The organism is Asticcacaulis benevestitus DSM 16100 = ATCC BAA-896, from assembly GCF_000376105.1.
Lineage (GTDB): Bacteria > Pseudomonadota > Alphaproteobacteria > Caulobacterales > Caulobacteraceae > Asticcacaulis > Asticcacaulis benevestitus.
In genome coordinates this window covers 285604-343274 of sequence record NZ_AQWM01000001.1, presented here as the reverse complement: position 1 = coordinate 343274, position 57671 = coordinate 285604, and the positions used below count along the sequence as shown (strand labels likewise).

Here is a 57671-nt window from a genome sequence, read left to right as displayed (position 1 = left end):
TTGAACGCGCTGGTCTGCGCACGCTGAACGAAAACCAAAAGATCAGCTACGAAGTGACGACCGAAAAGGGTAAGTCCTCGGCGACTAACCTGCAAACGGCGTAAGCTTAAAGACTTCGGTCCTTATGACTTCAAAGTTTAGAACCCTCGAAGACCTAGTCTTTGGGGGTTTTTTCTTGCCTGCTTTAGACTTGCATCGAATGTGGCGCCACACTTACAGGCGGATGAACTCATTAGAGATTCACACCCATGCTTACATCTTTAGCCACTCAAAGCCTTACAAGGCATTGATATAAATTATTTATTTCAACTTCACAGCTTAAAATCTCATAAAATAGATTAGTTTTTCTAATTCATAACCTCACCATATATTGCGCTGCACTCCCCTTTAAATATGTCAGCATTGGGACCAATTGTGTCTCAGCACATGAAGACTGAGCCGAAAATTTCGCCTCAGACACGAAAAGGAGTCCAGCATGTCCAAACGTCTCTATGTAACGACCGCTCTTGTCTTGTCACTCTCGGCCGTTTTGACCACTCAGACCTTCGCCCAGGACGCCGAGCCGGCTGCCGCCGCGGATGAGCCCACACAGGTCGTCGTCACCGGCCAGCGCGCCAGCAAGCGCTCCCGCCTCGATACACTGGCGCCGGTCGACGTGATTACCGCCGCCAGCCTGGCCGCTCAGGGCACAACCGAACTGGCGCAAGGCCTGTCGCGCGTAACGCCCAGCCTGAACTTCCCGCGCCCTGCCGGCGTTGATGGCACTGATAATGTCCGCCCGGCGTCCTTGCGCGGCCTGTCGCCCGACCAGACCCTCGTTCTGGTGAATGGCAAGCGTCGCCACAGTTCGGCTCTGGTCAATGTCAATGGCGCCACCGGTCGCGGATCCTCCGCGGTCGACCTCAACGCCATTCCGGAGGCCGCGCTTGACCGTCTCGAAGTTCTGCGCGATGGCGCCTCGGCGCAATATGGCTCTGACGCTATCGCCGGCGTCATCAACCTGCACCTGCGCGAAGCCAACCACGGCGGCGGGCTGAGCGTTTCCTACGGCAAATACGATACCGAGATCAAGGCCGCCAACTCATCACGCCACGCCTCCGATGGCGCCACGACCAATGTTTCCGGCTGGGTCGGTCTGCCGCTCGGCTCCGATGGCTTCCTGACGATTTCCGGCGAAACCCGCCGTCGCAATCCAACCTCGCGCGGCGATATCGACGCCCTTGTCTCCCCGGCCGTCGTCACCAGCCGCTATGGCGATCCGGCACAATCAAGCTACAGTTTCTTCGTCAACGCCGGCAAACCGCTGGATGACAACTGGACGCTTTATGGCAATGCCAGCCTATCCGACCTCGACTCCAAGAGCGCGGCCTTCTTCCGCCATGCCGATGCTTCCGGCAATGTATCCGAGGTCTACCCCTTCGGTTTCCTGCCGGTCATTAACGCGCAATCCAGCGACTATTCAGCCGCAGTCGGCGTACGTGGCAATCTCGGTGAATGGACCAGCGATTTTTCCTTGAGCGCGGGCGGCAACAAGCTCGACTATTACACGCTCAACAGCATCAACCCATCCTACGGCGCTGCCTCGCAACGTGATTTCTACGATGGCCAACTAAAGTACGCCCAGACCGTTTTCAATGCGGATATCAGCCGTCCGTTTGCCATCTCTGGCTGGGCCAGTCCGCTGACCCTCGCGCTTGGTCTCGAAGCACGCCAGGAAACCTATGAAATCAAGGCCGGCGACGTGCAATCCTATGCGCTTGGCCCGCTCACAACCAAATCGGCCGGCGCGCAAGGCTTCGGCGGCTTCCAGCCCAGCAATGTCGTCAATGAAGACCGCAACAATATCGGCGTCTATGCCGATGTCGCGGCCGACATCACTGATCGCTTCAGCTTCGACGCCGCCATCCGCGCTGAAAACTACTCCGATTTCGGCGATAATCTCTCCGGCAAGCTGGCGGCCCGTTACAAGCTGACCGACAGTTTTGCCGTTCGCGGATCGGTCTCCACCGGCTTCCGCGCGCCCTCCCTGGCACAGCAATACTTCACCTCGACCGCCAGCGTTCTCGATACCAGCGGCAGCGTCGGCAAGATTGTTGAAACGGGCACCTTCCCGGCTACCAGCAATGTCGCCATCGCTTTGGGCGCCGAGCCTTTGAAGGCGGAAAAATCGACCAACTACACCCTGGGCGGCGTCTGGCACAGCGGTCCGTTTGAAGTGACACTCGATGCCTACAGCATCAAGATCGAAGATCGCGTACTGTTGTCGGAGAATATCTCCAAGGGCTTCTCCCCTCAGGTCGCTACACTATTGGCGCCTTATGGTGTCTCTGCCGCGCGCTTCTTTATAAATGGCGCCGCCACCACGACCAATGGCGTCGATCTGGTCGCCAATTATCGCCTGCCAACCGATTTCGGACGTTTCAATATCTCGCTGGCCTATAACCACAACGAGACCGAGATCGACAGCCTGAACACGCTCGATAATTCGCCGCTTAATCCGCAACCGGTTCTCTTCGCCCGCGTGCGTCAGGTCATCCTGACCAACTCGTCGCCTGAAGACAAGGCGACGCTTGCCGTCGACTGGACGAAGGGGCAATGGATCGTCAATGGCCGCGCCACCTATTATGGTGATGTCATCGACCCCAATGCCGACATCGCCAAGGATATTCATTCCGGCGACCATACCCTTGTTGACCTGTCGGCCAGCTATCGCTTCGGCACTGGCACCACGGTCACGCTGGGTGCGGACAATCTCTTCGATGAATATCCGAACAAGACCCGAGCTGACCTGAACGTCACCAGCGGCAACGGTGTTGGCGCGCTGGCCTTCACCCGCTTCTCACCGTTCGGCTTCAACGGCCGCTATCTCTACGCCAAACTCAGCCAAACCTGGTAGAAAGGCCACAGCCCCTTCACCCGAAATCATGACAGAGAGTGTTGAGATTTCGGCAGCTAAATTCCCCTCGCAGAATTCGCCTGCGAGGGGTTTTTCATGCTATCATGACAAGATTCTATCCCCATAGTTCACAGGCTGTGAAAAGGCCTTAAGTGGATAGCTGTTGGCGGCCGGAGAATCTGCCGGGACAGCCCTTGCCTTTCCTGTCTTAACTCTCTTAATGCCCACCATGCTAGATACCCTTTCCCCACCCCACGCCGCTTCCGAAGCGCCCTCCACCATTCCGCACAACCTTGAAGCGGAACAGGCCCTGTTGGGCTGCCTGCTGTTCGACAATGGCGCGTATGAGCGACTGTACGACGGCCTGCAACCACGCCACTTTTATGAGCCTTTCCACCAGCGCCTTTTTGCTGTGATCGAAGAGCAGATCCGCGTCGGCCACCTGGCGGAACCGATTGTTTTGCTGGATAAATTCAAGGCAGACCAGGCCTTCCAGGACCTCGGCGGCATTCGCTATTTCGCCGATCTGGTCGATCGTGCCCCGCCAGCTGCCAATGCCAATGACTACGCCCGCGTCATCTACGATCTGGCCCTGCGCCGTGAACTAATCCGTCTCGGAGGCGAAATCGCCAAGTCGGCCATTGGTGAGCAGGATGCCCGCGAACAGATTGAAGCCGCTGAATCGCAGCTGTTTTCGATGGCGGAATCCGGCAGCTCCTCGACCGGCTTCGTCAGTTTCTCCGATGCCGTCGCCGGCGCACTCAATCACGCCGAAGAAGCTTTCCACCGCGATGGCGGTCTTGCCGGTGTTTCCACAGGCCTGACCGATCTCGACAAGCAGATCGGCGGTCTGCACAAGTCCGACCTAATCATCCTGGCCGGACGCCCCTCGATGGGGAAAACCGCCTTGGCCACCAACATCGCCATGAATATCGCCAAGAATTACGCCTACGAGCCGCAACCGGACGGTACGCGCAAAACCGTGCGCGGCGGCGTCGTTGCTTTCTACTCGCTCGAAATGTCCGCCGATCAGTTGGCCGGTCGTCTGCTGTCCGATGCGTCCGGCGTGCCCTCCGACAAGATCCGTAAAGGCGAGATCAATCCCGGCGAGTTCATGCAGATCAAGGAGGCCGCCATGGAGATCAGCGCGTGCCCGCTTTATATCGATGACACCGGCGGCATCACGCTCGCTAAGCTGACCGCCCGCGCCCGCCGCCTGAAGCGCACCTCCGGGCTTGATTGCCTGATCGTCGACTACCTCCAGCTCGTCACCATCGGTGATTCCACCATGAACCGCGTGCAGGAAGTTTCTACCATCACCATGGGCCTGAAAACCCTGGCTAAGGAACTGGCCATCCCGGTCATCGCCCTCTCCCAGTTGTCACGTCAGGTCGAAAGCCGCGACGATAAACGACCGCAACTCTCCGACCTGCGTGAATCAGGCTCAATCGAGCAGGACGCCGATATCGTGATGTTCGTTTATCGTGAAAGCTATTACCTTGGCCGCGCCGAACCCCGCGAAGGCACACCGGAACACCTGACCTGGCAGGAAGACATGGATCGTACGCGTAACGTCGCCGAAGTCATTATCGGCAAGCAGCGCCACGGCCCGATCGGCACCGTCCGCGTCTCCTTCGACGCCAACACCGTGCGCTTCGGAAACCTGGCCAGTAGCCATTTATATGAGAGCAACTACGAATAGTCTGGTGCTTTTTTTAGCAGCAACACACTAGCTATCTGCAATCGGAGAATTTTAATGAAATTTGCGACTCTGATCATGGTGGCAGTAACAACGTTACTTGGGCCAAGTTATGCACATGCCCAGAGCGAATCAAACCTAATCGAAAATATTCCATCGAACGAAAATTTTGAGACTTACCTACAACGCGATTTGAATAAATATTTCACCGATTTAAAATCACGCGAAGTAAAAGTAACATATACACTATTGAGAGATGGTCCCACGCAAAGCGGGATTGCTTATCCAAAGTATTATCTTTGGGTAAAGGTGAATTCGGACGGTAATCTCCTTGACCAAGGTGCGGTGCGTTTGGCAGCAATTGACGGTCTTAGATTCGAAATTACAGATTTTCTTTCAATATCCGACATTGCTGCACACCCTGAAACTATTGATAATATTTTTCCTAAAGCCCTTGAACCGCAAATCAGAAAATTTTCAGGCCTCCAATAGGGTTTCAGTAAGTCTTGACAAGACCAATAAACAAGAACATATGAAGAACAAATAACTTCATATGAGTGTGTCATGGCCCGCGATTCCGCCATCTATGTCTGTCAGTCCTGCGGCAACGTCCATAACAAATGGGCGGGTCAGTGCAGCGGCTGCGGCCAGTGGAATACCTTGGTGCAGGAAGCTTTTAGCGCGCCACCGGGCGGGCTAAAGCCGGAAGCCGCCGGCAAAATCTCACGCCTGAACAAGCTGCAATTTGAAACGCTTGAAAGCGAAGACGCCATACCTGTGCGCATGGTGACAGGGATCGAGGAATTCGATCGCGTGTGTGGCGGTGGTGTCGTACCGGGTTCGGCTATCCTGATTGCCGGGGATCCCGGCGTTGGCAAATCGACCCTTCTGTTGCAGGTCGCCGCCAATGCCGCGCTAAAAAACCTGAAAGTGGCCTATATTTCCGGTGAAGAAGCCGTTGAGCAGATCCGTGGCCGCGCCTCACGCATGGGACTTTCCAAGGCGCCGGTTAATCTGGCCGCCGAAACCGCCCTGCGCACCATCCTGGAATCGCTGAAACGCGAAAAGTTCGATCTGGTCATTATTGATTCCATCCAGACTCTCTGGTCAGATGCGGTCGAGGCCGCGCAAGGTTCGGTATCACAGGTGCGCGCCTGTGCCGGCGAACTGGTGCGGCTGGCCAAGAAGCAATCGACCTCCATTATTATGGTCGGCCACGTCACCAAGGAAGGCCAGATCGCCGGTCCGCGTGTGGTCGAGCACATGGTCGATGCCGTCCTGTCGTTTGAAGGAGAGCGCGGCTATCCGTTCCGCATCCTGCGCGGCACCAAGAACCGTTTCGGCGCCACCGATGAGATCGGCGTGTTCGAGATGGGCGATGCCGGCCTGCGCGAAGTGCCCAATCCTTCCGCTCTGTTCCTCGGCGATGGTCACGAACGCGCTTCGGGCTCGGCGGTTTTCGCCGGAATCGAAGGCTCGCGGCCCGTGTTGATCGAGGTTCAGGCCCTGGTGGCGCCCTCGGCTTACGGCACGCCACGCCGCGCCGTCGTCGGCTGGGATTCGGGTCGGTTGGCCATGATCCTGGCCGTGCTGGAATCACGCTGCGGCGTCGGCTTCGGCCAAAAAGATGTTTATCTCAATGTCGCCGGTGGCTTGCGCATTTCCGAGCCGGCCGGAGATCTCTGCGCCGCTCTGGCGCTTGTTTCGGCCTTGACCGACCAGCCCTTGCCGCGCGATTGCGTGGTGTTTGGCGAGATCAGCCTGTCCGGTGATATTCGCTCGGTCTCCCGCGCTGAAGGACGCCTTAAGGAAGCGCTGAAACTGGGCTTTTCCAGTGCCGTCACCGCCCAATCGGTTGCCGAAAATGCGCCTGTTCAGGTGCGCGGTTATACCACCCTCGTCGATGCCGTGACCGGACTTTTCCCCCAGACCGCCTGATGTTCAGAGTTAAGCTATATTGTTAACGCAGCCTGCCGATGCTATGAATAAGCCAGTTCCAGTCGTTTATAGACATGGCGATCGTTCGCGTTTTTATTAAAAACGCGCATAGGACTGGAAAATGGCGGCGGCCATCACATATGGGGGATAACATGGAAGCCTACGATTTCATCTTTCTGGCCCTGCTGGCCATATCGTGTTTCGCAGGTGCCGTGCGCGGCGCCACCAAGGAGTTGGTCAACCTGATCTCCTTCTTTCTGGCGATGTTCATTTCCTTTATGTCTCAACCCCTTCTCGCCAAAACCTTCCATCTCGACACCATAACCGCGTACCTCGGCGCCTTCATCATTTTCCTGATGATCTATTTCGGCGTCCGCTACCTGGGCCATGCGCTCTCGGACAAGGTGCAGAAACAGACGGCGCTCAATACCTTCGATCGCGTTCTGGGCGTCGGCATCGGAATCTTCCGTACACTGGTCGTTTTGGGCGTATTCCATTTGCTTTTTTCGCTGGTCACGCCTATTGACCGGCAACCCAACTGGTTCCGCGGCGCGAAGATCTACCCGTTGAGTGTCAAATGCGCCAAAATCATCCAGGCCTTCGTCCCCACGGGTACGAGCGCGGCCAATCGGGTGGTTGAAAACCAGAAGTAATCTGACCCTCCGGTCTCCCCCTGCGGACGGTCACTGCGTTTTTAGAAAAGAGATTCCATGCTGTTGTCTCAGCTTGAACTGTCTGCTCTCACCGATCCCCAAGCCCATCTGCGCGATTCTGAAGACGACCGCCCCCGCCTCGAATGCGGCGTGTTCGGCGTTTACGGCATCGATGACGCCAGCGCCATTACGGTTCTGGGCATGCACGCCCTGCAACACCGCGGCGAAGAGGCCTGCGGCATCGCTTCCTGCGATGGCAAGCGCTTCTATACCGAACGCGAACACGGCCTTGTGGGTGATGTCTTCACCCAGCCCGAGATCGTCAGCCGCCTCAAAGGCCGCGCCGCCATCGGCCACACACGTTATTCTACAGCGGGCGGCGCCTTCATCCGCAACATCCAGCCGATGTTTGCCGATCTGGATGACGGTGGCATCGCCATCGCCCACAACGGCAACCTCACCAATTTCATGCACCTGCGCACCAAACTGGTCAGCGAAGGTTCCATCTTCCAGTCGACCTCCGATTCGGAGGTCATTTTGCATCTGATCGCCCGTTCGCGCTCGCTCAAGATCATCGATCGCTTCATGGACGCCCTGCGTCACATCGAAGGCGGCTTCGCGCTGGTGGCCCTGACCAAGAGTATGCTGATCGGCGCGCGTGATCCGCTCGGCATCCGTCCGCTGGTTATTGGCAAGCTTGGCGAATCCTACGTCTTCGCTTCCGAAACCTGCGCGCTTGATATGATCGGCGCCACCTTCGTGCGCGACGTCGAGCACGGCGAAGTGGTCCAGATCGATGAAACCGGCCTGACCTCGTTCAAGCCTTTCGGTGTCAAATCCGCCCGTCCCTGCCTGTTTGAATATATCTATTTCGCCCGCCCCGACAGCGTCGTGAACGGCAAGTCGATCTACGATGTGCGCAAGCGCATGGGCCGCCAGCTTGCCGTTGAGCACCCCGCCGACGCCGATATCGTCGTACCGGTGCCGGATTCGGGCGTGCCCGCCGCGCTCGGTTTTGCCGAACAATCGGGCCTGCCGTTTGAACTCGGCATCATCCGCAACCATTATGTCGGCCGCACATTTATCCAGCCGACGCAAGGCATCCGCGACCTGGGCGTACGCAAGAAGCACGCGCCCAACCGCGTCGTGCTCGAAGGCAAGAAGGTCATCCTGATCGACGATTCGATCGTGCGCGGCACCACATCGGTCAAGATCGTGCGCATGGTCCGCGCCGCCGGCGCCAAGGAAGTCCACCTGCGTTCCGCCTCACCGCCCATCATGTGGCCTGATTTCTACGGCATCGACATGCCGGACCGTGAAAAGCTGCTGGCCGCCAATCACACACTGGAAGAAATGCGTCAGAAGCTGGAATGCGACAGCCTCGGCTTCCTGTCGGTCGATGGTCTTTACAAGGCCATGGGCCACAATGGCCGCAACAACGCGCAGCCGCAATTCACCGATCACTATTTCACCGGTGAATACCCTACCCGCCTGACCGACCGTGAAGGCGCGCAGGCCGAGGGTGAAAACGCCGGCGCGCAGCTTTCGCTGCTGGCCAACAGCCACTGATATCCGCTACAGGTATGACGCGCTTTTAAAATGAAAAGCGCGTCATATTTTTATGGAACACTCCCATGACTTCACAAGCCGGCCGTATCGCTCTGATCACCGGGGCCTCACGCGGCATTGGTCGTGCCTGCGCACTAGGGCTGGCTAAAGCTGGCGCACAGGTTATTGCCTGCGCGCGTTCCAAGGCCGGTCTTGAAGAACTCGACGACGAAATTTTCGCCGCCACCGGTCAGCACGCGACCTTGATACCTTTCGATATCACCGATGGCGATGCTTTCGATCGCCTGAGTGCCGTGCTGTTTGAGCGCTTCGGTCGCATCGATGCCGTGGTCCATGCCGCCGCTATTTCCGGCACCTTGTCTCCGGTCACGCACCATGAGCCCAAGGATTTCGACAAGATCGTCACCGTTAACCTGTCGGCCACTTGGCGTTTGTTGCGAGCGCTGGAGCCACTGTTGCGCCAATCGACCGCCGGCCGCGCCATCTTCTTTACCACCAGCGAAAGCGTGACGGCTGGCCGCGCTTTCTGGGGGCCTTATGGCGCCACGAAGGCAGCGATGGAAACCCTGGTACGCGCCTGGGCGGATGAGGTTGAGATCACGCCTATTCGCGCTGCGATTTTATCCCCCGGCGCTATGCGCACCCGGATGCGCGCTTCGGCCTATCCCGGCGAAGATCCGCAGAGCCTGCCGCACCCCAATGAGATCGTGCCCCTGATCCTCGAACTGGCCGATGCCAGCAAGGTGCCACCGCTTGAAACCGTCAGTTTTCCTAGCTGGAAAACGCAAGCCGCAACAATCGCCTGACATAGCAGAGCAAGAGCGCATCCTTAAAGATGCGCTCTTTTTGTATCCTGCCGCCATCAATTTGCGCAAACTTCAAACCAATTTGATTGAATTTACTTTTAATTTGTCCTGAATGCGTTAAAAATAGTTTCATGAACAGTCACACGCCCCCCGCCTATCCCAAAGCCCAAAGCGCCTCCATGCTAGAAGAACTCGGCAAGTACGTCATTGCCGAACCGTACCCGTTTGTGGTCGATCTGGCCAACAGCCAGGGCATGACACTGGCAACGGTGGATGGCGACAAGATCATCGACTGGTGCGGCCTCTATGGCTCAAAGTTGATCGGCTATAATCATCCGCGCCTTTTCGAGCCGGACTATGTGCGCGAACTGGTGCTGGCGGCCAACAACAAGATGGCCAATCCTGACTTTCTGACACCACAGTGCCTGGCCTATTACCGTTTGCTGCATCGCCTCGCGCCTGTCTGCATGCGCGATCAGCATGTCGAGGTCTACGCCGTCAATTCGGGCGCTGAAGCGGTCGAAAACATGATGAAATACCTCATCAACCTGCATAATCACAAGCAGCAGGCCAAGGGCAACACCGTCAGGAACAGCCGTTTCATCTATTTCGAGCAAGCCTTCCACGGCCGCACGGTCTTCGCGCTGAACATTACCGAACTGTCGCACGATCCCGTCGCCACCAAGGATTTCCGCGGCATCATCAGCGGCAATCTTCAGGTGCCGTTCCCGGAATATGACGCGCGCCGCTCGACCGCTGAGAATGAGCGCGAGGCCGACCGCTGCCTGACCCTGATCGAAGCCTTCATGCGCGAGCATCCGAATGAGATCGCCGGCGTTATTCTGGAGCCCCTGCAAGGTGCTGGCGGCCATCGCCTCGCCTTGCCGCGTTTCTATCAAGGCCTGTCGAAACTCTGCCATCAGTACGATGTTGGCTGGGGGCTTGATGAAGTGCAAACCTCCGGTGGCCAGACCGGCGCTGTCTTCTCGATCGATCTGTTCGATGTGCCCTATCCACCGCAGGCCATCGCCGTCGCCAAGAAATTCGGCAATGGCGCCGTCTATATGCTGAACCCGATGGAAGACATCGGCGTTCTCGATTCGACCTGGGGCGGCACACTGGCCGATATGGTGCGCTTTGTTCAGGAATGGCAGATTGTTGAGGACGAAGGCCTGCTCGACGCCGTCGCCGCCAAGGGCAGCTATCTGTTCGATCGTCTCAATCAACTGGTTGAGCAGTTCCCGAATTTGATCAGCAATGTCCGTGGCTTGGGGCTCTATCAGGGCTTCACGGTCAATGAGAAACGCAACAAGGGCCGTCTGGTCGATCTGGCGCTGGAGAGCGAAAACCTGCTCCTGCTGGGCGCCGGCACCGACAGTATCCGCTTCCGCCCACCCCTCGATGTCACCATTGGCGATATCGACGCCATGTTGGCCAAGCTCGCACGGGTTCTCGAACGTCTATAATAAAAAACCTCCCCGGCATACCGGGGAGGTTTTTTTTACTTCTTTTTAGGCGTCGGCTTGCCACGCGCCGGGGGCGCACCACGGACACGACCGCCCGGCCCTGCGGCGCCCGGCTTGGTGCTCGGCCCCATGGCCCGCGCCTTGACTGCCTTGGCCTTGCTGACCTCTGTACGCGTTTTCACGGCGACTTTCGGTGCCGCTGCCACGGTCCCCTTGGCTTTTTGACGGACACGATTAGGGTGCGCCGGCTTCTCACCGGGCTTGAACTTCGGCTGGGCACGGACCCGCTTGAAACCGGCCGGCTTGCCACCATCGGACGTATCGCCATCGACAAACGGATTGCTGGTCGAGTTCGCCTTGACGGTCAGACGGATAGGCACACCCGGCATGTCAAAAGATTCACGCAAGCTATTGATAAGATAGCGCGTGTAGTGATCCGGCATGGCGTAAGAACGCGCAGCGAACAGCACGAACGTGGGCGGACGCCCCTTGGTCTGAGCCATGTATTTTGGCTTGATGCGCTTGCCGCTGACCGCGGGGGGCGGATGCCTCTGGATCGCCAAGGCCAGCCAGTCGTTGAGATCGCGCGTCTTGATCTTGGCCGACCAGTTACGATAGGTCTTGAGCACAGCCGGCATCAGGCGTTCCAGCCCCTTGCCTGTGGCGCCAGAGAGCGTCACCAGAGGCGTGCCGCGCAATTGCGGCAACATGCGCTCGGACACCTCAAGAATTTCGGTCAGGCGCGATTGCGGGTTCTCCACCAGATCCCACTTGGAAACGGCGTAGACAAGCCCCCGGCCCTCGCGTTCGACCAGATCGGCGATTTGCAGATCCTGGACTTCAAAGGCATTGGCCTCATCCATGACCAGCACGACGACTTCGGCGAAGGTGATGGCGCGAATGGTATCGCTGGTGGATAGCTTTTCCAGCTTCTCCTGCACACGCGCCTTACGGCGCAAGCCCGCCGTATCGACCAGCCGAATCGTGCGGCCTTCATATTCCCAGTCCACGCTGATCGAATCGCGCGTGATCCCGGCCTCAGGGCCAACCAGCAGACGGTCTTCGCCGAGCAGCTTGTTGATCAGAGTCGATTTACCAGCGTTCGGACGGCCGATAATGGCGATACGGATCGGCTTGGTCTCGTCGTCCTCATCTTCCGATTCGTCTTCATCAACGACCCAGTCGCCTTCAAAGCGCTGACGGAACTTCTCGACTTCATCATATAGCTCGCCGATACCTTCGCCATGTTCGGCGGAAAGGTGCAGCGGTTCGCCAAAGCCAAGCTGATAGGCTTCAGCGGCACCGGACATACCGGCCTTGCCTTCAGCCTTGTTGGCGATCAGCAGAACCGGCGTATCCTTCATGCGCAGGATCTGCGCGAAGATACGGTCGAGCGGCGTAACGCCTTCACGCGAATCAACCACGAAGAAGGCGACATCGGCCTCTTCGATGGCTTTTTCGGTCTGTAAACGCATACGCGCTTCGAGACTGAGATCGGCAAGATCTTCAAAACCGGCGGTGTCGATCAATTCAAGATCGATGTCACCGATGCGGCCCGTGGCATAGCGGCGGTCACGCGTGACACCAGGCTGGTCATCAACGATGGCTAGCTTCTTGCCTGCGAGGCGATTAAACAGGGTCGATTTGCCGACATTCGGGCGGCCGACAATGGCAATTTTTAAAGGCATGGCCGCCTTATAGCGAAAAATGCCTGAATTGCCACACTTTAGTGAGTAGCCATCCTTTTAGTGGATGGCCACCAGCTTGGCATCGTTGGTCACGACGAACAGTTTGTCACCCACGGCGATCGGCGCGATATAGGCGGCATCGCCCAGCTTGATCGTTTCCTGGCGCTCGCCGGTCTTCGGATCAAAGGCCACAGCCTCACCCAACGAATTGACCATCACGAGACGGTTGGACGCCATGAAAGGCCCTGACCAAAGCGGCAGCTTGCCGACGGTCTTTTCACGACCCAGGCCGAAGAAGCCCTTCTTGGTCTTCTGAATGCCGGCGTTCATGTCCTTGATCCAATAGATCTGGCCGCTTTCACGGCTGACACACAAAAGCTCACCTTGCAGGCTGACCAGGAACACGACGTCGCCAGCCACCCAGGGGGTGTTGACGCTATCAGTATCGACCTTCCATTTCGGCACGCCTGTCTTCGCGTCCATCGCCTGGAAGACACCGGAGTGACTGGCGGCAAATACCACGCCGTTATAAAGCACCGGACGGCCGGAGATATCGCGGATTTCCGACAGGGCATTGGTGCGGTTTGATTGCGCCAGCACCTGCTGCCAAACCGGATCGCCCGTCGCCGTGCTCAGGGCCACCAGCTCACCGGACGAGAAAGGCGTGTAGACGATATCGCCGGACACCAGCGGCGTCGAAGATTTTTGCAGACGCGCCGGCTCAGCGATGGCCTGATACGTCCAGGCCATTTCACCGGTCGTGCGGTCAAAAGCAAACACCTGGTTGTCGACATCGGTCGCGAAGATATGTGTAGCATTCACCGTCGGCGCCGCATGAATCTGCGTGTCGACGTCCTTCTTCCAGATTTCCGCACCGGTCGTGGCATCGAGCGCTTCTACGAAGCGGAAACCGGAGGTCACATAAAGCTTGCCGTCGGAAAGCGCCAAGCCGCCACCGAAGGCCGTCTTATCGCGCTTGTTCTTGGGGTTGAGATCGACGCTCCACACCTGACGGCCGGTGGCAACCTCAAAGGCCGAAACGCGGGCTTCGGCATCGAGCGTGTAGATGGTCTGACCATCAGATACCGGCTGGGCCAGAACCTGATTACCGCCCTTGCTGGCCGCACCGATCGACTTGGTCCACGCCACTTTGAAGTTTTTGGCAGCGTCAGCATTCTGAACCAGCGTGTCAGGCCCGCCTGCTACCGGCCAGATGGCCACGGCAGCCGGCTCCGGCAGATAGTAGCCAATGCCCTTGAGGCTCTTAGACGGTGTCAGCTTCTGATCGAAGGCAACGATGGAAATGCGCTGGCCTTGGGAGGCCACGGCCCCCTGATCGCTGTTACGATTTTTGAAGGGGTTGACCTTCTCGACCGTAGCGCAGCCGCTCAATGAGATCGCCGCGGTCAGGGCGAGAAGACTGGCGGCCTTCAGCCCGGAAACCTTGGACCCGAAACCTTTGGCGTGGACCTTCGACGAGTTCATAAGCGCGTTTTCCATAATCAAGATATCAATATGACCCGCAGGGCCGGAGAGGTAAAGCGCAGCCTATTGCGCGGGCGTTTGTTGCATTTGCGGCGCGCCCTGAATTTGCGGCATCACCGGCATGGCGGCTTCCGGTTGCTTCATCATCGCCTGAGCGGTGGCGATCGCGCCCGAATCAATGGCGGCCACGAAGGCGCTCGCGCGCTGCTTGACGCCATCGGGCGTGCCGAGCGTCACCGACAGGACCTGCAGATCATTGCGGGCACCCTTGACGTCGCCGGCCTGTAGCTTGGCCATGGCGAGGGCTTCCTTGGCCATGGCGGCGTAAGGACGGCCTTCCTTGGTCAGGGGCGTCAGGCGCTTTTCAATGTCGGCGAAAGGCTTCGCGTCCATTTCCAGCAAGGCAGCCTTGAGAGCGGCGCCATCGGAGATGTTGGGCACCTTGGAGGCGCTTGCGGCCAGATCGAGATCCTTGATCGCTTCGGCGGTGTTGTTTTCTTCGAGAGCGATACCAGCCAGTTGTTGCAGGGCCATGGCCTTGTAGACCGGATGACCAGCCTTCACAGTGGCTTCAAAGCCCGTCTTGGCCACGCCCTTGTCGCCCTTGACCATCGACTCGATGGCAGTGCCGTAAGATTCCGACGCCTTGGCGGCCACGCCGGCCTGCCAGCTTTCATAACCCCAGAAGCCGAGCGCGATGATCAGGGCCGCGCCAAGAACGCCAGCCACCCAGGGCCAGCCTTTTTTGACGATGGTCGCCCATTTGTCGGCGCGCAGGGTTTCTTCTGTTTCGTCAAAAATATCGCTCACAGCGAATCCTCATATCCAAATATTCAGGGAGAAGCGCCGTCCTGTTAAGGCGCACAGGCGCTTCCAATTCGGCGCGAACCTAGCCTTTGGCCAGGGTTAACGCAACCGGATACAGCACCATGGCTCAGGCTTCCCCCAAAATCAAATTCCGCCACCCTACTTATTTAGCAAAATATGTCTCTTGTGGGGCAGGGAAGCTACGATCCCTGACATCTTTCGCATAAGTTTCAACCGCTGTGCTGATCTGGGTGCGCAGGTCGGCATAGTGTCTGACGAATTTAGGCGTCCAGTCGAACAGGCCAAGCATGTCATCGGTCACCAGCACCTGGCCATCGCAGGTATTGGAGGCGCCGATACCGATGGTGGGAATACTGACCAGACGGGTCACCTCGTCGGCCAGATCGGCCGCCACGCCCTCAACGACGATAGCGAAGGCACCGGCGGCTTCGCTATCTTGCGCTTCCTTGATCACCTTGTCGCGCTCGGCCTGCGTGCGGCCCTTGGCCTTGAAACCGCCCTCGACATTGACCGCTTGCGGCCGCAACCCGACATGGCCCATGACGGCGATGCCACGTTCGGTCAGGTAGCGGATTGTCTCAGCGACCGTCGGCCCGCTTTCCAGCTTGACGGCTTGCGCCCCGGTTTCTTTCAGCAGGCGCACGGCGTTGGCGAAGGCCTGCTCAGGACTGGCCTCATAGGAGCCGAACGGCATGTCGATGACCACGAAGGCGGTCTCCGATCCGCGCATGACCGCCTGTCCATGCAGAATCATCATTTCCATGGTGACGCCGATAGTGTTGGGGAGACCGTGGATCACCATGCCGAGACTGTCGCCAACCAGCAAAATATCGCAATGCGGGTCCATGATCCGTGCGGTGGGCGTGGTGTAGGCCGTCAGGCAGACCAACGGAGTCTGGCCCTTGCGGCTCATGATATCAGGTGCGGTTATGCGTTTGGTACGGGCGGGACCGGCTTGGCTGCTCAAGGTATTCACTCATGTCTTTTGGAGACGTGTCAGATCGTCTCCTCCTGGGAGTAGGCGTAATACAACGCCAGACAGGCTAAACATAGGGAAAAACTGACCCAGAAAAAGAACGGGGTCTGCATAAGGTTGAGGTATCGTGCCGACGATTCAATCAGGCTCATGGCCGATTTCCCCATGCCATCGAAAAATTCGACGCCGGCGCGCAAGGTTTCGTCGGTTTCAGTTGCGGCTTTTGTCAGCGTCACCGTGGCGACCTTTGGGGCAGAGCCGCCCTCGCCTCCGGCCCAATTTGGCATATGGATGAATTGTGCCAGAGCATAGAGCCCGCCGACAAAGCCGGCGAGCACGACCACTCCCTGACGCAGCCACAGGTTAAAACGCAAGCCCCGCATCACGCGCGCCTGAAAAACCTCGGAGTCGTCGTAAACCGGCGCAGCGGCGAACAGATCGCCGATATCGTCGTCTTTCAAATTCAAATCACTCATGTTCCTGTTTCCAGTACGGGAGCGGGCTTCACGCTCAGGATAATCTTCAACTGATCCAGCGCACGCCGGATATGACTTTTCACTGTACCAAGCGGAATTTTAAGTTCATCGGCTATGTCCTGATGGGACAGGTCGCCGCTGAAATTGAGCGTGACGCACAGTCGTTCCACAGGTTTAAGGCGATTTAAGGCCGCATCGAGATTGTGGGCGCGAAATTCACCTTCGTGGGCGATAGGCTCGGGCTCATAAGCGCCGATATCATCGGTCAGCACGTACTTCTTGTTGTTGCGCACCTTGCGAAGGTAACGCCTAGAGGCGATCCGCTTGAGCCAGCCGGTAAAGGGGCCGTCGAAACGATACTCGGTCAAGTGCTCGTAGGCGCTCATAAAGGCCTCCTGCGCCATGTCGTCGGCATCGGCGCCCTGCGCCCCCATGCGGCGCAGATGGATACGCAAACCGCTGCCATGGCGGCGCACCAGTTCGGCAAACGCCGGCTTGTCACCCGCCGTGCTCAGGCGCACGAGGTCAACATCCGATTGTCGCGTCAGGTCAGGCTTGTCGCTGGCCAGGGCCATGGTTCAGTTTGCTCCGGGTTGCCGCTATCGACTTATTGCTTGCGATTGCCGATCAGGCCCAAAACAAGCAGCGCGACGCCAATGAAGCCCGGAATGGCAGCCAAGCCTGACATTTCGTCAACCGTGTAGCCGTTATCAAGGAAATTCCACACCACAATCCCCAACGCAATGGCGATCAGGATAAGACCTGTACGAATGTCATTGGCGGGCGTCTTAGGCTTCTTTTGCAGGCTTTTCAGCGTGTCGAGAAATTCGGGTGGCAGACTGTCGCTCTTCTCAATCGCCATGCGCAGGGTCTTCTGCGTTTCCTGACGGCTGCGGTAGATGAAGAAAAAGATGATGCCGACGACAAAGACCGGCATGCCAAAAATCATGATGACGGCGATAAGGCCTGTAGCGCTATCCCAATCCATAATACACTCCTGTGTAAGGTTGCGGCCCAGTCTGAACTGGCCCTTTGTTTATAAGAGGCGCGAGACCCACCCTTTGGATGCAGTGTTTCGCATTAAGTTTCCGTAATCAAAATAATTTCGTAGCCACCTTGAATTAGATGCAATTTAGATATATCTGAATAGCATCGAAAGGAAGGCGCTTGCAATCAACTCGCAAATAGGCCAACATTCGATATATCTCATTACACTCTAATTATAGGAGACTCGCGTGCGAGGCTTTTTTCATCATCGCGGACACGGCGCTCAGCCTGACCGCAATTTCAGCCATCGTGACGGCTTTGGTCGCGGCTTCAGCGGCGGACGCGAAGCTTTTTTGGAGCGTTTCCGCGGCATGCGCGGCGGCCGCGATGGCCTGAGCCGTGGCAGAATGGGCTTTGGTCACGGCGGTTTGCGTCTGGTTCTGCTTAAGCTCATCGACGAAAAACCCAGCCACGGCTACGAACTGATCAAGGCGATCGAAGAACGGTTCAACGGCGCCTACAGCCCTTCCCCCGGCGTAATCTACCCCACACTGAGCTGGCTGGAAGACGAAGGTTTCATCACCATCACCCCGGGCGAAGACGGCCGCAAATCGGCCCAGATCACCGACGCCGGTAAGGCATTTCTTGAAGACAAGGCTGCCGCCGTCACCGAACTGTTCAGCCAGATGGATGGCCAGACCAGCGAACACGGCGATTACAGCCCGCTCTTCCGCGCCATGGGCAATCTCAAGGCCTCGCTCAAGGCGCGCGGCATGAAGCCCATGGGTAAGGTAGAGATCGAAGCCATCGTCGACCTGATCGACGAGGTCGCCAAAAAGATCGAAAGGTTATAGCCATGGATACGCATATCGATGGGCGTTCGATAACACGTGTCCGCTATGAAACGCGTCTGCGGGAACTGACGGTGACGGGTGTACGCCAACTCACCCCTCACCTGATCCGCATAGGTCTCCATGGCGATTTCGACGGCTTCCAGTCGCTGGGCTTCGATGATCACGTCAAGCTGTTCTTTCCCGATCCGGAAACCGGTATCCTGACCCTGCCCGTCATGGGTGCGGTGCCTGAGGACCCCAAACCGGTGATGCGCGACTACACCCCACGCCAGTTTGATGCCAAATCCCAGACGCTCGATATCGAGTTCGCTCTGCATGATGCCGGTCCGGCGAGCCTATGGGCGATGAACGCCAGGGTCGGCGACCTTCTCACTATTGGCGGCCCGCGCGGCTCGACGCTGATCCCGCAGACCTTCGATGGCTATGTCATGATCGGTGATGATACGGCCCTGCCCGCCATCGCCCGCAGGCTCGAAGAGATGCCCGCCGGCACGCCGGTCTGTGTTGTGGCTGAGGTCGATAGCCTCGATGACCGCCTGCACTTCAATACCCACGCCGATCTGCGCGTTCACTGGGTTTATCGTCAGGCGACACAGAATAACAGCCTGCTCGAAGCCTTGAGAGGCCTGCACCTACCGCAGAACGACGTCCACATCTGGGTGGCGTGTGAAAGTTCGCAGGCGAAACTCATCCGCACGCATCTGATTGAGGACCATGGCGCCCGTCCGCAATGGATCAGGGCGTCGGGCTATTGGCGCAAGGGAGATGCCGGCGCGCACGACACCATCGGCGATTAACGGAACCTACAGCAAGACAGGCTATCGTGGCCATCTTATCTCGCGGGGGCGTCGATGCGCTTAATCCTATCCCTTACCCTGACAGCCTTGTGGCTATCGCCGACCATGGCACTGGCCGCTGACCTTAGCGGTACATGGCAACGTTCCGATGGCCGTGAGCGCGTCACCTTCGCACCGTGCCCTGACGGCGTGTGCGGCAAGCTGGTCTGGAGCAAACCGGACACCAAAAGCAAGGCGCATATCGGCGACACCGTGTTTCATGACCTGAAACGCGAAACCGCCACGAGTTGGAAGGGCTACGCCTCCAATCCCGACGACGGCAAGACCTACCCCGGCACCGTCACGCTCGATGGCGGCAAACTGCTCACCCGCGAATGTATCCTGGGCGGCCGTATCTGCCGCACCGAAATCTGGACGCGGATAAACTAGCGAAGGGTTTTGGGGTCGATCAAATCGGGCTTGAAACCAACAATCAGGATGTCGTCCTTCTCGAAAACAGGCCGCTTGATCATCGACGGCTGCTCGATCATCAGAGCAATGGCATCTTCCTGATTCAGATTGTGCTTGTCTGCGTCCGGCAAGGCCTTGAAGGTTGTACTCGACCAGTTGAGTATCTTTTCCCAACCCACCTTTGCGCACCAGATCTTCAGATGCACTTCGTCAATGCCGTCCGTCTTGAAGTTATGAAAGGCGTAGGCGACGCGATTGGCGTCGAGCCAGTCGCGTGCCTTTTTCACCGTGTCGCAGTTGGGAATACCATAAAGGGTCAGCATTGAGGGTCCGTTCGATGTCGTATGGGTCTGCAGCCTGGTTATTCCCACTCGATGGTGCCAGGCGGCTTCGAGGTGACGTCATAAACCACGCGGTTGACGCCGCGGACTTCGTTGACGATGCGGGTGGCGCATCGGCCAAGCACGGCCCACGGGAACTCATAGAAATCGGCCGTCATGCCGTCGGACGAGGTGACGGCGCGCAGGGCCAGCACGTCTTCATAGGTGCGGGCATCGCCCATGACGCCGACCGTCTTGACCGGCAGCAGCACGGCAAAAGCCTGCCAAATGTCATTGTAGAGACCCGCCTTGCGGATTTCATCGAGGTAGATGGCGTCGGCGTCCTGAAGCGTCTTGACCTTCTCCGGCGTCACTTCGCCCGGAATGCGGATGGCCAGGCCCGGCCCCGGGAACGGATGCCGCCCGACAAAAGCGGCGTCGAGACCCAGCTCACGGCCAAGCGCCCGCACTTCATCCTTGAAGAGTTCGCGCAACGGCTCGACCAGCTTCAACTTCATATAGTCGGGCAAACCGCCGACATTGTGGTGCGACTTGATGACCGTCGAAGGCCCGCCGTGGGGTGAGATGCTCTCCACAACGTCCGGATAGAGCGTGCCCTGGGCCAGGAATTCGGCGCCGTCGATCTTGCCAGCCTCTTTATCGAAGACGTCAATGAACAGCTTGCCGATCGTCTTGCGCTTCTTTTCGGGATCGGATTCACCCGCCAGCGCACCGAGGAACATGTCTTGCGCCTGCACATGGATCAGCGGGATATTGTAGTGGTTGCGGAACAGCGACACGACCTGTTCGCCTTCGTTCTTACGCAGCAGGCCGGTATCAACGAACACGCAGGTCAGTTGCTCACCGATCGCTTCGTGGATCAGGATGGCGGCGACCGAAGAGTCAACCCCGCCGGACAGACCGCAGATCACCTTGCCGGTCCCGACCTGGGCGCGGATCTTGGCGACCATTTCCTCACGGAAGGCCGACATCGACCAGTCACCCGAGAAGCCAGCGATCTCGAACAGGAAGTTGCGGATCATATCGGTGCCGCGCTTGGTATGCACCACTTCCGGGTGGAACTGCACAGCGTAGAACTTGCGCTTTTCATCGGCGATGGCGGCATAGGGCGCGCCTTCCGATGTGGCGATGACCTCGAAGCCTTGCGGAATGGCGGTGACGCGGTCACCGTGGCTCATCCACACCGTCTCGACCTGATCGAGGCCCTTGAAGATCGGCGACTGGCCCTTGACGGTAATCTCGGCGCGGCCGAACTCGCGGTCATGGCCACTTTCGACCTTGCCGCCCAGCAGTTCGCACATCAGTTGCTCGCCATAGCAGATGCCGAAGACCGGCACGCCCATGTCGAACAGTTTGGCGTCGATCCGCGGACCTTCATCGATGACGCTGTGCGGCGAACCCGACAGGATGACAGCTTTCGGCTTAAGCCGTGCAATCGCCTCGTCGGCCTTGGTGAAGGGATGGATTTCGCAATAGACGCCGCATTCGCGGACGCGGCGCGCGATCAGTTGGGTGACCTGTGAGCCGAAATCGATAATGAGAAGCGTTTCGTGCCGGGAAGACTCGGGAGTGAGCGAAGCCATGATTATTGGGTCCGTGTGTAGGCGGCGATAAAGAAGCCGTCGGTCTGAGTGGTATGGGGTGTGAGCGATAGGCGATGGCCGGTTTTGGCCAGTTTGTTCAGGCGCGCCGCGTGATCGATATAGAGCGTGCTGTTTTCCAACAGGGTATGGATCGGCAGGGCGTCGTAATTGGGATGCATCGCTTCGAAAGCGTCGGCGGTCTGGACGTTTTCATCATCCAGCACCGAGCAGGTGACATAGACGAGACGCCCGCCCACCTTCACGCATTGTGCGGCACGGTCGAGAATTTGGGTTTGCAAGGTATGCAGACCTTCGATCTTGGCCTCGTCGAGACGATGCGCATCTTCGGGATGGCGACGCCAGGTGCCGGAACCGGAGCATGGCGCATCGACCAGAACCAGATCGGCGCCTTTCAGCACTTCGAGCTGGACGACATCGTCGGGATCGAAGAAGTGGATAAAATGTGCGGTAGCGCCGGCACGGATCAGGCGCGGCTCAATGGCTTTGAGGCGTTTTTCCACGACATCACAGGCGTAAATCTCACCATTCCCGTCCATCATCTGGGCAAGCGCCAGCGTTTTACCGCCACCGCCAGCACAGAAATCGACCACCTTAGCGGCCCCGGGCAAAAGACCGGCACCGGCGATAAAGGCCGCGAGTTGTGAGCCCTCGTCCTGAATTTCAACCTGACCGCTTTGGTAGATATCGAGCTTGACGAGATTGGGCGGCGGCTCTGCTCTCAGGCGGACGCCGTATTTCGAGAACGGTGTTGCTTCGGGCGACAACCCTTCAGCTTCAAGTGCCGCCATCATATCCGCACGGTTTGCCTTGGCGCTATTGACGCGCAGATCGATCGGCGCGCGCGGCATCATCAGGGCGGTGGCCTCGGCGCTCCATGCCTTACCGAATTGCTGCTCGAAGCGCGAAACAACAAACTCCGGCAGGCCGGTGGTGACCCAGGCAGGCGCCTCGCCCTCGCCCACCGCCAGGCGTTCGCGTTCATGTGCGGTCAGGGGTTTGGGCCCATAGCCTTCACCACAAAAAAAACTCTCGATGTCTTCGATCGGCATGGCGTCGATCAGCGATAGCGACGCCAGAACCAGTGCACGCCCTTGCGCTGGTGATTTCTCAGTCAGTTCCATAGCCCACAAGAGGCGTTGCTTGGCGCGCAGGCAGCGATAGACGCGATCGGCAATGGCCCGACGGTCTTTCGATCCGGCGTAACGATTGACCTGCCCCCACTGTTTCAGAACGGCTTCGACAGTCGCACGGGTTCCCGAAAGTTGATCGAGGATATCGGCGGCGGCTTGAAGTCGGGCAGCGGGGGTCAAATCAGATCCTTAAACAAACAGGGTATAGAGGCACATGAGAATGGCGATGAGCGAAACAATCCAAGCCAACGAACGGACGCCAACGACGCCGAACGCATAGAGCGGAATATAGACGATGCGGGCCGCCAGATAAACCTGAGCGCCCCAGATCGACACCTGGCTTGACTTGCCAAGAAAGGCGAGTGCAAGCACGATAACCGCAAAGAAAGCAAAGGTTTCCATGAAGTTGGCGAAGGCGCGGTTAAGGCGTCCCGCCATGGGTCCTGTGTCGAAATCCGTATCACGCGGGCCGGCGTTCCATTTGGCGTAGCCCTTGCGCGACATGGCCGCAATCGGCGGCAGGCCCACCTGAACCAGCCCCAGAATAGCGGCCCAGACCAGTACCCATAGTTCGTAAGTCATACACTTCTCCCTTTAGTTACTGGTCTGGCGGCATAGCTATTGGCGGTAGTTGGGTGATTCCCGCGTGATCATCACGTCATGAACGTGGCTTTCGCGCAGGCCGGCGCCGGTGATGCGCACGAAACGCGCGCGCTTCTGGAACTCTTCGATGGTAGGTGCACCGACATAGCCCATGGAGGCGCGAAGCCCGCCGACGAGCTGGTGGACGACTGGAGCGATCGGTCCTTTGAACGGCACCTGGCCCTCGATACCTTCCGGCACCAGTTTCATGGTGTCGCGCACTTCCTTCTGGAAATAGCGATCGGCCGAACCCGAAGCCATGGCCCCGACGGACCCCATGCCGCGATAGGATTTGTAGGAACGACCCTGATAGAGGATGACCTCACCCGGTGCTTCTTCGGTGCCGGCGAACATCGAACCGAGCATGGCCGAAGAGGCGCCCGCCGCGATAGCCTTGGCCAGATCGCCGGAGAACTTTATGCCGCCGTCAGCGATGATCGGCACGCCTGTGCCGGCCGCAGCCCGCACGCTGTCGATGATAGCGGTCAGTTGCGGCACACCGACGCCGGCAACGATACGCGTGGTGCAGATGGAGCCAGGCCCGATACCGACCTTGACGGCGTCGGCGCCGGCATCGATCAGGGAGCGGGTGGCGTCATAGGTGGCAACGTTACCGGCGACGATCTGAACCTTGTTGGCTTCCTTGCGCAGGCGTTGCACCGCTTGCGACACCAGAATGCTGTGACCATGGGCCGTATCAATGACGATGACATCTGCGCCGGCTTCGACCAGCGCCATCGAGCGTTCAAAGCCGGCATCGCCGACCGTGGAAGCGCCACCAACGAGCAGGCGTCCGGCAGCGTCCTTGGCGGCCAGAGGATAGGCCTGCTGCTTTTCCATGTCCTTGACGGTGATCAGACCGACGCAGGCATAGGCGTCATTGACGACGATGATGCGCTCGATGCGATGCTTGGCCATCAGTTCACGGGCGCGCGCCTGGCCTTCGCCTTCGCGCACGGTGATCAGGTTTTCCGTCGTCATGACCTCGGCGGCTGACTTGGAGCCCTCGCCTTCGAAGCGAATGTCGCGGTTGGTCAGGATGCCGACCAGCTTGTTGGTTTCGCGCTCGACCACCGGGAAGCCGGAAATATGCTTGCGGGCGATGATCTCGCGAACCTCGGCCAGCTTGGTGTCGGGATAGATGACAATCGGGTTGATGACCATACCCGACTCAAACCGCTTCACATTGCGGATTTCCTCAGCCTGTTCTTCATTGGTCATATTGCGGTGGACAATACCCATGCCGCCGGCCTGCGCCATGGCAACCGCGAGGCGTGCCTCAGTGACCGTATCCATGGCCGAAGAGACCAACGGGATGTTCAGGCTGATGGTTTTGGTGAATTTCGTTTTCGTATCGACTTGAGTGGGCACCACGTCCGAGGGACCGGGTTCCAGCAAAACGTCGTCGAAGGTTAAGCCTTCGCGTATATCCATAAGGGACTCTCCATTTTGCGGTTTGTACCTATGGGAAACCGGCCTTGAGGTAAAGAGGTTGATGCAAAATAATTGTTTCAAAGCTTAAGCAGCGATCACGCGCCTAACCCGCCGTCGCCTTCAGGCCGATAATAGAACTGAGCAGCATGACCAAAAACAGGATGCGCAGCGGCGTCACCGCCTCATGAAACAGGAATATGCCCATCACCGCCGCGCCAAGTGCTCCAATACCGACCCAAACCGCATAGGCCGTGCCGATCGGTAAGGTGCTGGCGGCTTTCGACAGCAGCACCATGCTGAGCGCCAGGGTAACGAGGGTAAAGAGGGACGGCACAGGTTTGGTGAAACCGGCGCTGTATTTGAGACCAATGGCCCAACAGATTTCAAACAACCCGGCGACGATCAGGTAGATCCACGGCAGGGAGATAAATGACGGCATGACAATGCGCTCCAGCGTTCGCGATACAAACTAAAGCGTCGTCTTGTCTTGACCGGGTACGGCGCATCTCGTCCGGAGCAAAACCTTTATAACCTTCGTAAGTCCGAAAATAAAGGCGCCCGCTGACTAATCGACCTTCTCAGCCTTGGTGATGTTCTTGTACATCGAGAAAATCGGCATGCGGAAACTGTAATAGGAAATTTTGAACCGGCCGGTCTGGATAAGTTTGCCCTGAATATCAGATGAGTTGAATTTCAGATAAGCCGGACTATCGACATTCTTGTAGGTTTCGTCGGTGGTGAAGACGAGATAAACATCCTTCACCTTGTCGCCTTGCCTGAGAATCTTGTGGTCAACACCGGTGACGATCACTTCGCGGGAACCATGCGTCCAGTAGGGCACGGTCCAGATTGCTAAAAACACCAGCGCAACGACGAAAACCGCGGCAATCAGCTTTTTCATACTCATCCCCTCCATAATGGCCGCAGCCTATCCTCACAGTTATAAAGCGGCAATAAGGAAGGATCAGCCCTTGAATCCTATCGCCACTATATAGATTTCGCTTGAACCGACACGGCTGGACTTCGGCTTGAAGTGCTTCACCGTCTCGAAGGTCACCTTGAGCTTGAGCAACAGATGCTCGGTCTCGCCACCCTGAAACGCCTTGGCGATAAAAGCGCCACCGGGCTTGAGGTTATCGAGCGCAAAATCGCCGGCCATTTCCAGCAGCCCCATGATCTTGAGGTGGTCCGTCTGCTTGTGGCCCACCGTGTTGTGCGCAAGATCGGAAAGGATGACGTCCGGCTTGCCGCCCATCAGGTCCATCAGTTGCGGACCAATGGCCGGATCGGTGAAGTCGGCTTCCAGCAGATCGGCGCCGGGCACCGGATCGACCGGCAGCAGATCGACACCGACCACATGCGATGCGCCGCGTTTGATCGCAACCTGCACCCAACCGCCAGGCGCACAGCCCAGATCGATAACCTTGGCGCCCTTGTGCAACAGGTTGAAGCGCTCATCGATTTCGATCAGCTTGAAAGCCGCACGCGACCGCCAGCCCTCGGCCTTGGCCTGCTGGACATAGGGGTCGTTCAGTTGGCGCTCCAACCACTTGGCGGAGGATTGTGTGCGAAACTTCGCCGTCTTGACGGCTGTGTGGCCTTTCGAACGGCCGGACAGGTTGCCGCCGGTCGGCGCCTTGACCATCTTACGGCGCGGCTCTTTATCTTCAGGTTGATCACTCATGGCGCGTCTATACTGGTTTTTGCCGCGTTTGCGGAAACTATTTTTTCTTTACAGCCGTAGCTGCTAAAAGGCGCCAAAACAGAAGGAACGCGTTCATGCGTCTTGCCCCCGCCCTGCTGGCCGCCTCGCTTAGTCTTGCCGCCTGCTCCCCCGCCAAACCGCCCGCCAGCGACACCAGCGCCGGCGCCGGCGCCGGCGCCGAAAGTACTCAGGCCGTATCCGTCGCGTCTTCGTCGAAATCGGTTACGAACCTGACGGAGGAACTGGCGCCATCGTCGGCCGCGACAGATGGCACCTGTTTGTCGGACATCGGCAAGGTTGCCGCTGATCGCCTGGTTAAGCGCTGCATCATGGTATCTCCCGCCACGCACCCGCCCTGCAATACCAGCAATCCTTGCGACATGATTCAGGATGAGATCGACCGTTCCTGCGCCATGTATGGCCCGGAAGAAAAGAAACCCGCCGAGTGCACCGCCTAGATTTTATTTTGCAATTGCCCTGACGAGCCCCTATGTCAGGACCACAAATTTACTGTCAAAGGAGACATCATGTCCGAAGACCTCGAAAATACCCTGATCCTGACGCTCGATACCGGCCCCGTCACCATCAAGCTGCGCCCGGATCTGGCGCCGAACCATGTTGCCCGCATCAAGGAACTGGCGCGCGAAGGTTTTTACGACGGCATCGTTTTCCACCGCGTCATCCCCGGCTTCATGGCCCAGGGCGGCGATCCTCAGGGCCAGGGCTTTGGCGGTTCCGGCAAGAAGATCAAGGCCGAGTTCAACAAGGAGCCTCACGTCCGCGGAATCTGCTCGATGGCCCGCTCGCAAAACCCGGATTCGGCCGACAGCCAGTTCTTCATCGTGTTCGATGAGGCCCGCTTCCTCGACAATCAGTACACTGTCTGGGGTCAGGTCACCGAGGGCATGGAAAACGTCGACGCTCTGCCCAAGGGTGAGCCGCCGCGCGCCCCCGGCAAGATCGTGACCATGAAGGTCGCGGCCGACATCTAAGTCACATCAAAGCTTTACGGGGTCATTCATGAGAATGACCCCGTGTAGGTACGGGTATTAAACCACTCACTTAAGGTTATGTTAAAACGTTTCGCGCACTCTATGGTTTAGTAACCCGAAGTGTAGAGTAAGCATATGCAGAAGCGTTCGCGGTATTCGGTCACGGTTGACCGCGCCAATATGATCCTGATTATCCGGTTGCATTCCCTGCGCGGTGATCAAGACCCCGGGCCCGATCTGATCGACCGACTGGCCACAGTAGAAACGCCCTGGCTTTTCAATGCCCTTTTTGACTTCCGCCGCCATGAAGCGGATTTGTCACGCGATTATCTCAGCTTTCTTACAGAAAAATGGACCGCCTTTACGCGGGGACGCGACAGCGGTCGCACCATGGCGCTGGTCGGCGGCAATCCCGACCTGACGTTTAATCTGAAAGCCATGCTCGATGTCATGCCCAATCGTAGCATCGCCATTTTCGACACTTTCGATGAAGGACTGGAATGGATCAAGGCCGGCGAAGATATCCGCAAGGTCGCATAAGGCGTTCAACGCCGGCGCGTAACCCTACGTCAACTAAGCCTTAAGGCGCATGTGCTAGAAAAGATATGGGCCTCCCGCCCGATATCCTGTCTAAGCCGGACTGTACCCATGACCCGCTCACGAATTACCGTATCGCTCGACGAGACACTCAAGATCATGAATATCCGCTACATCGGCACGTTGAACGGCGATGAGGTGAACAGCAACATGATGTCGCAGCTCGTTCATGTGCCGAATGTCTGGGAGTATGACAGCATCCTCGACATGCGTCGCTATGAAGGCACGATCATGGGCAAGGAAATCGAAGACCTCAGTGTACGCTGGAATCAACTTGTGCAGGGACGCGATGCTGGCGGCTTTACCGCCATCATCAGCGATGACCCTCTGGTGCGGGCGCGCCTGTCGATAACTCAGTCCCTTTTTCCGCAGCGTACCCTGGAAAACTTCAACACCTTCGACGAAGGTCTAGACTGGATCAAGGCGCGCAAGGCGGCTACCGTCGTACAGCCGACATAATCCTTGACCTTGGCGTATTTTGCGGCTTTGAGACCGCATGCTTATTTCCGATTTTGACTTTGACCTGCCCGATGACCGCATCGCCCTGCGGCCCGTGGAACCGCGTGAGGCCGCCAGACTTCTGCGCGTTGAAGCTGACGGTGCCCTGATCGATAGCCGCGTTGGTGATATCGCTGATTGTCTGCGCGCCGGCGACCTGCTGATCGTCAACGACACCCGCGTTTTGCCGACACAACTCGATGGCCTGCGCATCCGGCCGGATAGCCAGGTAGTGATCGAGGCGACCCTGGTCAAAAGCACTGGCCCCGCACAGTGGCAAGCCTTTCTGAAACCGGGCCGCAAGGTCAAGCCTGGCGATGACTTGCTTTTCAAAAGTGACGCCACTGAACTTCGTGCCCATGTGTCCGCCAAGGACGACAATGGCCTGTATACGCTCGATTTTCAGCACAGTCCGCAAGAGCTGATGGAGCGCCTGCATATCGTCGGAGGCATGCCCCTGCCCCCTTATATTCGCTCGAAGCGCCATGAAGATGAGCAGGACAAGAGCGACTATCAGACGATCTTCGCCAGGGATGAAGGCTCTGTGGCGGCCCCAACCGCCGGTCTGCATTTCACGCCTGCCGTGTTGGAAAAGCTAACCACCAAGGGCGTTGGCATCGAGCATATCACCCTGCACGTGGGGGCCGGCACCTTCCTACCGGTCAAGGTCGATGACACCAAAGATCACGTCATGCACGCCGAATTCGGCATGATCACTCAGGCCAGCGCCGACCGCATCAATGCGGTACGCGCGGCTGGTGGTCGCATTGTCTGCGTCGGCACCACGTCATTACGTTTGCTGGAATCGGCCTGTGACGACGCGGGCGTCATCCACCCCTTCGCAGCCGAAACCGCTATATTCATCACGCCGGGCGTCAAGGTGCGCTCGTGCGATATGCTGATGACCAATTTCCACCTGCCAAAATCGACCCTCTTCATGCTTGTCTGTGCCCTCGCCGGTACTGAGACCATGAAAAAGGCCTACGCCCATGCTATAGCGACCGGCTATCGCTTCTTCTCCTATGGCGACGCTAGTCTGTTGAGTAACACATCACGATGAGCACTTTTCCCTTCAAAATTGAAGCCTCTCAAGGTCAGGCGCGTACCGGTGTCCTGAAGACGCCGCGCGGCGACATCCCGACGCCGATCTTTATGCCCGTGGGCACAGCCGCCACCGTCAAGGCGCTGACGCTCGACATGGTGAAACGGGCAAATGCCAAGATCATCCTCGGCAACACCTATCACCTGATGCTGCGCCCGACAGCCGAACGGATATCGCGTCTGGGCGGCCTGCATAATTTCATGGGCTGGGATGGCCCGATCCTGACCGACAGCGGCGGGTTTCAGGTCATGAGCCTGTCCAAGATTTCCAAGGTCAAAGAAGACGCCGTGACTTTCCAAAGCCATATAGACGGCTCTAAGCACGTCCTGTCACCGGAAAGGTCCATCGAAATTCAGGCGGATCTGCTAGGTTCAGATATCGTAATGCAACTCGACGAATGCGTCTCCTATCCGGCCGACGAAAAGCGCGCCCAACAGGCGCTGCAACTTTCCGCGCGCTGGGGCGTGCGTTCAAAGTCCGCCTTCGGCGCTCGCGACGGCCAGGCGCTGTTTGGTATCCAGCAAGGCTCGACCTTCGAGCACCTGCGCCGGGAATCGACCGAACGTTTGCTCGATATCGGCTTTGATGGCTATGCTATCGGCGGTCTGGCCGTGGGCGAAGGCCATAAAGCCATGTGTGATACGCTCGATTTCTGCGCGCCTATCCTGCCTTGGGAACGCCCGCGCTACCTCATGGGGGTCGGCAAACCGATCGACCTGCTCGAAGGCGTGGCGCGCGGCGTCGATATGTTCGATTGCGTCCTTCCAACACGCTCCGGACGTCATGGTCAGGTGTGGACCTGGGATGGACCGCTCAATATGAAAAATGCCCGCTTCGCCGAGGACGACGCGCCGCTTGATGCGACGAGCGACTGCCCGGCCAGCCGCGACTATTCCAAAGCCTATCTGCACCATCTGGTGAAATCGGAAGAAATTCTCGGCCAGATGCTGTTGTCCTGGCACAATATTGCTTTCTTCCAGGCTCTGATGATTCGGATACGCGCTGCCATTACCACCGGCACGTTTGACATCTTACGCGCCGATCTGCTCAGCCGCTGGCTAACCAAGGACGGTTAATGCTTCCGGCTGGAACGCTTGCGCGGCTTTTCCGGCACAAGAATCGGCTTGGGCTTGGTGCCATCCGTGAGGGTATCGGTATAGACGCGCGGAACAAACCATGATGGTGCGGCCGGCGGCGCACAATTCTTGTTCATGCCCACGCCTTTGAGATAGGCGCGACGCACCTTGCCCGCCTGTATGGCACGGTCCATGTCCTTCTGATGACGTTCGGCGCCCGTCACCTGACGTACCAGCCCGCGGAAAGGGATGATGCCGCGCGTGGCGTTACGCACGGAACCGCGCGCCATATCGCCTGCGGCTTCACTGCCTTTTTCACGCAAGGTGCGGGTATCAGCCGGCTGAGGCGGCTCATCGAAATCTGCACCCAGCAGGCTATCCAACTTCGTCACTTCCGCAGCGATCGCCGTACAATTATCAAGCCCCGTCAGATCGTAGGGCTTGGTAACAGCCTGGGTCAGAATTTCGGGAATATCCTGCTTGCGCAGATTGAGATCTTCAAGCGGCGCCATGACGGCATCACCCCAGCTATTGCTCTGATCTTCGTTGCTGGCGCGGACACCACGATGATCGTCAGAACGGGCGCGCTCATCCGGATTTCCCCGGCGCGAATCATCGGGATACCCCCTGGGATCGTAGTGGGGCTTGGAGGCGCAACCGGACAACAAAATTCCTGCGGCCAGCATTAGCCAGACTCCACTTGGGAACTTCATCTCTACGGCCTTAGTTGACGTCACTTACTGCCCCCTCGATACCAATGGACTAAGCACCATAAGCGCCCCTGTCCGGTCTTGCCTCGTTATAGCGTATTCGGGCCATAAAAAAACAATACATAAAAAAAAGCTTCCATTTCAACGCCTCGCGCTTGCGAAAAGGAAAAGTCCCCTCTATGAAGAGCCCACGTTGATCCACTCTTTTACGGAGCGGGTCAAGTCTGACTTTCTTCATGAGCGCGTAGCTCAGCCGGCTAGAGCATCTGACTTTTAATCAGAGGGTCCTGGGTTCGAGTCCCAGCGCGCTCACCAAGTCTTTTCATAGACTTGCGTGACATTTACATGAAGATACTGAGGACATAATGTCCTTATCCACCAAACTAATGACCGTGACATGAACCAGAACTGAACGGGCTCATGAAATCCGTGGCCGATTAATTGGCCATGCGCTGCTTGGGTAAATAACGGCCATTTTCGAATCGCTCGAAGATCAGGCGTGTTTGCGGATGGCTAAGGGGCTGACCTGTATTGTCTGCGCACAAATTGCCTTCGGAGGCATAGGCCACATAGCAACTGTCACCATTGGTGGCGAGCAGGTGATAAAAGGGCTGATCCTTTTCTGGGCGCACACTTTCAGGTATGGCCTGCCACCATTCTTCGGTGTTGGAAAACTCCGGATCGACATCGAACACGACGCCGCGGAATTCAAACAGGTTGTGCTTGACCACCTGTCCAATATCGAACTTGGCTGACCGCTGATCTGATGAATGGTCTGGCATGGTACGACTCGCAACCTCCGTTCTTATGTCACCATCATGGACTGAAGCGATATAAAAACGCACCGCCCTTCCCCACTTGGTTGTCAGATACGCAGCATTTTCACGAGAGACGATTAAGGTGGATTTCTTGCCAGAGCTGGCTGGCGTGTAATTTAGCGGTTGGCATGGACGATTCCGCGCCATAAGGTGAGCGAGAAAGAAGACCTGTCAAAGCCAAAAGGCCTTGGCTTTCAACATGGTGTTGAAACGGACTTCACGGATCAAGCGGGGTATGAGCCATGTATCGGGCTCCCTCAAAAGACCGCCGACGCGGCCAACCGGCCAGCGGTCAGCGTAACGCTCCTCAGGCGCCGCGTGGCGAGCCCGCGGTTATGTATGCTGCGCTCGATCTTGGCACCAACAATTGCCGCCTGATGATCGCCACCCTGCATAATTCGCAATTTCGCATCGTTGAGGCCTTTTCGCGAATCGTCCGTCTTGGCGAAGGCCTGGCGCATTCCGGTGAATTGCACGAACGCGCCATGGACCGCGCGCTGAAGGCGTTGAAAATTTGCGCCGAAAAGATCGAGAAGCGCGGCGTAACCCGGATTCGCGCCGTGGCAACGCAAGCCTGCCGCATCGCCGCCAATGGGCTTGAGTTTATCCAGCGCGTAGAACGCGAAACCGGTCTGAAGCTCGCCATTATCAGCCCCGAAGAAGAGGCGCACCTGTCCGTTCTGGGTTGCGCTTCGCTACTCGATGGCCGTGAGGTCAGACCTCTGGCACGCGCCGCCCTCGTGATGGATGTCGGCGGCGGCTCGACCGAACTGAGCTGGGTAGAACTGAGCCCTGAGCCGGTCGGCGATACAAGCCCAAGGATCGCCCTGCCCGAAGCGCAGGCCCTGGCGCAGAATAACGCCCTGCGCATGGCACCCCGGCAGCCAAAGCCGCGCTACTGGATTTCAATTCCAGTCGGTGTCGTCAATCTGGCCGAGCGTTTCCCAGAACCGGTATCCGGCGATACCTCGGCCTGGTTTGAAGCCATGGTCGAGGAGGTCAGTCTAAAGGTACGCGATTTCGCCGAGCCCGAAGCCCTCCGCGCTCATTTCGATTGCGGCGAGGCCTATATCGTCGGTACCTCCGGCGCGATCACGTCACTGGCGGGGATGCATCTGGAGTTGGAGCGCTACGACCGCTCAAAGGTTGACGGCCTGTGGATGAGCCATGACCAAGTCCAGACTGTCATTACCCGCCTGCTCGATCTGGGCCATGCCGGTCGCGAACTTGAGCCATGCATCGGCAAGGATCGCGCCGATCTGGTACTGGCCGGCGCCGCTATCCTTGAGGCCGTACAGCGCCTGTGGCCGTGCCAGCGGCTGCGCGTCGCCGATCGCGGTCTGCGCGAAGGTCTTCTGCTCTCGATGGCGAAAAAGAAAACCCGCCGTCGCCGCCGGCGTGGCCCCAAACCTGCCGCCGCCAACGTTCCGGCATAAAAAAAGCGCCGGCCCTCAGGCCCGCGCTTTTTGACGTAGAACAGTCGAAACCTACTTGGCGGGCGGGGTCACCGGCGTTTCAGCGGTGGCGACGGCCGGGGCATTGAGGATCTTTGACGGGATCGTTACGTCACAGGCCGAGAAATCCGCGCCCTTGTCCTTACGCACGGCCTCAAGCACGGTCTGAAACTGTGGCGAGGTCGTATCCATGATCTCGACCTGCGGACGCTCGGCTTCCGGAATGTCTGACAAGATGCGCACGCGCGTCATCTTGTCGGGATTGACCGGCGGTTCACCGATCTTGAGCTTACGCACGACATCGAGGCCGGAGATGATAGCGCCGACCGGCGTATAACGCTTTTCAAGAGCCGCATTGGCACCACGCATCAGGAAGAACTGGCTGTTGGCCGAATCCGGCGAATTGTCACGCGCCATGCCGAGCACGCCCTGACAATAGAGGCCCCAGGCCATCACCTTACCGTCGTTGGAAAGCGGCATCAGTTCATTGACCTGGCTTTGCACCGGCAGGGCGCCGACAAAGCCGATCAGCGAGCCCTTGGGGCGCACGGCCACGGTCAGCGGGAAGCTGGCGTCATGGCGCATGGTGAATTCACCCTTGACATTCGACAAGGTGGAACCGCCCATGCCGGTGCCTTGCGGATCACCGGTCTGAGCCATGAAGTCTTCGATAACGCGGTGGAAGATCAGGCCGTCATAGAATTTCTGGCGCGTCAGGGTAATCAGGCGCTCAGCGCTCAGCGGCGCCATGGCGGGATACAGTTCAACAATGACCTGCCCCTTGGTGGTATCGATCACCAGGGTGTGGTCGGCATCCGGCGCGCGATAGCCCGGATCAAGTGCAAATGCGGATGTCGCTGCCATCAAAGCCGCTATTGCCCCCGCCCAGAGCGTCTTCTTTTTCAACACTGACATCAAGTCTTCCTGTTTAAGTTACCTTGTGACCTTGCCCAGCAAACGTTCCGCCACGCTGGGGGCCACAAACGGCGCGATACTGCCGCCCAATTGGGCTATTTCTTTGACCAAACGCGAGGCAACTGCCTGGTGTCGTGGATCAGCCATCAAAAAAACCGTCTCAATCTCACGATTAAGCTGTTGGTTCATCGCTGTCATCTGGAATTCGTACTCGAAATCCGCCACGGCACGCAAGCCGCGAATAATGACGCCGGCACCAAGCTCCTGCGCGAAATGCATCAGCAGGCTGTCAAACGGCCTGACCTCGACGCGATCCCCAAGATGCGCCACCTGTTCACGCACCATATCGACGCGCTCATCAATGGTGAACATCGGTGACTTGCCGATATTGCGCGCCACGCCGATCACCAGCTTATCGACCAGCTTGACAGCCCGGCCGATAATGTCGCTGTGACCATTGGTGATCGGGTCAAACGTACCCGGATAGAGGCCTATTCTTTGGCCTGTTCGTTCGACAGTCATTGCCCCTCCGCGGTAGCGTGATCAGGTTTGCTCGCCCGACACTGCGCCTTCATTGGCTTCATCATCGCCCGAGTCAACGATCCGCTCGACCGAGACGACCTTCTCACCGCCCGATGTGCGGAAGATGGTGACGCCTTGGGTGTTGCGGCTGGCAATCCGGACTGTGGTTACGTTGGTACGGATCAGTTGTCCGCCCGATGTCACCAGCAACAGACCATCGGTCGCATCGATCGGGAAGGAAGCCGCCAGCTTGCCGCCGCGCTTCGAGAGGTCGATGGCGACAATGCCCTGCCCCCCGCGACCCGTACGACGATAATCATAGGAAGACGTACGCTTGCCAAAGCCAGTGTCGGCCACGGTCAGGATAAATTCCTCGGCCGCCGTCAGTTCGGCGATACGTTCCGGCGTCAGATTGGCCTCGCCGACATCGCCTTCGTCTTCGCTCTCTTCAACAGCGACGACGACAGCATCATCGCCCTCTTCGCTACTGGCCAGAGCCGCGCGTTGTTGAGCCGCATATTTGAGATAGGCGGCGCGCTCAGCCGGTGTGGCATCGACACGGCGCAGAATCGCCATTGAAATCACGGTGTCTTCACCCGCCAGGCGCACGCCGCGCACCCCGGTGGAATCGCGCCCCTTAAAGACGCGAACCTCATCGACGGCAAAGCGGATCGAACGACCGCCCGCAGTGGACAGCAGCACATCCTGATCTTCGTTACAGACCGCCACGCCGACAATGGTGTCGCCGTCTTCCAGCTTCATGGCGATCTTGCCGGCGCGGTTGACGTTGACGAAATCGCTCAGCTTGTTGCGTCGGATATCGCCCGACCGGGTAGCGAAGATGATGTCCTGACGTTCCCAGGCGGCTTCATCCTCCGGCAGGGCCAGAATATTGGTGATGGTCTCACCGCTATCAAGCGGCAGCAGGTTGACGAACGCCTTGCCTTTGGATTGCGGATTGCCGAGCGGCAGGCGCCAGACCTTGAGTTTGTAAGCTTTTCCGGTCGAGGAGAAGAACAGCATCGGCTGGTGCGTGGTGGCCGAATAGACCCCAATAATTGCGTCTTCGTCCTTCATCGCCATGCCGGAGCGGCCCTTGCCGCCGCGATGCTGCTCGCGATAGGCTGCCAGCGCCGTGCGCTTGACGTAACCGGAGTGCGTCACGGTTACGACCATCTCCTCACGCGGGATCAGGTCTTCATCCTCAATGTCGCCTTCACCATCGAGAATGGTAGTACGACGCGGCACAGCAAACTGTGCACGCACTTCAAGCAGTTCTTCGCGGATAATACCGACGATACGCTCACGCGAACCGAGGATTTCGAGATAGCCGGCGATGGCGTCAGCCAGGGCGCGGGCTTCCGTGCCAATTTCATCGCGGCCAAGGCCGGTCAGGCGTGACAGGGTCAGGGCCAAGATGGCACGGGCCTGTTCATCGGTCAGACGGACAGAGCTATCCGCCATGACAATCGAACGCGGATCGGCGATCAGGTCGATCAGCGGCGCCATATCGCCGGCCGGCCAGACCCGCTGGGTCAGGCGATCGCGCGCTTCCGCCGGATCGGCCGACGAGCGGATAATGTGGATGACTTCATCGATATTGGCGACAGCAATGGTCAAGCCAACCAGCACGTGGCCGCGATCGCGCGCCTTGTTCAGTTCGAAGCGCGTACGCCGGACCACCACCTCTTCGCGGAATTCAAGGAAGATGTCGAGCAGTTGACGCAGGCCCATCTGCTGCGGACGGCCATGGTTGAGCGCCAGCATATTGACGCCGAAGCTGCTTTGCAGGGCCGTATAGCGATAAAGCTGGTTGAGGATGACGTCGCCCGAAGCTTCACGCTTCAGCTCTATCACCATCCGCATACCGTCGCGATCGCTTTCATCGCGTATGTCTGAAATGCCCTCGATGCGCTTCTCGCGCACCATGTCAGCGATGTACTCTGTCAGGGTCGCCTTGTTGACCTGATAGGGCAACTCGGTGATGACAATGCCTTCGCGATCCTTGCGCAGGGTCTCGATCGTCGCCTTGCCGCGTGTCACGACCGAACCACGGCCGGTCATCAAAGCGTTGCGCGCCGCCGTGCGGCCGAGAATTTCACCGCCGGTCGGGTAATCCGGCCCCGGCACGATATCAAGCAGTTCTTCCAGCGTGATCGCCGGGTTGTCGAGCATGGCGACACAGGCATCGACGATTTCGCCGAGATTGTGCGGCGGAATATTGGTCGCCATACCGACAGCGATACCGCCTGCCCCATTGACCAGAAGGTTCGGGATACGCGCCGGCAGGACGGTCGGTTCTTCTTCCTTGCCGTCGTAGTTGGGCTGGAAGTCGACCGTGTCCTGTTCGATATCCGCCAGAAGCGCCGCCGCCGAGGTCGCCATACGGCACTCGGTATAGCGCATGGAGGCCGGCATATCGCCATCGACCGAGCCGAAATTGCCCTGACCGTCGATGAGCATCAGCCCCATCGAGAACGGTTGAGCCATACGCACCAGGGCCATATAGACCGAAGCGTCGCCGTGCGGGTGGAAACGACCGAGCACGTCACCGACGACGCGGGCGCACTTGGAATAGGACTTCGACGGCTGCATGCCCAACTGGTGCATGGAATAGAGAATGCGGCGGTGAACGGGCTTGAGGCCATCGCGTGCATCGGGCAGAGCCCGCGACACGATCACGCTCATGGCGTAATCGAGATAGGAACGCTTCAGTTCATCCTCGATGGTGACAAAGCTGATACCGGCCGGCGGTTGCCCGCCAGAGCCTTGACCGGGCTCTTGATCGTCAGGGCCTAAACTCTCGTAAGATGTCGTATCGTTCATGAAATCAATATCTTATGTGCATCACCATTCCCGCGTATTTGCAGGAATGGTGAGGGTTAAAATGCGTAACTAGGAGACCTGCCTGACCTTAGAACGGGATTTCGTCGTCAAGATCGAAGTTTTGCGGAGCGCCGGCCGGGGACGCCTTCGGACCAGAAGACGCCGGAGCGCCACCGTAGGAATCTTCGTATTGATCATAGCCGCCGCCGGAGGCGGCGCCACCGCCGCTGTCACCACGCCCCCCCAAGAGCGTCAGGTTGCCATTGAACTTTTGCAGCACGACTTCGGTCGAGTACTTCTCAACACCTTGCTGGTCCGTCCATTTGCGCGTTTGCAACGAGCCTTCGAGGTAAACCGACGAACCCTTGCGCAGGTACTGCTCGGCGATCTTGGCCAGGTTGTCGTTGAAGATGACGACGCGATGCCATTCGGTCTTTTCCTTGCGCTCGCCCGAAGACTTGTCCCGCCAGGTTTCCGAGGTGGCGATCGTCAGGTTGGCGACGCGGTCGCCCGAATTGAGCGTGCGGATTTCTGGGTCCTTACCGAGGTTACCTACCAGAATGACCTTATTGACACTGCCTGCCATTGTCTTCGTTCCTTATCTTTGACCGCACCACCATCACGGGCCGATCCATATATCCCAGACGCTTTGCGCGCCCATTTGTTCACACGACCGATTCATGACGAATCAAGCACGCCTGTCAGCGAGTCGAATAGTTAACACTAGAGCCTTCTGCCGCCCATGTGAAGGGCCGCCAACGCAAAGCCCGCTTAAGCAGCCGGCAGTTTCCACAGATAGTTACTTCTTGTCGTCGGACGGCATTTTCGGCAGGTTTTTGGGCACCTCGACCGTCACCTGTTTGTCAGGAAGATCCTCTTCACGCATGACAGAACCGGGCGCCACCAGACGGCCATCGGGCGCCTTGACCAGCAGCGGATAGGCCGGCCCCTCATAACGCTGGGCATAGCGGATTTCGTGGTTGTCGAGGAACAGGAAATTGCCCTGATAGCTGCCGGCGGTGAAGGTGCCCGCGGTGCCGGTGCGCAACAGGTCCATACGGACGTTGTAAAGGCGCGCGGCGCAGTGTTCCAAGTCAGGCTCATTCTTCGAGACGACGTTGAACTTGTATTCATCCTTGCTGGTGTGGCCGATGAAATAACAGGTGCCGAGATCGCGTGGCGCCTTCACCTTTTCAGTACAACCGTTCAAGGTGGTGGCCGCCAGGGCCGCTGTCAGTCCCAATACCAGAATTGCTTTGGTCTGCATGGTTTTATCCTCTTGTCATCCGCCCCTGTATGGGGGCGATTTAATCATGATACGCCAGTCAGCACCAAGAAAATTATGGTCAAGGCTATGTGATGTAAAACAAAAGGCGGACACATGGCCCGCCTTTAAAAAAAATGTAGACGTCAAGCCTAGCGCACCATCGGCACCGAACAGCCCTGCTCCTGATCGACCAGAGGGCGGAAGGTGGCGTTATCATCCGATTGCTCGACACGCTTCGGCACCAGACGCAGCGTCTTGCTGCCCCAACGGCCGTAAGAGGCCTGTCCTGGCGTGACGCAGCGCTGATCGAACAACAGAATGGCACACTGTCCTAGGGTGACATTATCCGACAGCCGGTTCCAAGAATTACTACTGAAACGCAAGCAGGCGGCAGTTGGGCCAGAAGCCGCGCGTGTATCCGGCACAACTTCGGCGCCTTGAGCCGGATCCGCCGGTTCCACACCGGCGATAGCGCTGGCAGGCGCACCTGGCACCGGCACGAGCGAGGCCGTGGGAGCGGCCGTCAGGTTGCCGGCGTCATCAACACCAACATCAAGCTTTTGCGCTGCCACACCGTTCTTCTTGGCGCAGTCACCGAGGGTCAGATCACCGACATAGGCGCCATTGACGTAACAGCGTAATGGCTTCTTGGCGTCGAGCGAGGGCGAAGGATCAGCGACGGTGAAGGTCAGCCCTGTCGGCTGATCGTTCATCTTCTCTTCGTCCTTATGGCCATGTGACAGGCCCATGGCCAGCACGATACCGACCACAATGGCGACCGTGGCGCCAATAGCAATGGCAATCCAACGCTTTTGATCCTTCACTCGAAGAACTCCCCTCACGACGTCCGGCTGACGTGCCGAAACGCACCTTAATCATAAGGATGCTGCGAAAATATGGCAGATCCCATCAAGGTTCATGCCATTTTGTCTGCATCACAGAGGGATAGTAAAGGCCCTTTTCCGCCGCGCCTGTCAAGCGTCTGCGGACGTCATACAACTGCCTTCAAGCGCCGCCGGTCAGACGGGTCAGCGCCGCCTGATAGTTGGCAATCTGATTGGTCATGTATTGCGGAACCGTGCCTCCGGACTTACCGGCTTTCTTGGAGTCGCTTTCCTGAGGGTCGCCATAACGCAGATAGCTGTAAGCCTTTTGTACGCTTTTCATGGTGCCCTTCAAGGTGTCAAGCGCCTTGGCTATATTGGCCGCGGAGTTGAGATTGAGGGCGTTATCGAATTCCAGCCCCATCGCCTTTTGCGAGGTGAGGTAATTGCTCGACGAGGCGTCCATGGTTTTGCCGGCATCGTTTGTGATTAGGCCCGAGGCCAGACCAAGGCCTTCAAGCGCATCCTTGCCAGCCGGACCACTCACGATTTGCATTTGGCTCGTCTTGTTGGTCGGCGTCAAATCGAGGCGATCGATCTGCTTGCCCGTGATCTTCTTGACCTCGGCCGTCAGCTTATAGCCCGACGCCCGCGTGATCTTCTTGGCCAGGCTTTCGAGCGTATCATTGGCTTCGATGGTGACGGTCTTCTTCACGCCGGTCTTGGGATCGACGAGATAAAACTGATCGCCGGTGCGAACACTGGTGCCCGCTGTAATCAGCTTGGAATCCGTGGTCTCTATCTTGCCGAGCGGCAGCCCCAGGCGATCGAGTACACTCGACGAGTCCTTCGAGATCGCGATAGCGTTGGGCGTGACCATGCCGTTGGTGCCGGTATAGCGGGTCTGGTATTCGACCTGACCATTCTCGATATTCATTCGCGCCAGATATGCGTCGGTACCGTTGACCTTGGTCGTGCCATCGATGGCGCCGGTGGTCGAACCTGATATCCACGCCTTGCCATTGGCGAACTGCACCTTGGCGTTCTTTTCAGCGCCTGTGCCGCCGTAAAAGGCGATCTTGTCGTTACCGTTCGCGCTCAGATCCTTATCAACTGACAGCGCAAAAGCATCATACCCGCCGGCATAGTTGGTGGTGTGATTACCGGTGGCGCTCAGCAGATCGCCCGATCCGGTAGAGCCGCCGAGATAGACCTTGCCGTCATAGATCGACATGCCGCTGATCGTGCCGCCGCCGATACCGCCGAGATCGCGCGAGGTGCCGAGCGCCGCCGTGTATTTAGTCGTCGTGACACCCTTGGCGTCCGTCGTGCTGGTCGAGCCGAGACTATAACTTTTCAGCGTGGCGTTGCCGGCTTCGACACCCGCCACATAGAGCGTATTGCCGTCGGTCATGACCTGCGACACGTTATCGGTTTGCGCCGTGCCCGTCTGGACCGTGAACTTATGCGCGCCGGTGGCGGTGAAGCCCATGACATAGCCGTCCCAGCCGCCATTGGCCTGACCGCTGGCGCCTTGCATCAGGGCCTGGGTCTTGCCGCCGACATAGACCGAACCGTCATCTGCAAAGGTGACAGAAGTGGCTTCATCCGCGGCGTTGCTGCCCCGGCGCTGCGTCCATTGCTCGACTCCGGCCGCGTCATAGACTGTGACAAAACTGTCTGTGGTCGTGTCGTTGGCCCCGTTCAGGCTGGTCGTCGTGGTCGAGGTGCTGCTGCTAGCATTCGCCCCTGTACCATAGGTGGTCGTCTTGGTGGTTGCAACATTAAGGGCGCCGGTCACCGACCCTGTCACCGCCACCTTGCCGTCGCTCGATACCGCCAGGGCCAGACCCGAAGCGGTATCGGATGAACCAAGCGTGCGGGTGAAGACGATCTTGCCGGCCGAATCATATTTGATCAGCGCGACATCCTGCGTGCCCTTGATCGTCTGGTCGTCGGTCGTATCGTCGATATTGGCAAGCACATAGAGCGAACCGTCAGGACCGGCAACGGTCTGCAAGGCGTTGGCGATGGTGTCATCAGCAGTACCGTTGGCGTCCACACTGGCCACCGTATTGGGCAGGACAGTCTGCCCCGCCTCGCCCGCCACCCAGTATTGCGCACCGACCTTGGAGATTGGATCGCCGGGTTGCGTGGCCGTACTGGACGTGTCGGTCTGGAACTTGATGATCTGCGAGGTCACCGCATTGGTCGTGGTCTTCGTGCCGTCGCTGGCCTTCTTGGTCGTGGTCTCCGTCGGGTCGCCGGTCGTCTGCACGACATAGACCGAATCGGCTACGGCCGGGGCGCTCATGGTCAGCGCTTCGGTGGTGACGCCCTTGATCTGGAGGCCGAACGTATCCTGCCCCGCCGACAACGTGACCGTCTTGCCATTGACAGTGGTAGTGGTCGGCACGGCAGCGGTGCGATTGACCACGAATTTGGTCTGCAAACCCTGATCTTTGAGCTTGCCATTAATGAACGACACCACGTTCGACATGCTGCGCGTTTGCGTACCCATTTCCGACAGGTCAATATCGACGTTGAAGGGCGTGGCCGTACCGATCTTCTTCACGCTCATTGAAAACTTGATGTCGCCTTCAAAGGCCTTGACCGCGGTCGTGGCCGAACCGGTATGAATGGCCGGCGCCGTGTAGACGGTATCGGTACGGGCCGTACCGACCGTACCCTTCAGTTCGCCGGTTAGAGTTCCGGCGCTCAGTGACAGGTGGTCATAATCCGTGCTGGCCAGATAGTCACTGACCTCGGATATGCCAGCGGTAAAACGGCGCTGAACCGCCGCCAGGGTGAGCGGCGATGTTTTGCTGTCCTGCGCCTTTGTGGCAAGGCCCTCCAACGCACTTAAGCCCTGGTAGAGCGTGAACAGCTTGGTGTAATCGGGCGAAGCGCCGGCAACGTTCGAGGTGACGGCGTTGGCGTTGATAAACCTTTGACCGGCCAGCACCTTGGTGACCAATTGGCTTTCAGACAGCATGCCGGTGCTGCCCGTCCAGGGCGCGCGCGGCGCATCGGCCATACCGGTAGGTGAAAGCGTCTTGCTCGTGTTGCTTGATGAACCAGACGTGCCCGAAGACGAAGACTGGGCAGTGAGACCCAATTTCGAATTAAAATAGCTCGTCAGCAATGCGGCATCGAACGAGGTGGACACGGACGGACACTCAGGACTTTTCAGCTGGAGAACACGTATAGCTCAGCAGTATCGCTTCATAATCCTTAAGAGTCATTAACACGCACGGTTAAAGCGGTCCGCTTCCCATACGCCGCAGAGCTTTAACGCACAAAAAAAGGCAGGCTTTCGCCCGCCATTTTCCTATGATTTCACCGCCGCCTACTTGAAGAGCGAAAGGATCTGCTGAGGCGATTGGTTGGCTATGGATAGCGCCTGCGTGCCCAGTTGCTGCTGAACCTGAAGCGCCTGCAAACGTGAACTTTCCTTGGCCATGTCAGCATCGACCAGATTTCCGATACCGCCGGTGATCGAATCCTGAAGCTTGGAGACGAAGCTGAGGTGGCCCTCGATCTGTTTGGCTTGCGAACCCAGCGCCCCCAGGTTGGCATTTAGATTGTCGATCGAGGTATCAAGCTTGCTAAGCAGGGCCGAGGCGCCCGACGATGTCGAAATGTCCGAAGCCGCCGAAATGGTGATAATCGGGCCACCGAGCGCGATGGTACGAACGCTGAGCGTGATCGACGAATCGGCATCGGCGTTGGCGATAAACTGAATGGCGTTTGGCAGCGAACCATCGATAATGTTTGAGCCGTTAAAAGTCGCGTTTTCGACGACGTGGCTGATCTGGCCCAGAATGGCCTTAAAATCGCTGTTCAGCGCATTACGCGAAGTCGTGTCGATGGAACTATCCATCGCACCGACCACCTTTTCGCGCAACTGGTTGAGCAGATCTGATACCGACTCACCGGCCGCCAGCGAAACGTCGGCAATCGAGGACGCGCGGTTAAGGCTGTCCGTAACCGCCTTCAGGCCGCCCAGATCGGATCGCTGACCTTGCGCGATTGCGTAGACGGACGCATTGTCCTTTGCAGAGGATACCGCCAGACCCGTGCTGATCTTCTGTTGCGCATCCTCCAGCTTTGTGTTGGTTGCATTCAGATTCTGTAAGGCAATCATTGCGGAGGAGTTCGTGTGAACGCTCACTGTCATTGGCCCAAATACCTTCTATAAAAACGCCGACTCAGCAAAGTCTTAACGTTTATGGTAAGCAAAAGGTTAACGAGCGCAAACGACTTTTACCGCGCATTCACAAATGCACGGTGGATATGTTGGATTTTTGACCTTAAAACTTAAATTTAAGCGTCTGTATTAATTACGGAACCAGCCTTGTAGCTCGTCGACTTTCTCATCTCGACAAGCTCCTGACGCGGCATGACACGTACCACTTCACCGGTGTAACGATCGATGGCTTTATAGACCCAGTCCCCCGTCTTGGGATCCTTGTCGACTGTCAGGCGCAACAGATAGGCGGGCGCACTGCCTGAATTCTGGCCATCTGAAAGGTCGGGCTGACTGTCGTTCTTGGAAGGCTCGGACGAACTGGTGCTGGCGATTTCCTTAGGCACGTCCGGCGCCCGCTTGATCTGCGAGACGTCGTTGGTCACCTGTGGAAAACTCAAGACATTATTGATCATCTCCATGATACGCCGGCGATAAATCGCTTAAGCGCCCTCTGATTATATCGGAATTGTGATGATGAGTGGGAGGCGGACCTGACGACCCGCCTCCCCTTCAGTCTTAGCGGAAGAGGCTGAGAACAGTCGAAGTCGACTGATTGGCGATGGACAGAGCCTGGATACCGAGCTGTTGCTTTGTTTGCAGAGCTTGGAGTTTGGCGCTTTCCTTGGCCAGATCGGCGTCGACGAGGTTGCCGATACCGGTCGTGATCGAGTCCTGAAGCTTGCCGACAAATTCTGCATGGTTATCAACCGCCTTGGCGGAGGTACCCAGCTTGGCAAGCGAGGCCGAAACGCTGTTGATCGAGGAATCCAGGGTGGTCAGCAGCGCGGCAGCCGACGAAGCGGTGGCGAATGAAGCATCGCTCGCCAGGGTGATGATCGAACCGCCGAGCGACAGATTTTGTCCAGCGATTGTAAGGACGCTGGAGCCGTCGGCATTGGCCAGAGCCGTGATCTCAGTCTTGCTGCCGTCAACGAGGTTGATACCGTTGAAGGAGGCATTGGTCAGAGTCTTGGTGATCTGGTCGCGGATCGAGTTGAAGTCGTTTTGCAGAGCGTTACGGCTTGTCGTATCCAGCGAGGTATCGGAAGCGGCCAAGGCCTTTTCCTTCATCTGGGTCAGAAGATCCGAAACGCCTTCACCGGCGGACGAAGCGACATCAACAACCGAAGTTGCGCGTGACAGCGAGTCCTTGACGGCGTCGAGCGACGACACGGTCGAACGTTGGCTTTGGGCGATAGCGAAAGCCGCGCCGTTATCCTTAGCGCTGCCAACTTTCAAACCGGTGTTGATGCGGTTTTGAACGGTTTGCAGGTCGGAGTTGGTTTTATTGAGGTTTTGCAGGGCAATGAGGGCACCAGCATTGGTGTTGACGCTATTCACGGGCATCGGTCTAGTCTTTCTTCTAGATGTTAACCGGCGACGTTTTGTCTGCCGGCGGCATTTTGCCTGATCCGAAGGCTGCAAGAAGAAGGCCAGAACTTACGACTTTTTCAAAAAACTCTAATGAATTGAATTGCTTGACTTTAAACTTGTTTTAACCCTGTTTTCACTAGGCAAATTCTGCCCAAGTGCGGCAACTTTTGCCGGGTCGGCAGATTTTGCCCGCAAGGTAGCGCTCTTCGCGCCCCACTCAGGACGACGGAAAGGTAGGCCGGAGCGAGCGGTCAACTCGCTCCGGCTTATGAGTTTACTTGAACAGACTGAGAACCTGCTGTGGAGCCTGATTGGCGATGGAAAGAGCTTGAACGCCCAGTTGCTGCTTAGTTTGCAACGACTGTAGCTTAGCGCTTTCTTTTGCCAGGTCAGCGTCCACGAGATTGCCGATACCAGCCGTGATCGAGTCCTGTAATTTACCAATGAAGGTCAAATGGGCCTCCAAAGACTTAGAAGACGTCCCCATCTTGGCGAGCGCCGCAGACACATTGTTGATAGAAGCATCAATGGTCGTCAGCAGGGCGCCAGCCGAAGAAGATGTGGCGAAACTGGCCGTCGTAGCGAGCGTCACAATCGAACCGCCAAGGCTCAGATTTTGAGCCGCGACTGTCAGTCGGGATGTGCCATCGGCGTTAGCCAGGGCTTCCAAACCTGGAAGGCTGCCATCAATCAGGTTGATACCGTTGAACTTGGCATTCTGCATGGTCTTGGTGAGTTGGTCACGCAAGGCCTCGAAATCCGTATTCAACGCAACCCGGCTGGTGGTATCCAACGAGGTGTCGGAAGCTGCGAGTGCTTTCTCCTTCATCTGAGTGAGCATATCCGAAATGCTTTCACCCGCCGACATGGCCACATCTACCGAAGATGTCGCCCTGCTAAGCGAGTCCTTGACAGCATCCAAGGACGAAACAGAAGCCCGCTGGCTCTGAGCGATCGCGAAGGTCGCGCCGTCGTCCTTGGCTGAAGCCACTTTCAAACCGGTGTTGATGCGGTTTTGAGTGACCTCCATTTGGGAATTGGTCTTGTTAAGGTTTTGCAGCGCGATCATTGCGCCAACATTGGTGTTCACCGAAACGTTTGTCATCGGATTTCCTTTCCATTCTGGTCGGGGAGATTTTAAACGGCTTTTGCCGCACAGCTATTTTAGCCATGCTAAGCAAAGCAAGGTTGGGGCCATAAAAAACCACCCTAGAATTTAATATAAACAATTGAAATATATTGATATTTTTATATTGCGCTTGCACGAATCAAAGCTCTGACGCAAGCCAAGCGGCAATCATTCCGGCAAAACCTGCCGGGGCGGCAATTTTAACCGCGCGTTAGCCATGTTTGCACAGAAGGCCAAAGCTCAAGACAGCAAAAGGCCCGACGCTCTAGGGCGCCGGGCTTCTGTGTGACCTTCTTATTTAGGTGATTAACCTACAGACTGACGTATGGCACTTACGCCCTCTTGAGCGTTTTCCACCGGGGCGAGGCCCTGCATAATGATTCGATTGACATCAATGAGCGGCGCGATCTCTTCCTGGTTACGCATCACCAGAGAGGTGTGCTTATTGACCCAGATCGACAGCGAAATAATATTGGCCCGAACCTGTTCAGGCAGTCCATTGCTCGACAGCGAACAATCATTCCCCAGCATCGACCACATGCGACGATTCCAGTCGAGCGCGTCCATACGTTCGCGAATCTGGCTCTTGTCCATGCGCTCCGCTTCCATCAGGGCGCGGGTCACCTGACCAAACAAACGATACTCCGTCTGACGCGGATTTTCGGCACGTGCCGCGGTGGTCTGGTACGCCTTAAGCGACATGTCCCAATCTTTCGTCTTCGTACTCAATCAAACGCCGGCAACTCATGAGCGCCTTGTAATATTCATGCGCCATCAGGCTCTTGGAGACCGTCACACATTCCGCCAAAATTAGCGGATTGGAGATCACCCCCATGAACTCCGACATGCGCCGCAGAAATTCATCGTAATATCTATCTGCCCCTGCCTCATCGAGGTACATCATCATCACCGGGAAATAGACGTGACGCGCCGGAGAGGTCACTTCGCTCTCCTGCATGATGTCTTTCTCGCGCAGCACCGAAGCCTTGTTCTGCAAGACGAGCGAACAGCGGCGATCACCGTTTTGCACGACGGCACCATTCAGGACGAACTTTTCCCCAGGCTTCAAGGATAGTTTTAAGGGCATTTTCTTTCCTTCGGATCTGCAGGCACGCGCAAACCCGTCATGGGTCTTTATTGCACATACCGAGTTAACAGCAGGTTTAATGACGTGAAACGCCGGTCATTTCTGCTCCGGTACAGGCCAAACAACGGAATGGCTTTGCCCCGGTCTCCATATTTCTTTAGGATGTTTCAGGCGAATCTCTGTTTACAGGATGGCACGTCAGTGCCTTTGGAGCTAGTCATGTCGCTTCGCGTAAAACAGCAAAAGAAATCAGGCCAGAGTCTACCGGCAGCGCCCATTGGTTTGTCGATTTTTAATGCTGGCGCGCCAACAGCCCCTGCCTCGCTGGCGATCCATGTGCCAAACGATGTCCCCACATTCAAGCCGGTTGAGGTGCTCAATCCGGCGGCGCAGATTTTGGGCGATTCCGGATCATCTGAAGCGCTGAAAATCCTGCTGAGCGCCACCGAACATATCAAGCGCACCGATACGCTTAATCTCCTGAAAGATGCGCTGGAGCTTTTCCGTAAGGGCGATTGGCAAGGCGGCGGCGAGTGCGCGCTGAAAGCGCTGCATGTTGACGAAAAATCCCCGGAAGCCTGGCATATCCTCGCGGTATCGCGCGACAAGTGCAACGATTTCGCCAGCGCCATCACCTGCTATGAGACCGCCCTAAAGCTCCAGCCGGAAAATCCGGCCATCGCTAACGATCTCGGGCGCCTCGCCTACAAGATGGGCATGAACGAACTGGCGGAGAAATTCTTCCGCTTTTTCCTGGCGAAAAGCCCGGGCCACATCGAGGCTGTCAACAATCTTGCCAGCGCCATGAGAGAGCTCAACAAGCTGGATGAGGCGATAGAGTTGTTAAGGGGGGCCATCGGCGACACGCCCAACGACGCCCAGTTGTGGAACGCGCTCGGCACCATCGTCAACGCTCAGGGCGACATGGCCAACGCCATAATCTTCTACGAAGAGGCTTTGCGCCACAACCCGACCCACGTTCATGCCCGTTATAATCTTGGCAATGCCAAGGCTGTTGCCGGTGATGTTGAGGGCGGTCTGCAAGACCTGCTGACGGCCTTGCCGATGTTCAACGATCCAATCAACACCAACACCTGCAAGCTCAGCATCGCCTTCTGTTACCTGCATTTGCAGAACTTCAAAGAAGGCTGGAAATGGTACGAGGCGCGCGACAAGAACGATACCTCCGAGAAGGTCCACCACATCATTAATCGGCCGCGGTGGAAGCCCGACATGCCGGTCAAGGGCAAGCGCATCTTCGTCTCGGCCGAGCAAGGGCTTGGCGATGAGATCCTGTTCGCCAATATTCTGGAAGATCTGCTGGCAGAGATTGGTGACGACGGCCATCTTGGTATTGGCGTGGAACCGCGTCTGGTGCCGCTCTTTCAAAAGGCCTTTCCAACCGCCACCGTGGTCAAGCACCACACCACAAAACACAAAAATCTGCCCGTCCGTCTGTTCCCCGATATCATCCATTGGGAAACCTATGACTATTGGTCGATCATGGGGGACTTCCTGTCACGCTATCGTCTGAGCATTGATGACTTCCCCACGACGACCGCTGAAGGCGCGCCTTACGCCTTCCTGAAGCCTGATCCCGAGCGTGTCGCCTACTGGAAAGCCATCCTGGATGGGCTCAACGACAAGCCGAAAATTGGCCTTTTGTGGAAAAGCCTGATCAAGCATTCGCGCCGCGACCGCTACTATTCGCCTTTCGCGCAATGGGAAGATATCCTGCGCCTCGATGGTGTGCAGTTCATCAATCTGCAATATGGCGACACCACGGAAGAACTGGCCCTGGCGAAGGATATGGGGTTGGATATCTGGACGCCACCCGGCATCGACCTCAAGAACGATCTCGACGATCTGTCAGCCCTGTGCAGCGCCATGGACTGCATTCTTTGCCCGGCCAATGCCACCAGCAATATCGCCGGCGCCGCCGGCGCCACGGTCTGGCTGATTACCCCAACCAATTCCTGGACCTGTCTCGGCACCGATTATTTCCCATGGTACCCGTCGACCCGCGCCTTCTTCTCGGACTCGCTGCTCGACTGGGCGCCGGTGATGAACCAGGTCAGGGATGCCCTTGTCGACGTCTTTATCGATAAGCCCCATGTCGCTTAAAGACCTTATGGCGCAAGCCGCCAACGCCGAAGCGGAACTCAACCTGCCCGGTGCCTTGGAAGCTTACGAATCCGCACTAGCCCTGGCGCCGGAATCGCTCTATATCGCCGCCCGTCTGGCGGCGCTGGCCTTCCGGCTCAACCAGTGGCCTATGGCCGAGAAACTATTCTCTCATCTGATCACCCACGGCCAGCACGACATCGAGACCATTGCCAGTTTCGCCGCCGCCTTGCGCGAACAGGCGAAATTTGATGAAGCCATCGACGTGCTCAAGACTGTGCTGGGACAAAAACCCGAAGAGTCGGCTTTGTGGGAAGGCCTCGGTTCCGTCATGGTGGCGCAGGGCGATATCGGCAATGCCCTCACCTTCTTCAACGAGGCCCTACGCCTGACGCCCGGCAATCTGCACGCGCGCTTCAACCGGGGCTGCGCCCTGATGGATAGCGACGACAAGACGACGGGCCTGGAAGAACTCGCCGCCTGCGCCACCGCTTTTCATGACCCGGACAACCTCGCCTCGGCCCAGATCGCCTATGGTCAGGCCTTGCTGGCGACCGGCCGGATTGCCGACGGCTGGCGCGCCTATGAGGGCCGCGAACGCTACGGCACGACACGGCAAGTTCACTACAGCCTGTGGTCACGGCGCTGGCGCGAAAGCCAGCCACTTGCAGGTCGCAACCTATTTGTCAGTGCCGAGCAAGGCCTCGGCGATGAAGTGCTTTTCGCCTCAATCCTGCCTGATCTGATCCGCGATCTTGGCGCGGATGGCCACCTGAGCCTAGGTGTCGAGCCACGTCTTGTGCCGCTTTTCCAGCGTAGCTTTCCGCAAGCCTCCGTCGGGGCGCACCGCACCCAGACAATCGATGGTGTTTTGCAACGTAGTTTTCCGGATATGGATACCGGCGCCTCCGATGGCTGGGCGCTGATGGGCGATTTCCTGCCGCTTTACCGCAACAGGATCGAAGATTTTCCCGCCGCCAACACGTTCCTCAGGCCCGACCCGCAGCGCGTCGAGCACTGGCGCGGCTATTTGAACGCGCTCAGCGACAAGCCCAAGGCCGGCATCCTGTGGAAGAGCCTGAAAAGCGACGCACAGCGCGATCGCTATTTCGCCCCCTACGAGCAATGGCGCGATGTCCTCAAACTGGAGGGCGTCACCTTCATCAATCTGCAATACGGCGATTGCCGTGAGGAACTGGCGCAAGCTGCCGCCGAAGGCCTGTCCATCCATACCGCTCAAGGCATAGACCTCAAGGACGATCTCGACGATCTTTCGGCGCTGTGCACCGCCATGGATGTCATTCTCGGTCCTTCCAACGCGACGAGCAATATCGCGGCGGCCTGCGGTGTCTCAACCTGGATGCTCAGTCCCGCAGGTAGCTGGCTCAGGCTCGGCCAACAACATTATCCCTGGTATCCAAGTGTACGCCTTTTCAGTCCGCCGCATTTGAACGATTGGCAACCCGCTATGGACGATATGCGTCTGGCGATGATCGAGCGCTTCAGGCTCTAAGTTTAGGAAATCGACCCGGTCGACACCGATGCCTTCACTTTCAAAACGCAAGACATCTAAAGCCTCACCTTGCGCCACTCTTCACCGATCCTGTTCGACAGCGTGATCTACGCGCTTTAGTGCGCCATGTAGAGGTTAAGCTGGGTATTTTGCAGCAAGGCCCGTGTCGTGCCGCCAAAGGCGAACTCGCGTAGCCGCGAACGGCCGAACGCACCGGCCACCATATAGTCAGCCTTATGGCGTTCGTTGGCACTCAGAAGCTGACTGAGAATATCGCCCTTTGGCAGCACTTCGATCTCAACAGCCAACCCGTGCGAGGCATAGTAGGCAGCCAGGCGGTTCAGATCGGAAGGCGGATCGCCGCACGGTGCGCCAGTAACCACAACCTTTGACGCCTTTTTCAGCAGCGGCAGCGCCCGACGCGCAGCGCGCGATGACGGCTCACGACCATCCCAGGCCACAAGAGCCGTGCCGCCAATATTGAACGGTTTGCGCGCAATCAGAACGCCGGCGCGTTCTTCCATCAGTACCTGCTGGAAGGCCTCGGAAAGCATGCCCTGCCCCTTGGCGCTTAGCTCGGAAAAGACCATCAGGTCCGACAGGCGCGTTTCCATGGCCAGATCCTGCCACACCGGCGAGTTCAAGGCGGTAAAAAACTTACCCTCATAAGCGATGGCGCCGAACTGTGACCGCGCCATGACCTCGGATTCCTCCGCCGCCTGTTTCAGACTATCCATGGTCGACATCTGCACCGTGCCCATAAAGCCTTCGCCCAGCCAGGGTGCCAGTTCGGCCGGATCAGGTGGCGTAAACAGGATATTCAATTGGGCGTCAAACGCTTCGGCGACCTGCGCCGCCAGCTCAAGCGCCAGGGTTTCCGTGACCGCGCCACTGACCGGAACACTGATGCGAGACCATGCCTGACCTGTGACCTTTTGCAGGCCTTGCTTTACGATGCTGTCAGCCATCTGTTTCTCCTGTTTTTATGTATAGTCGCTATTTTGCCGCCCAAACCCCGGAGGCTTGCTATAGTTATATACCCTCTGAGATAAAAACCCGATGCGACAATTCGCATTTTGACCTTTCATGTGACACTATGTCTACCCCTGCCGCCAAATCAAAACCGAAACTGAAACGCACTACCAAGGATGCACCGCCGCGCGCCTGGCAAAGGATGCTGTCTGGCCGCCGCCTTGATCTGCTCGATCCCTCTGCCATCGATATTGAGATCGACGACATAGCGCTTGGCCTGTCGCGAGTGGCGCGCTGGAATGGCCAGACCTTGGGGGCCTATGGCTTCAGCGTCGCCCAGCATTGTCTGGTGGTTGAAGAGATCTGCGCCCATATCGACCCCCATATAACCGTGCCGCATCGCCTGATGGCCCTGCTGCACGATGCGGCCGAATACGTCATCGGCGATATGATTTCCCCCTTCAAGGCGGCGCTCGGCTTCGATTACCGGCGCTTTGAAAACCATCTCGAACAGGCCATCCATATCCGCTTTGGTCTGCCAGCCCTGATGCCGGCGCCGGTCAAAAAACTCATCAAGCAGGCCGATCACGCCTGCGCCTATTTCGAGGCCACCCAGCTTGTGGGTTTTTCCGATACCGAGGCGCGTGAATATTTCGGCGAACCGCCCACAGGTTACAGCCTGACCATCACGCCCCTGTCAGACCGTCAGGCAGGCGAAGCTTTCGTGGCGCGGTTCAATCACCTTCTGTCCGAGATGAAGCGCTGACCATGAACCTCGCAATCGAACTCTCGGCTGTGGTGGTGACCGTCAAGGACAACGAGGCGCTGGTTTTGTGCCTTAACCTGCCGAAAGGCGGTGCGGCCTTCGCCCTCCCCTCCGGACCGTTCGTGCCGCAGAACCACCGCACCTTCGATCTCGCCCTGCGCGCCTTCGTGCGTGAACAAACCGGCTTTGACATCGGCTATGTCGAACAGTTGTACAGCTTCGGCGATGACGGACGCCAGGGTATCGCCGCCACCGCGCCTGAAGATGTCCGGGCCATTTCGGTCGGCTATCTGGCCCTGACGCCGCAGGCCGGATTTCAGGCGCGCTTTGACGCGACCTGGGTGCCCTTCCATCGTTTCTTTCCCTGGGAAGACTGGCGCAAAGGCGAGATCAACCCCGATCTCGAAGCCTTGCGTCCGGCCTTGTCACGCTGGTGCGAAGCCGCCGATTCTGCGCAGGAACGCGCACTCAGGCTACGTCGTGTCGCCACCCTGTTTCCGGAGGACTTCGACAACTGGAACGAGGAGCGCGTTCTCGATCGCTATGAATTACTCTACAATGCCGGCCTGGCCGGAGAGGCCTGCCGCGCTCATGGTGAAGCGGGTATGTCCCTTTATGGCGGCGAACCCATGGCGTCTGACCATCGCCGCATCCTCGCTACCGGCCTTTCACGCCTGCGCGGCAAGCTGAAATACCGTCCGGTTATTTTCGAGCTCATGCCGGAACGCTTTACGCTGCTGGAATTGCAAAAATCGCTGGAAGCCCTCTCAGGCCTGCGCCTGCACAAGCAGAACTTCCGTCGTGCCCTTGAACGGACCGGCTTTGTGACGCCACTGGGCATCATGCGCGAAGACACAGGTGGCCGCCCCGCTGAACTTTATAGCTACGATCAAGACCAGTTCCGCTTCGGCCCATCACTGGGCCTAAGCCTGCCTAGGGCTTAATTCAGTCCGCCAAGACGTGCCGCCTGCGCCATCCAATTTTCCCGCACCATGCGCTGTGGCGACTGGATACGGCTCGACATCCACGCCACGTTTTCGGGCGACCAGCCTGCGAGTTGCCAGTAATAATAGATACCCAGCGCATTGAGTTCGCTCTGTTTGCCGGCATCGATGCCCGAAATGACCGTCAAATCGTCCGGTGCTGTTTGCGGCACGCCGACACGCGATGGCTCAAGACCGCTGCCTGCCTGCTGAACCGCGGCCTCGATGCTCTCCGGCGTCATGCTGGCGAGACTCGAAATGCGCCGTTGCAGGCTGTTATCGAAACGACGGATCTGGACATTGCCAGGCACATGCGAAGCCGCCACCAAATCAAGACGAGCGGAGTTGTGTGGCGGTGCATAGGGTGCCTTGTCCGCCAAAGGCTTGTCGCCCAGGGGCTTGCCACCAAAGGGCACGACCACACCAGAGGTAAAGGCCTCGGCTGCAGCATCGAGATAAGCCACCGGCTGCGGTGCCGGTGCCGGTTCGGGCGTACTGTCCGCCACGGGCATAAGCGGCTCATCGTCGAAAACGGCGCGCGGGCGCTCAAAAGCGCTGTATTCGCTGCGCGCCCGGCGCGCTATCGTCCAGCCCAGCCAGGCCGAAACCAGAAAGGCGCTCAAGAGCAGCAGCAAGGATTTCAGGATCAGGATCGTCATGGCTTCCCCTTAGCGCTTTTTCGGCGGGCTGACGCGCTTGGCAATAAAGCCGGTGATCAAACCGAGCATAGCCGCCCCAGCCAGTAACCAGCGCAATTCCATAACCAGATGCAGCATGGTTTCCCCCTTAGCTCGCGTTGACAGTGAAAACGACACGGCGATTGCGGGCGCGCCCTTCCGATGTGGCGTTATCGGCCACCGGCAAAGCGCCACCAAAGCCGCGCACGATCACGCGATTGGCGGCCAGACCGCGTTTGACCAGAGCATCGGCTGCGGCCTGCGCCTTGGCCTGCGAAATGGTCTGGTTGACGAGACCGTCCCCCACATTATCGGTATAGCCCGAAACCGTCAGGCGCACCTGAACCGGACAGGCGGCCACCACCTTATAGACATCACCGATCAGGCGCTGGCTTTCCGGCGTCAGGTCGTAGGTGCCTGATGTATAGATAAGCTGACGCTGCCCAACCACGGCATCGAGATCCTGATCGCAGGAGCGCGCCACCTGGGTGCTGGCCTCAAGAGCCGAATCCCCGGCAACACGCGGCCCATCTCCGGGGGAGATCGAAGCCACAACGGTAGCGCCATCACCATGGATAGTCTCGATTGGTGCCGTGATCGGCGGTGTCGTGGTCGGCAGGGCGGAGTGATCATTATAGGCGGGCACAGGCGGGCTGACGCTCGCCAAGTGAGCCGTCACCCTGACGCCATCCACCACCTGAATATCGCTGATCGGGCTATTGACCAGAGCCCCGCCCGGCAGGACCGGCGCGTTCATACTCACCGCCGCTAAGGTCGCCTTAGCCAGCACGAGTTGGGCTTTGGCCTCTGGTGTGTCGGTTGTTGCGTGTAAGGTGACACTCTGGCCGGAGACATCGGCCTTGACCTGCGTGAGGCCTTTGACCGTCAGGGCCTGATCGATACTGGCCCTGAGGTCGGTCTCCATAGCCGGCAGGATGCGGTAAAGCCCCGCACCACATAATAAGGCCAGGCCTGAAAGACCTGCAACCCAAACGGTCCTGGCTGTCATCGGTTACCCCCACACGATTAACGAGCGTCATGCCAAAAAGTGGACGCCACTTTTTGGACAACCATGATGCGTCCTAAAACCCACCCAATAGCGTTAACCTTTTTATCGCGTGCCGGCGCAACACACAACCACCCAAAACAACTGAGAGGGGACAAATAAATTGCCCCCTCCCGGATGTGCTTTCGATGTAACGTCTTATCAGCCTTTGGCGGCAATCGCCGCTTGCGCTGCTGCCAGTCTTGCCACCGGTACGCGATAGGGCGAACAGGAGACATAGGCCAGTCCGGCGCCATGACAGAAGGCGATCGAAGCCGGATCACCGCCGTGTTCGCCGCAGATGCCCATCTTGATATCCGGACGCTGCTTCTTGCCCTTTTCAGCGGCAATCTTGATCAGCGCGCCGACGCCTTCCTGATCGAGCGAGACGAACGGGTCCTTCTCGAAGATGCCCTTTTCGATATACGGGTTCAGGAAGCGGCCCGAGTCATCACGGCTGATGCCGTAGGTCGTCTGGGTCAGGTCGTTGGTGCCGAAGGAGAAGAATTCGGCCGTTTCCGCCAGCTTATCAGCCAGCAGGGCGGCGCGCGGCAGTTCGATCATGGTGCCGACCATGTAGGGGATATCCTTGCCCTTGGCGGCAAAGACTTCCTTGGCGATGGCATGGGTCATGGTCGTCAGATAGGCCATTTCCTCGCGCGTGGCGACCAGCGGGTGCATGATCTCCGGCTTCGGATGACCGCCAGCAACCGCCACTTCCACCGCCGCTTCAAAGATCGCGCGGAGCTGGCTTTCGTAGATTTCCGGGAAGGTGACACCGAGGCGGCATCCCCTCCAGCCCAGCATGGGGTTGGTCTCGGAAAGTTCCTTGGTGCGCTTGTAGAGCTTTTCTTCGCCCACGCCCGAAGCCTCGGCTACGGCCTTCATGTCTTCCGGCGTATGCGGCAGGAATTCGTGCAGCGGCGGATCGAGCAGACGGATGGTCACCGGCAGGCCGTCCATGATCTGGAACAGCTCGGCGAAATCCTTCTTCTGCATCGGCTGGATCTTTTCCAGCGCCTTGCGGCGTCCGGCTTCCTCATCGGCCAGAATCATTTCGCGAACCGCCGAGATACGTTCGTCATCGAAGAACATATGCTCGGTACGGCACAGGCCGATACCTTCAGCGCCGAAACCGAGCGCCGTACGGGCATCGGCGGGTGTTTCGGCGTTGGTGCGGATGGCCAGCGTCTTGTATTCGTCGGCCCATTTCATAATCTGGTGGAAATCGTCCGAAAAATCCGGCTCGATCATGCGGATAGCCCCCTTCATGATCTCGCCCGACGAGCCATCCAGCGTGATAACTTCGCCATGCTTGAAGGTCTGACCGCGCGAAACGAATTCGCCACGCTCCGCATAGATGCTCATCTCGCCGGCACCGGAAACACACGGACGGCCCATGCCGCGCGCCACAACGGCGGCGTGGCTGGTCATGCCGCCGCGTGCCGTCACGATGGCGCGGGCAGCGTGCATACCGTGGATATCTTCCGGCGAGGTTTCGTCGCGCACCAGGATCACAGCTTCGCCGGCCGCGGCAAAGCGCACGGCGTCATCGGCGGTGAAGACGATCTTGCCGGAGGCCGCACCGGGCGATGCCGGCAAACCACGGGCGATGACCACCTTCTCGGCCTTGGGGTCAAGCATGGGGTGCAGCAGCTGATCGAGCGCCGAGGCGTCAATACGCATCAAGGCTTCTTCGGGCGTGATCAGGCCTTCCCTGGCCA

General features: G+C 58.1%; 57 protein-coding genes, 1 tRNA gene and 1 riboswitch (2 of these 59 only partly in view). Of the genes, 24 read left to right on the top strand and 34 right to left on the bottom strand.

Annotation, left to right across the window (positions count from 1 at the left end; all coding sequences use genetic code 11):
• The 9 genes from B060_RS0101720 to B060_RS0101680 all read left to right on the top strand — a co-directional run.
• On the top strand, nt 1–104 hold the 3' portion of the coding sequence (locus B060_RS0101720; protein ID WP_018080021.1) for a cold-shock protein. The gene continues 100 nt to the left of window position 1, outside the view; 104 of the gene's 204 nt are visible here — the last part of the coding sequence; its start codon lies off the left edge, out of view; the stop codon is at nt 102–104.
• A gap of 371 nt (nt 105–475) precedes the next feature.
• Nucleotides 476–2896, top strand: a complete 2421-nt coding sequence (locus B060_RS0101715) for a TonB-dependent receptor plug domain-containing protein (protein WP_018080020.1) — start codon at nt 476–478, stop codon at nt 2894–2896.
• 229 nt (nt 2897–3125) lie between these two features.
• Entirely contained in the window at nt 3126–4598 is a 1473-nt protein-coding gene (locus B060_RS0101710; RefSeq protein ID WP_051081007.1) for a replicative DNA helicase, read from the top strand.
• Between the two features lie 54 nt (nt 4599–4652).
• Nucleotides 4653–5087 carry a hypothetical protein gene (locus B060_RS27055; RefSeq protein ID WP_155847544.1) on the top strand — a complete coding sequence of 145 codons (435 nt, stop codon included), beginning with the start codon at nt 4653–4655 and terminating at the stop codon, nt 5085–5087.
• Between the two features lie 72 nt (nt 5088–5159).
• The gene (gene radA, locus B060_RS0101700; RefSeq protein WP_018080017.1) at nt 5160–6533 is read left to right on the top strand and encodes a DNA repair protein RadA; all 1374 of its coding nucleotides are present in this window, start codon (nt 5160–5162) and stop codon (nt 6531–6533) included.
• A 152-nt stretch (nt 6534–6685) separates the two neighbouring features.
• Nucleotides 6686–7186: a CvpA family protein gene (locus tag B060_RS0101695; RefSeq protein WP_018080016.1), complete on the top strand. Its 501-nt coding sequence runs from the start codon at nt 6686–6688 to the stop codon at nt 7184–7186.
• 57 nt (nt 7187–7243) lie between these two features.
• Nucleotides 7244–8755, top strand: a complete 1512-nt coding sequence (purF, locus tag B060_RS0101690; RefSeq protein WP_018080015.1) for an amidophosphoribosyltransferase — start codon at nt 7244–7246, stop codon at nt 8753–8755.
• Nucleotides 8756–8820: 65 nt separating this feature from the next.
• Entirely contained in the window at nt 8821–9561 is a 741-nt protein-coding gene (locus B060_RS0101685; RefSeq protein ID WP_018080014.1) for an SDR family NAD(P)-dependent oxidoreductase, read from the top strand.
• A gap of 131 nt (nt 9562–9692) precedes the next feature.
• The gene (locus tag B060_RS0101680; RefSeq protein ID WP_018080013.1) at nt 9693–11027 is read left to right on the top strand and encodes an aminotransferase class III-fold pyridoxal phosphate-dependent enzyme; all 1335 of its coding nucleotides are present in this window, start codon (nt 9693–9695) and stop codon (nt 11025–11027) included.
• A 35-nt stretch (nt 11028–11062) separates the two neighbouring features.
• Here the strand turns inward: B060_RS0101680 and der are convergent, their stop codons facing one another.
• From der to B060_RS0101645, 7 genes are all read right to left on the bottom strand, one after another.
• A complete protein-coding gene (der, locus tag B060_RS0101675; RefSeq protein ID WP_018080012.1) occupies nt 11063–12715 on the bottom strand; it encodes a ribosome biogenesis GTPase Der in 1653 nt (550 codons plus the stop codon).
• 57 nt (nt 12716–12772) lie between these two features.
• The gene (locus B060_RS0101670) at nt 12773–14215 is read right to left on the bottom strand and encodes a PQQ-like beta-propeller repeat protein (RefSeq protein ID WP_018080011.1); all 1443 of its coding nucleotides are present in this window, start codon (nt 14213–14215) and stop codon (nt 12773–12775) included.
• Nucleotides 14216–14263: 48 nt separating this feature from the next.
• A complete protein-coding gene (locus B060_RS0101665; protein ID WP_018080010.1) occupies nt 14264–15010 on the bottom strand; it encodes a tetratricopeptide repeat protein in 747 nt (248 codons plus the stop codon).
• Between the two features lie 160 nt (nt 15011–15170).
• The gene (gene panB / locus B060_RS0101660; RefSeq protein WP_018080009.1) at nt 15171–16004 is read right to left on the bottom strand and encodes a 3-methyl-2-oxobutanoate hydroxymethyltransferase; all 834 of its coding nucleotides are present in this window, start codon (nt 16002–16004) and stop codon (nt 15171–15173) included.
• A 20-nt stretch (nt 16005–16024) separates the two neighbouring features.
• Nucleotides 16025–16465, bottom strand: a complete 441-nt coding sequence (locus B060_RS0101655; protein WP_155847546.1) for a hypothetical protein — start codon at nt 16463–16465, stop codon at nt 16025–16027.
• A gap of 11 nt (nt 16466–16476) precedes the next feature.
• Nucleotides 16477–17055 (bottom strand): RNA polymerase sigma factor, encoded by a 579-nt coding sequence (locus tag B060_RS0101650; protein WP_018080007.1) that lies wholly within the window; start codon nt 17053–17055, stop codon nt 16477–16479.
• A 32-nt stretch (nt 17056–17087) separates the two neighbouring features.
• Nucleotides 17088–17468, bottom strand: coding sequence for a DUF6249 domain-containing protein (locus B060_RS0101645; RefSeq protein ID WP_018080006.1), 381 nt, complete (start codon nt 17466–17468; stop codon nt 17088–17090).
• Between the two features lie 247 nt (nt 17469–17715).
• Here B060_RS0101645 and B060_RS0101635 point away from each other — a divergent pair, with 247 nt between their 5' ends.
• The 3 genes from B060_RS0101635 to B060_RS0101625 are packed head-to-tail and all read left to right on the top strand — an operon-like array spanning nt 17716 to nt 19547.
• Entirely contained in the window at nt 17716–18321 is a 606-nt protein-coding gene (locus tag B060_RS0101635; protein ID WP_023447254.1) for a PadR family transcriptional regulator, read from the top strand.
• 2 nt (nt 18322–18323) lie between these two features.
• A complete protein-coding gene (locus B060_RS0101630) occupies nt 18324–19118 on the top strand; it encodes a siderophore-interacting protein (protein ID WP_018080003.1) in 795 nt (264 codons plus the stop codon).
• Between the two features lie 54 nt (nt 19119–19172).
• Complete coding sequence (locus tag B060_RS0101625) at nt 19173–19547, top strand: DUF2147 domain-containing protein (protein ID WP_018080002.1); 375 nt, start codon at nt 19173–19175, stop codon at nt 19545–19547.
• Here B060_RS0101625 and B060_RS0101620 read toward each other — a convergent pair.
• The 8 genes from B060_RS0101620 to B060_RS0101585 form a co-directional block, all read right to left on the bottom strand.
• Nucleotides 19544–19891 (bottom strand): arsenate reductase, encoded by a 348-nt coding sequence (locus B060_RS0101620; protein ID WP_018080001.1) that lies wholly within the window; start codon nt 19889–19891, stop codon nt 19544–19546. The two genes, B060_RS0101625 and B060_RS0101620, sit on opposite strands and share 4 nt — an antisense overlap.
• Nucleotides 19892–19929: 38 nt before the next feature.
• On the bottom strand, nt 19930–21492 hold the full coding sequence (guaA, locus tag B060_RS0101615) for a glutamine-hydrolyzing GMP synthase (RefSeq protein ID WP_018080000.1): 1563 nt from the start codon (nt 21490–21492) through the stop codon (nt 19930–19932).
• A gap of 2 nt (nt 21493–21494) precedes the next feature.
• Nucleotides 21495–22823, bottom strand: a complete 1329-nt coding sequence (locus tag B060_RS0101610; RefSeq protein WP_018079999.1) for an RsmB/NOP family class I SAM-dependent RNA methyltransferase — start codon at nt 22821–22823, stop codon at nt 21495–21497.
• 9 nt (nt 22824–22832) lie between these two features.
• The gene (locus B060_RS0101605) at nt 22833–23225 is read right to left on the bottom strand and encodes an MAPEG family protein (protein ID WP_018079998.1); all 393 of its coding nucleotides are present in this window, start codon (nt 23223–23225) and stop codon (nt 22833–22835) included.
• Between the two features lie 36 nt (nt 23226–23261).
• The gene (gene guaB / locus B060_RS0101600; RefSeq protein WP_018079997.1) at nt 23262–24719 is read right to left on the bottom strand and encodes an IMP dehydrogenase; all 1458 of its coding nucleotides are present in this window, start codon (nt 24717–24719) and stop codon (nt 23262–23264) included.
• Nucleotides 24720–24822: 103 nt separating this feature from the next.
• Nucleotides 24823–25158 carry a DMT family transporter gene (locus tag B060_RS0101595; protein ID WP_018079996.1) on the bottom strand — a complete coding sequence of 112 codons (336 nt, stop codon included), beginning with the start codon at nt 25156–25158 and terminating at the stop codon, nt 24823–24825.
• A 32-nt stretch (nt 25159–25190) separates the two neighbouring features.
• Nucleotides 25191–25252: riboswitch (guanidine-III (ykkC-III) riboswitch) on the bottom strand.
• 32 nt (nt 25253–25284) lie between these two features.
• Nucleotides 25285–25620, bottom strand: coding sequence for a DUF1523 family protein (locus tag B060_RS0101590; protein WP_018079995.1), 336 nt, complete (start codon nt 25618–25620; stop codon nt 25285–25287).
• Between the two features lie 63 nt (nt 25621–25683).
• Nucleotides 25684–26403 carry an RlmE family RNA methyltransferase gene (locus B060_RS0101585; RefSeq protein WP_018079994.1) on the bottom strand — a complete coding sequence of 240 codons (720 nt, stop codon included), beginning with the start codon at nt 26401–26403 and terminating at the stop codon, nt 25684–25686.
• A 95-nt stretch (nt 26404–26498) separates the two neighbouring features.
• Between B060_RS0101585 and B060_RS23715 the strand changes: the two genes are divergently transcribed.
• From B060_RS23715 to tgt, 6 genes are all read left to right on the top strand, one after another.
• Nucleotides 26499–26882: a hypothetical protein gene (locus B060_RS23715; RefSeq protein WP_018079993.1), complete on the top strand. Its 384-nt coding sequence runs from the start codon at nt 26499–26501 to the stop codon at nt 26880–26882.
• A gap of 69 nt (nt 26883–26951) precedes the next feature.
• A complete protein-coding gene (locus tag B060_RS0101575) occupies nt 26952–27416 on the top strand; it encodes a peptidylprolyl isomerase (protein ID WP_018079992.1) in 465 nt (154 codons plus the stop codon).
• A 135-nt stretch (nt 27417–27551) separates the two neighbouring features.
• The gene (locus B060_RS0101570) at nt 27552–27956 is read left to right on the top strand and encodes a hypothetical protein (protein ID WP_018079991.1); all 405 of its coding nucleotides are present in this window, start codon (nt 27552–27554) and stop codon (nt 27954–27956) included.
• 108 nt (nt 27957–28064) lie between these two features.
• Entirely contained in the window at nt 28065–28472 is a 408-nt protein-coding gene (locus tag B060_RS23710) for a hypothetical protein (RefSeq protein ID WP_023447335.1), read from the top strand.
• A gap of 37 nt (nt 28473–28509) precedes the next feature.
• The gene (gene queA / locus B060_RS0101560) at nt 28510–29571 is read left to right on the top strand and encodes a tRNA preQ1(34) S-adenosylmethionine ribosyltransferase-isomerase QueA (RefSeq protein WP_018079989.1); all 1062 of its coding nucleotides are present in this window, start codon (nt 28510–28512) and stop codon (nt 29569–29571) included.
• Complete coding sequence (gene tgt / locus B060_RS0101555; RefSeq protein ID WP_018079988.1) at nt 29568–30689, top strand: tRNA guanosine(34) transglycosylase Tgt; 1122 nt, start codon at nt 29568–29570, stop codon at nt 30687–30689. Before queA ends, tgt begins: the two co-directional genes overlap by 4 nt.
• On the opposite strand, the gene B060_RS23705 is transcribed toward tgt, so the two are convergent.
• A complete protein-coding gene (locus B060_RS23705) occupies nt 30686–31426 on the bottom strand; it encodes a hypothetical protein (RefSeq protein ID WP_155847735.1) in 741 nt (246 codons plus the stop codon). The genes tgt and B060_RS23705 overlap by 4 nt on opposite strands.
• Before the next feature lie 211 nt (nt 31427–31637).
• Between B060_RS23705 and B060_RS0101545 the strand changes: the two genes are divergently transcribed.
• Nucleotides 31638–31714: transfer RNA gene (locus B060_RS0101545), tRNA-Lys, on the top strand.
• A 122-nt stretch (nt 31715–31836) separates the two neighbouring features.
• Here B060_RS0101545 and hspQ read toward each other — a convergent pair.
• Nucleotides 31837–32181, bottom strand: a complete 345-nt coding sequence (gene hspQ, locus B060_RS0101540; protein ID WP_018079986.1) for a heat shock protein HspQ — start codon at nt 32179–32181, stop codon at nt 31837–31839.
• Nucleotides 32182–32459: 278 nt separating this feature from the next.
• Between hspQ and B060_RS0101535 the strand changes: the two genes are divergently transcribed.
• Complete coding sequence (locus B060_RS0101535; protein WP_026172504.1) at nt 32460–33653, top strand: Ppx/GppA phosphatase family protein; 1194 nt, start codon at nt 32460–32462, stop codon at nt 33651–33653.
• A 51-nt stretch (nt 33654–33704) separates the two neighbouring features.
• On the opposite strand, the gene B060_RS23700 is transcribed toward B060_RS0101535, so the two are convergent.
• The 13 genes from B060_RS23700 to flbT form a co-directional block, all read right to left on the bottom strand.
• Complete coding sequence (locus B060_RS23700) at nt 33705–34586, bottom strand: peptidylprolyl isomerase (RefSeq protein ID WP_155847734.1); 882 nt, start codon at nt 34584–34586, stop codon at nt 33705–33707.
• Nucleotides 34587–34604: 18 nt separating this feature from the next.
• Nucleotides 34605–35108 carry a pantetheine-phosphate adenylyltransferase gene (gene coaD, locus B060_RS0101525; RefSeq protein ID WP_018079983.1) on the bottom strand — a complete coding sequence of 168 codons (504 nt, stop codon included), beginning with the start codon at nt 35106–35108 and terminating at the stop codon, nt 34605–34607.
• Nucleotides 35109–35129: 21 nt separating this feature from the next.
• On the bottom strand, nt 35130–37934 hold the full coding sequence (gene gyrA, locus B060_RS0101520; protein ID WP_018079982.1) for a DNA gyrase subunit A: 2805 nt from the start codon (nt 37932–37934) through the stop codon (nt 35130–35132).
• A gap of 88 nt (nt 37935–38022) precedes the next feature.
• The gene (gene ssb, locus B060_RS0101515) at nt 38023–38520 is read right to left on the bottom strand and encodes a single-stranded DNA-binding protein (protein ID WP_018079981.1); all 498 of its coding nucleotides are present in this window, start codon (nt 38518–38520) and stop codon (nt 38023–38025) included.
• A gap of 213 nt (nt 38521–38733) precedes the next feature.
• Nucleotides 38734–39201, bottom strand: a complete 468-nt coding sequence (locus B060_RS0101510; protein ID WP_018079980.1) for a hypothetical protein — start codon at nt 39199–39201, stop codon at nt 38734–38736.
• Nucleotides 39202–39350: 149 nt separating this feature from the next.
• Nucleotides 39351–40025, bottom strand: coding sequence for a hypothetical protein (locus tag B060_RS0101505; RefSeq protein ID WP_018079979.1), 675 nt, complete (start codon nt 40023–40025; stop codon nt 39351–39353).
• Nucleotides 40026–40206: 181 nt separating this feature from the next.
• A complete protein-coding gene (locus B060_RS0101500) occupies nt 40207–43194 on the bottom strand; it encodes a hypothetical protein (RefSeq protein ID WP_035423311.1) in 2988 nt (995 codons plus the stop codon).
• A 180-nt stretch (nt 43195–43374) separates the two neighbouring features.
• Nucleotides 43375–44205 (bottom strand): flagellin, encoded by an 831-nt coding sequence (locus B060_RS0101495; protein WP_026172503.1) that lies wholly within the window; start codon nt 44203–44205, stop codon nt 43375–43377.
• 146 nt (nt 44206–44351) lie between these two features.
• A complete protein-coding gene (locus B060_RS0101490) occupies nt 44352–44690 on the bottom strand; it encodes a flagellar biosynthesis protein FlaG (protein WP_155847739.1) in 339 nt (112 codons plus the stop codon).
• Between the two features lie 103 nt (nt 44691–44793).
• Nucleotides 44794–45624 (bottom strand): flagellin, encoded by an 831-nt coding sequence (locus tag B060_RS0101485; protein ID WP_018079975.1) that lies wholly within the window; start codon nt 45622–45624, stop codon nt 44794–44796.
• Nucleotides 45625–45925: 301 nt separating this feature from the next.
• A complete protein-coding gene (locus B060_RS0101480; protein ID WP_018079974.1) occupies nt 45926–46756 on the bottom strand; it encodes a flagellin in 831 nt (276 codons plus the stop codon).
• 330 nt (nt 46757–47086) lie between these two features.
• Complete coding sequence (gene flaF / locus B060_RS0101475) at nt 47087–47482, bottom strand: flagellar biosynthesis regulator FlaF (protein WP_018079973.1); 396 nt, start codon at nt 47480–47482, stop codon at nt 47087–47089.
• The gene (gene flbT, locus B060_RS0101470) at nt 47472–47867 is read right to left on the bottom strand and encodes a flagellar biosynthesis repressor FlbT (protein ID WP_018079972.1); all 396 of its coding nucleotides are present in this window, start codon (nt 47865–47867) and stop codon (nt 47472–47474) included. Before flbT ends, flaF begins: the two co-directional genes overlap by 11 nt.
• A gap of 219 nt (nt 47868–48086) precedes the next feature.
• Here flbT and B060_RS0101465 point away from each other — a divergent pair, with 219 nt between their 5' ends.
• Both B060_RS0101465 and B060_RS0101460 read left to right on the top strand, forming a co-directional pair.
• Nucleotides 48087–49991 (top strand): tetratricopeptide repeat protein, encoded by a 1905-nt coding sequence (locus B060_RS0101465; RefSeq protein ID WP_018079971.1) that lies wholly within the window; start codon nt 48087–48089, stop codon nt 49989–49991.
• Entirely contained in the window at nt 49981–51504 is a 1524-nt protein-coding gene (locus B060_RS0101460) for a tetratricopeptide repeat protein (protein ID WP_018079970.1), read from the top strand. The genes B060_RS0101465 and B060_RS0101460 overlap by 11 nt, the downstream gene beginning before the upstream one ends.
• Before the next feature lie 116 nt (nt 51505–51620).
• Here the strand turns inward: B060_RS0101460 and B060_RS0101455 are convergent, their stop codons facing one another.
• On the bottom strand, nt 51621–52472 hold the full coding sequence (locus B060_RS0101455) for a universal stress protein (protein ID WP_018079969.1): 852 nt from the start codon (nt 52470–52472) through the stop codon (nt 51621–51623).
• A 128-nt stretch (nt 52473–52600) separates the two neighbouring features.
• Here B060_RS0101455 and B060_RS0101450 point away from each other — a divergent pair, with 128 nt between their 5' ends.
• A complete protein-coding gene (locus B060_RS0101450; protein ID WP_018079968.1) occupies nt 52601–53242 on the top strand; it encodes an HD domain-containing protein in 642 nt (213 codons plus the stop codon).
• 2 nt (nt 53243–53244) lie between these two features.
• Nucleotides 53245–54186, top strand: a complete 942-nt coding sequence (locus tag B060_RS0101445) for an NUDIX hydrolase (RefSeq protein ID WP_018079967.1) — start codon at nt 53245–53247, stop codon at nt 54184–54186.
• On the opposite strand, the gene B060_RS0101440 is transcribed toward B060_RS0101445, so the two are convergent.
• The 3 genes from B060_RS0101440 to ppdK form a co-directional block, all read right to left on the bottom strand.
• Nucleotides 54183–54884 carry a hypothetical protein gene (locus B060_RS0101440; protein WP_018079966.1) on the bottom strand — a complete coding sequence of 234 codons (702 nt, stop codon included), beginning with the start codon at nt 54882–54884 and terminating at the stop codon, nt 54183–54185. The two genes, B060_RS0101445 and B060_RS0101440, sit on opposite strands and share 4 nt — an antisense overlap.
• Nucleotides 54885–55011: 127 nt before the next feature.
• Nucleotides 55012–55911 (bottom strand): OmpA family protein, encoded by a 900-nt coding sequence (locus tag B060_RS25930; RefSeq protein ID WP_081606777.1) that lies wholly within the window; start codon nt 55909–55911, stop codon nt 55012–55014.
• A gap of 198 nt (nt 55912–56109) precedes the next feature.
• Nucleotides 56110–57671 carry the 3' portion of a pyruvate, phosphate dikinase gene (ppdK, locus tag B060_RS0101425; protein WP_026172501.1) on the bottom strand. It continues 1105 nt past the right edge of the window, so only the last 1562 of its 2667 coding nucleotides appear in the window; its start codon lies beyond the right edge, outside the window; the stop codon is at nt 56110–56112.

Coding starts and splice junctions, on each gene's coding strand:
- der (WP_018080012.1), bottom strand. CDS start 12,715: ATGCCTTTAAAAATTGCCATTGTCGGCCGCCCGAATGTCGGCAAATCG.
- B060_RS23710 (WP_023447335.1), top strand. CDS start 28,065: ATGACCCGCTCACGAATTACCGTATCGCTCGACGAGACACTCAAGATC.
- B060_RS0101495 (WP_026172503.1), bottom strand. CDS start 44,205: ATGACAGTGAGCGTTCACACGAACTCCTCCGCAATGATTGCCTTACAG.
- B060_RS0101630 (WP_018080003.1), top strand. CDS start 18,324: ATGGATACGCATATCGATGGGCGTTCGATAACACGTGTCCGCTATGAA.
- B060_RS0101450 (WP_018079968.1), top strand. CDS start 52,601: ATGTCTACCCCTGCCGCCAAATCAAAACCGAAACTGAAACGCACTACC.
- B060_RS0101485 (WP_018079975.1), bottom strand. CDS start 45,624: ATGCCCGTGAATAGCGTCAACACCAATGCTGGTGCCCTCATTGCCCTG.
- radA (WP_018080017.1), top strand. CDS start 5,160: ATGGCCCGCGATTCCGCCATCTATGTCTGTCAGTCCTGCGGCAACGTC.
- B060_RS0101695 (WP_018080016.1), top strand. CDS start 6,686: ATGGAAGCCTACGATTTCATCTTTCTGGCCCTGCTGGCCATATCGTGT.
- B060_RS0101455 (WP_018079969.1), bottom strand. CDS start 52,472: ATGGCTGACAGCATCGTAAAGCAAGGCCTGCAAAAGGTCACAGGTCAG.
- B060_RS0101535 (WP_026172504.1), top strand. CDS start 32,460: ATGTATCGGGCTCCCTCAAAAGACCGCCGACGCGGCCAACCGGCCAGC.
- B060_RS0101595 (WP_018079996.1), bottom strand. CDS start 25,158: ATGCCGTCATTTATCTCCCTGCCGTGGATCTACCTGATCGTCGCCGGG.
- B060_RS0101650 (WP_018080007.1), bottom strand. CDS start 17,055: ATGGCCCTGGCCAGCGACAAGCCTGACCTGACGCGACAATCGGATGTT.
- B060_RS0101465 (WP_018079971.1), top strand. CDS start 48,087: ATGTCGCTTCGCGTAAAACAGCAAAAGAAATCAGGCCAGAGTCTACCG.
- B060_RS0101620 (WP_018080001.1), bottom strand. CDS start 19,891: ATGCTGACCCTTTATGGTATTCCCAACTGCGACACGGTGAAAAAGGCA.
- B060_RS0101490 (WP_155847739.1), bottom strand. CDS start 44,690: ATGATCAATAATGTCTTGAGTTTTCCACAGGTGACCAACGACGTCTCG.
- guaB (WP_018079997.1), bottom strand. CDS start 24,719: ATGGATATACGCGAAGGCTTAACCTTCGACGACGTTTTGCTGGAACCC.
- B060_RS0101460 (WP_018079970.1), top strand. CDS start 49,981: ATGTCGCTTAAAGACCTTATGGCGCAAGCCGCCAACGCCGAAGCGGAA.
- tgt (WP_018079988.1), top strand. CDS start 29,568: ATGAGCACTTTTCCCTTCAAAATTGAAGCCTCTCAAGGTCAGGCGCGT.
- B060_RS23700 (WP_155847734.1), bottom strand. CDS start 34,586: ATGTCAGTGTTGAAAAAGAAGACGCTCTGGGCGGGGGCAATAGCGGCT.
- B060_RS0101605 (WP_018079998.1), bottom strand. CDS start 23,225: ATGACTTACGAACTATGGGTACTGGTCTGGGCCGCTATTCTGGGGCTG.
- B060_RS0101715 (WP_018080020.1), top strand. CDS start 476: ATGTCCAAACGTCTCTATGTAACGACCGCTCTTGTCTTGTCACTCTCG.
- B060_RS0101710 (WP_051081007.1), top strand. CDS start 3,126: ATGCTAGATACCCTTTCCCCACCCCACGCCGCTTCCGAAGCGCCCTCC.
- gyrA (WP_018079982.1), bottom strand. CDS start 37,934: ATGAACGATACGACATCTTACGAGAGTTTAGGCCCTGACGATCAAGAG.
- purF (WP_018080015.1), top strand. CDS start 7,244: ATGCTGTTGTCTCAGCTTGAACTGTCTGCTCTCACCGATCCCCAAGCC.
- B060_RS0101575 (WP_018079992.1), top strand. CDS start 26,952: ATGTCCGAAGACCTCGAAAATACCCTGATCCTGACGCTCGATACCGGC.
- B060_RS0101670 (WP_018080011.1), bottom strand. CDS start 14,215: ATGGAAAACGCGCTTATGAACTCGTCGAAGGTCCACGCCAAAGGTTTC.
- B060_RS0101480 (WP_018079974.1), bottom strand. CDS start 46,756: ATGACAAACGTTTCGGTGAACACCAATGTTGGCGCAATGATCGCGCTG.
- ssb (WP_018079981.1), bottom strand. CDS start 38,520: ATGGCAGGCAGTGTCAATAAGGTCATTCTGGTAGGTAACCTCGGTAAG.
- B060_RS0101625 (WP_018080002.1), top strand. CDS start 19,173: ATGCGCTTAATCCTATCCCTTACCCTGACAGCCTTGTGGCTATCGCCG.
- B060_RS0101645 (WP_018080006.1), bottom strand. CDS start 17,468: ATGGATTGGGATAGCGCTACAGGCCTTATCGCCGTCATCATGATTTTT.
- queA (WP_018079989.1), top strand. CDS start 28,510: ATGCTTATTTCCGATTTTGACTTTGACCTGCCCGATGACCGCATCGCC.
- B060_RS27055 (WP_155847544.1), top strand. CDS start 4,653: ATGAAATTTGCGACTCTGATCATGGTGGCAGTAACAACGTTACTTGGG.
- B060_RS0101680 (WP_018080013.1), top strand. CDS start 9,693: ATGAACAGTCACACGCCCCCCGCCTATCCCAAAGCCCAAAGCGCCTCC.
- B060_RS25930 (WP_081606777.1), bottom strand. CDS start 55,911: ATGACAGCCAGGACCGTTTGGGTTGCAGGTCTTTCAGGCCTGGCCTTA.
- guaA (WP_018080000.1), bottom strand. CDS start 21,492: ATGGCTTCGCTCACTCCCGAGTCTTCCCGGCACGAAACGCTTCTCATT.
- coaD (WP_018079983.1), bottom strand. CDS start 35,108: ATGACTGTCGAACGAACAGGCCAAAGAATAGGCCTCTATCCGGGTACG.
- B060_RS0101585 (WP_018079994.1), bottom strand. CDS start 26,403: ATGAGTGATCAACCTGAAGATAAAGAGCCGCGCCGTAAGATGGTCAAG.
- flbT (WP_018079972.1), bottom strand. CDS start 47,867: ATGCCCTTAAAACTATCCTTGAAGCCTGGGGAAAAGTTCGTCCTGAAT.
- B060_RS0101440 (WP_018079966.1), bottom strand. CDS start 54,884: ATGACGATCCTGATCCTGAAATCCTTGCTGCTGCTCTTGAGCGCCTTT.
- hspQ (WP_018079986.1), bottom strand. CDS start 32,181: ATGCCAGACCATTCATCAGATCAGCGGTCAGCCAAGTTCGATATTGGA.
- B060_RS0101570 (WP_018079991.1), top strand. CDS start 27,552: ATGCAGAAGCGTTCGCGGTATTCGGTCACGGTTGACCGCGCCAATATG.
- B060_RS0101510 (WP_018079980.1), bottom strand. CDS start 39,201: ATGCAGACCAAAGCAATTCTGGTATTGGGACTGACAGCGGCCCTGGCG.
- B060_RS23715 (WP_018079993.1), top strand. CDS start 26,499: ATGCGTCTTGCCCCCGCCCTGCTGGCCGCCTCGCTTAGTCTTGCCGCC.
- B060_RS0101685 (WP_018080014.1), top strand. CDS start 8,821: ATGACTTCACAAGCCGGCCGTATCGCTCTGATCACCGGGGCCTCACGC.
- B060_RS0101445 (WP_018079967.1), top strand. CDS start 53,245: ATGAACCTCGCAATCGAACTCTCGGCTGTGGTGGTGACCGTCAAGGAC.
- flaF (WP_018079973.1), bottom strand. CDS start 47,482: ATGTCGCTTAAGGCGTACCAGACCACCGCGGCACGTGCCGAAAATCCG.
- B060_RS0101590 (WP_018079995.1), bottom strand. CDS start 25,620: ATGAAAAAGCTGATTGCCGCGGTTTTCGTCGTTGCGCTGGTGTTTTTA.